Annotated in this window: 50 protein-coding genes, 1 pseudogene and 1 riboswitch (2 of these 52 only partly in view); of the genes and pseudogenes, 41 read left to right on the plus strand and 10 right to left on the minus strand. The window is 46.8% G+C overall.

The features are described from left to right. The 9 genes from MHH92_RS03725 to purF all read left to right on the plus strand — a co-directional run. Window positions 1-85, plus strand: partial view of a universal stress protein gene (locus MHH92_RS03725; RefSeq protein WP_047840488.1) — the final stretch only. The gene continues 350 nt to the left of window position 1, outside the view; only the last 85 of its 435 coding nucleotides appear in the window; its start codon lies off the left edge, out of view; its stop codon occupies window positions 83-85. A 270-nt stretch (window positions 86-355) separates the two neighbouring features. Next, window positions 356-457: riboswitch (purine riboswitch) on the plus strand. 194 nt (window positions 458-651) lie between these two features. Next, window positions 652-1,137: a 5-(carboxyamino)imidazole ribonucleotide mutase gene (gene purE / locus MHH92_RS03730; RefSeq protein WP_017690699.1), complete on the plus strand. Its 486-nt coding sequence runs from the start codon at window positions 652-654 to the stop codon at window positions 1,135-1,137. Beyond that, window positions 1,134-2,336, plus strand: coding sequence for a 5-(carboxyamino)imidazole ribonucleotide synthase (gene purK / locus MHH92_RS03735; RefSeq protein ID WP_340902017.1), 1,203 nt, complete (start codon window positions 1,134-1,136; stop codon window positions 2,334-2,336). The genes purE and purK overlap by 4 nt, the downstream gene beginning before the upstream one ends. Further along, entirely contained in the window at window positions 2,333-3,631 is a 1,299-nt protein-coding gene (purB, locus tag MHH92_RS03740) for an adenylosuccinate lyase (RefSeq protein WP_047840491.1), read from the plus strand. Before purK ends, purB begins: the two co-directional genes overlap by 4 nt. A 236-nt stretch (window positions 3,632-3,867) precedes the next feature. Beyond that, entirely contained in the window at window positions 3,868-4,740 is an 873-nt protein-coding gene (locus MHH92_RS03745) for a phosphoribosylaminoimidazolesuccinocarboxamide synthase (protein WP_076253839.1), read from the plus strand. 564 nt (window positions 4,741-5,304) lie between these two features. Next, entirely contained in the window at window positions 5,305-5,550 is a 246-nt protein-coding gene (gene purS, locus MHH92_RS03750) for a phosphoribosylformylglycinamidine synthase subunit PurS (protein ID WP_017690695.1), read from the plus strand. 4 nt (window positions 5,551-5,554) lie between these two features. Further along, a complete protein-coding gene (purQ, locus tag MHH92_RS03755; protein WP_036606071.1) occupies window positions 5,555-6,244 on the plus strand; it encodes a phosphoribosylformylglycinamidine synthase subunit PurQ in 690 nt (229 codons plus the stop codon). Beyond that, window positions 6,222-8,465 (plus strand): phosphoribosylformylglycinamidine synthase subunit PurL, encoded by a 2,244-nt coding sequence (gene purL, locus MHH92_RS03760; RefSeq protein ID WP_340902025.1) that lies wholly within the window; start codon window positions 6,222-6,224, stop codon window positions 8,463-8,465. The genes purQ and purL overlap by 23 nt, the downstream gene beginning before the upstream one ends. Beyond that, window positions 8,450-9,928: an amidophosphoribosyltransferase gene (purF, locus tag MHH92_RS03765; RefSeq protein ID WP_036606069.1), complete on the plus strand. Its 1,479-nt coding sequence runs from the start codon at window positions 8,450-8,452 to the stop codon at window positions 9,926-9,928. The genes purL and purF overlap by 16 nt, the downstream gene beginning before the upstream one ends. A gap of 524 nt (window positions 9,929-10,452) precedes the next feature. On the opposite strand, the gene MHH92_RS03770 is transcribed toward purF, so the two are convergent. Next, window positions 10,453-10,611 (minus strand): hypothetical protein, encoded by a 159-nt coding sequence (locus MHH92_RS03770; protein ID WP_340902027.1) that lies wholly within the window; start codon window positions 10,609-10,611, stop codon window positions 10,453-10,455. A gap of 127 nt (window positions 10,612-10,738) precedes the next feature. Here MHH92_RS03770 and purM point away from each other — a divergent pair, with 127 nt between their 5' ends. The 12 genes from purM to MHH92_RS03830 all read left to right on the plus strand — a co-directional run bounded on the left by purM (window position 10,739) and on the right by MHH92_RS03830 (window position 26,543). After that, on the plus strand, window positions 10,739-11,779 hold the full coding sequence (gene purM / locus MHH92_RS03775) for a phosphoribosylformylglycinamidine cyclo-ligase (protein ID WP_340902028.1): 1,041 nt from the start codon (window positions 10,739-10,741) through the stop codon (window positions 11,777-11,779). Beyond that, window positions 11,779-12,396, plus strand: coding sequence for a phosphoribosylglycinamide formyltransferase (gene purN, locus MHH92_RS03780; RefSeq protein WP_340902029.1), 618 nt, complete (start codon window positions 11,779-11,781; stop codon window positions 12,394-12,396). Before purM ends, purN begins: the two co-directional genes overlap by 1 nt. 295 nt (window positions 12,397-12,691) lie before the next feature. Continuing rightward, entirely contained in the window at window positions 12,692-14,239 is a 1,548-nt protein-coding gene (gene purH / locus MHH92_RS03785) for a bifunctional phosphoribosylaminoimidazolecarboxamide formyltransferase/IMP cyclohydrolase (RefSeq protein ID WP_340902030.1), read from the plus strand. Window positions 14,240-14,368: 129 nt separating this feature from the next. Further along, on the plus strand, window positions 14,369-15,634 hold the full coding sequence (gene purD / locus MHH92_RS03790) for a phosphoribosylamine--glycine ligase (protein WP_340902032.1): 1,266 nt from the start codon (window positions 14,369-14,371) through the stop codon (window positions 15,632-15,634). A 717-nt stretch (window positions 15,635-16,351) separates the two neighbouring features. After that, window positions 16,352-17,689 (plus strand): hemolysin family protein, encoded by a 1,338-nt coding sequence (locus tag MHH92_RS03795; RefSeq protein ID WP_047840499.1) that lies wholly within the window; start codon window positions 16,352-16,354, stop codon window positions 17,687-17,689. A gap of 231 nt (window positions 17,690-17,920) precedes the next feature. Next, a complete protein-coding gene (locus tag MHH92_RS03800) occupies window positions 17,921-19,003 on the plus strand; it encodes a hemolysin family protein (RefSeq protein ID WP_036606063.1) in 1,083 nt (360 codons plus the stop codon). A gap of 254 nt (window positions 19,004-19,257) precedes the next feature. Further along, complete coding sequence (locus tag MHH92_RS03805; RefSeq protein WP_074093485.1) at window positions 19,258-20,208, plus strand: ring-cleaving dioxygenase; 951 nt, start codon at window positions 19,258-19,260, stop codon at window positions 20,206-20,208. A gap of 14 nt (window positions 20,209-20,222) precedes the next feature. Further along, a complete protein-coding gene (locus tag MHH92_RS03810) occupies window positions 20,223-20,828 on the plus strand; it encodes an alpha/beta hydrolase (RefSeq protein ID WP_047840587.1) in 606 nt (201 codons plus the stop codon). 217 nt (window positions 20,829-21,045) lie between these two features. Beyond that, the gene (locus tag MHH92_RS03815) at window positions 21,046-23,337 is read left to right on the plus strand and encodes a beta-glucosidase family protein (RefSeq protein WP_340902034.1); all 2,292 of its coding nucleotides are present in this window, start codon (window positions 21,046-21,048) and stop codon (window positions 23,335-23,337) included. A 357-nt stretch (window positions 23,338-23,694) separates the two neighbouring features. Then, the gene (locus MHH92_RS03820; protein WP_340902036.1) at window positions 23,695-24,585 is read left to right on the plus strand and encodes an alpha/beta fold hydrolase; all 891 of its coding nucleotides are present in this window, start codon (window positions 23,695-23,697) and stop codon (window positions 24,583-24,585) included. Window positions 24,586-24,648: 63 nt separating this feature from the next. Further along, a complete protein-coding gene (gene ilvA / locus MHH92_RS03825) occupies window positions 24,649-25,941 on the plus strand; it encodes a threonine ammonia-lyase IlvA (RefSeq protein WP_017690682.1) in 1,293 nt (430 codons plus the stop codon). Between the two features lie 14 nt (window positions 25,942-25,955). Then, window positions 25,956-26,543 carry a GNAT family N-acetyltransferase gene (locus MHH92_RS03830; RefSeq protein ID WP_340902038.1) on the plus strand — a complete coding sequence of 196 codons (588 nt, stop codon included), beginning with the start codon at window positions 25,956-25,958 and terminating at the stop codon, window positions 26,541-26,543. Window positions 26,544-26,693: 150 nt separating this feature from the next. On the opposite strand, the gene MHH92_RS03835 is transcribed toward MHH92_RS03830, so the two are convergent. Then, a complete protein-coding gene (locus MHH92_RS03835; protein ID WP_340902039.1) occupies window positions 26,694-27,662 on the minus strand; it encodes a hypothetical protein in 969 nt (322 codons plus the stop codon). Between the two features lie 316 nt (window positions 27,663-27,978). Between MHH92_RS03835 and MHH92_RS03840 the strand changes: the two genes are divergently transcribed. Beyond that, entirely contained in the window at window positions 27,979-31,101 is a 3,123-nt protein-coding gene (locus MHH92_RS03840) for a stalk domain-containing protein (RefSeq protein WP_253505604.1), read from the plus strand. A gap of 452 nt (window positions 31,102-31,553) precedes the next feature. Beyond that, window positions 31,554-32,459 (plus strand): AraC family transcriptional regulator, encoded by a 906-nt coding sequence (locus MHH92_RS03845; RefSeq protein ID WP_340902041.1) that lies wholly within the window; start codon window positions 31,554-31,556, stop codon window positions 32,457-32,459. A gap of 25 nt (window positions 32,460-32,484) precedes the next feature. Here MHH92_RS03845 and MHH92_RS03850 read toward each other — a convergent pair whose 3' ends face one another. Further along, on the minus strand, window positions 32,485-33,297 hold the full coding sequence (locus MHH92_RS03850) for a DUF1129 family protein (RefSeq protein WP_340902042.1): 813 nt from the start codon (window positions 33,295-33,297) through the stop codon (window positions 32,485-32,487). A 412-nt stretch (window positions 33,298-33,709) separates the two neighbouring features. Between MHH92_RS03850 and MHH92_RS03855 the strand changes: the two genes are divergently transcribed. From MHH92_RS03855 to MHH92_RS03865, 3 genes are all read left to right on the plus strand, one after another. Further along, window positions 33,710-33,943, plus strand: a complete 234-nt coding sequence (locus tag MHH92_RS03855) for a hypothetical protein (RefSeq protein ID WP_047840502.1) — start codon at window positions 33,710-33,712, stop codon at window positions 33,941-33,943. A gap of 254 nt (window positions 33,944-34,197) precedes the next feature. Beyond that, on the plus strand, window positions 34,198-35,028 hold the full coding sequence (locus MHH92_RS03860) for an alpha/beta hydrolase (protein WP_036606057.1): 831 nt from the start codon (window positions 34,198-34,200) through the stop codon (window positions 35,026-35,028). A gap of 103 nt (window positions 35,029-35,131) precedes the next feature. After that, window positions 35,132-35,917 (plus strand): DODA-type extradiol aromatic ring-opening family dioxygenase, encoded by a 786-nt coding sequence (locus tag MHH92_RS03865; RefSeq protein WP_017690674.1) that lies wholly within the window; start codon window positions 35,132-35,134, stop codon window positions 35,915-35,917. Window positions 35,918-36,089: 172 nt separating this feature from the next. Here MHH92_RS03865 and MHH92_RS03870 read toward each other — a convergent pair whose 3' ends face one another. Further along, on the minus strand, window positions 36,090-36,302 hold the full coding sequence (locus MHH92_RS03870) for a hypothetical protein (RefSeq protein ID WP_017690673.1): 213 nt from the start codon (window positions 36,300-36,302) through the stop codon (window positions 36,090-36,092). A 155-nt stretch (window positions 36,303-36,457) separates the two neighbouring features. After that, entirely contained in the window at window positions 36,458-37,000 is a 543-nt protein-coding gene (locus MHH92_RS03875; RefSeq protein WP_036606056.1) for a DoxX family protein, read from the minus strand. Window positions 37,001-37,335: 335 nt separating this feature from the next. Here MHH92_RS03875 and MHH92_RS03880 point away from each other — a divergent pair, with 335 nt between their 5' ends. The 5 genes from MHH92_RS03880 (at window position 37,336) to MHH92_RS03900 (ending at window position 42,250) form a co-directional block, all read left to right on the plus strand. Then, window positions 37,336-38,409 (plus strand): DUF3048 domain-containing protein, encoded by a 1,074-nt coding sequence (locus MHH92_RS03880; protein WP_340902044.1) that lies wholly within the window; start codon window positions 37,336-37,338, stop codon window positions 38,407-38,409. Window positions 38,410-38,726: 317 nt separating this feature from the next. After that, entirely contained in the window at window positions 38,727-39,347 is a 621-nt protein-coding gene (locus MHH92_RS03885) for a DUF47 domain-containing protein (RefSeq protein ID WP_017690670.1), read from the plus strand. Between the two features lie 14 nt (window positions 39,348-39,361). Next, the gene (locus MHH92_RS03890; protein WP_036606054.1) at window positions 39,362-40,351 is read left to right on the plus strand and encodes an inorganic phosphate transporter; all 990 of its coding nucleotides are present in this window, start codon (window positions 39,362-39,364) and stop codon (window positions 40,349-40,351) included. A gap of 349 nt (window positions 40,352-40,700) precedes the next feature. Next, window positions 40,701-41,660 (plus strand): magnesium/cobalt transporter CorA, encoded by a 960-nt coding sequence (corA, locus tag MHH92_RS03895; protein ID WP_036668386.1) that lies wholly within the window; start codon window positions 40,701-40,703, stop codon window positions 41,658-41,660. Between the two features lie 128 nt (window positions 41,661-41,788). Then, the gene (locus MHH92_RS03900; RefSeq protein ID WP_340902045.1) at window positions 41,789-42,250 is read left to right on the plus strand and encodes a DIP1984 family protein; all 462 of its coding nucleotides are present in this window, start codon (window positions 41,789-41,791) and stop codon (window positions 42,248-42,250) included. A gap of 394 nt (window positions 42,251-42,644) precedes the next feature. On the opposite strand, the gene MHH92_RS03905 is transcribed toward MHH92_RS03900, so the two are convergent. Together MHH92_RS03905 and MHH92_RS03910 are read right to left on the minus strand one after the other, a co-directional pair. After that, entirely contained in the window at window positions 42,645-43,733 is a 1,089-nt protein-coding gene (locus MHH92_RS03905; protein WP_338707752.1) for a DNA alkylation repair protein, read from the minus strand. A gap of 132 nt (window positions 43,734-43,865) precedes the next feature. Continuing rightward, on the minus strand, window positions 43,866-44,501 hold the full coding sequence (locus MHH92_RS03910) for a hypothetical protein (RefSeq protein WP_340902046.1): 636 nt from the start codon (window positions 44,499-44,501) through the stop codon (window positions 43,866-43,868). 452 nt (window positions 44,502-44,953) lie between these two features. Between MHH92_RS03910 and MHH92_RS03915 the strand changes: the two genes are divergently transcribed. Then, a complete protein-coding gene (locus MHH92_RS03915) occupies window positions 44,954-45,244 on the plus strand; it encodes a YerC/YecD family TrpR-related protein (protein WP_017690665.1) in 291 nt (96 codons plus the stop codon). Window position 45,245: 1 nt separating this feature from the next. Beyond that, window positions 45,246-46,031 (plus strand): sirohydrochlorin chelatase, encoded by a 786-nt coding sequence (locus tag MHH92_RS03920; protein ID WP_340902057.1) that lies wholly within the window; start codon window positions 45,246-45,248, stop codon window positions 46,029-46,031. A gap of 146 nt (window positions 46,032-46,177) precedes the next feature. Here the strand turns inward: MHH92_RS03920 and MHH92_RS03925 are convergent, their stop codons facing one another. Further along, on the minus strand, window positions 46,178-46,747 hold the full coding sequence (locus tag MHH92_RS03925) for a TetR/AcrR family transcriptional regulator (RefSeq protein ID WP_340902059.1): 570 nt from the start codon (window positions 46,745-46,747) through the stop codon (window positions 46,178-46,180). Window positions 46,748-46,915: 168 nt separating this feature from the next. Here MHH92_RS03925 and MHH92_RS03930 point away from each other — a divergent pair, with 168 nt between their 5' ends. Both MHH92_RS03930 and MHH92_RS03935 read left to right on the plus strand, forming a co-directional pair. After that, window positions 46,916-47,842 carry a ketopantoate reductase family protein gene (locus tag MHH92_RS03930; protein ID WP_340902060.1) on the plus strand — a complete coding sequence of 309 codons (927 nt, stop codon included), beginning with the start codon at window positions 46,916-46,918 and terminating at the stop codon, window positions 47,840-47,842. 71 nt (window positions 47,843-47,913) lie between these two features. Beyond that, on the plus strand, window positions 47,914-48,330 hold the full coding sequence (locus tag MHH92_RS03935; protein WP_036606047.1) for a DUF4395 domain-containing protein: 417 nt from the start codon (window positions 47,914-47,916) through the stop codon (window positions 48,328-48,330). A 95-nt stretch (window positions 48,331-48,425) separates the two neighbouring features. Here MHH92_RS03935 and MHH92_RS03940 read toward each other — a convergent pair whose 3' ends face one another. After that, the gene (locus MHH92_RS03940; protein ID WP_340902063.1) at window positions 48,426-49,142 is read right to left on the minus strand and encodes an NPP1 family protein; all 717 of its coding nucleotides are present in this window, start codon (window positions 49,140-49,142) and stop codon (window positions 48,426-48,428) included. Between the two features lie 525 nt (window positions 49,143-49,667). Here MHH92_RS03940 and MHH92_RS03945 point away from each other — a divergent pair. After that, window positions 49,668-50,549 (plus strand): diacylglycerol kinase, encoded by an 882-nt coding sequence (locus tag MHH92_RS03945; protein WP_340902064.1) that lies wholly within the window; start codon window positions 49,668-49,670, stop codon window positions 50,547-50,549. A gap of 525 nt (window positions 50,550-51,074) precedes the next feature. Further along, a complete protein-coding gene (gene rlmD, locus MHH92_RS03950) occupies window positions 51,075-52,856 on the plus strand; it encodes a 23S rRNA (uracil(1939)-C(5))-methyltransferase RlmD (protein WP_340902066.1) in 1,782 nt (593 codons plus the stop codon). A gap of 809 nt (window positions 52,857-53,665) precedes the next feature. Here rlmD and MHH92_RS03955 read toward each other — a convergent pair. Then, window positions 53,666-53,818, minus strand: a pseudogene (locus MHH92_RS03955) (IS256 family transposase); the annotation flags it as partial. 212 nt (window positions 53,819-54,030) lie between these two features. On the opposite strand from MHH92_RS03955, the gene MHH92_RS03960 reads away from it, so the two are divergent. From MHH92_RS03960 to MHH92_RS03975, 4 genes are all read left to right on the plus strand, one after another. After that, complete coding sequence (locus tag MHH92_RS03960) at window positions 54,031-54,270, plus strand: phosphopantetheine-binding protein (RefSeq protein ID WP_340902068.1); 240 nt, start codon at window positions 54,031-54,033, stop codon at window positions 54,268-54,270. After that, on the plus strand, window positions 54,267-55,760 hold the full coding sequence (locus tag MHH92_RS03965; protein ID WP_340902070.1) for a class I adenylate-forming enzyme family protein: 1,494 nt from the start codon (window positions 54,267-54,269) through the stop codon (window positions 55,758-55,760). Before MHH92_RS03960 ends, MHH92_RS03965 begins: the two co-directional genes overlap by 4 nt. Window positions 55,761-55,809: 49 nt before the next feature. Continuing rightward, on the plus strand, window positions 55,810-56,865 hold the full coding sequence (locus MHH92_RS03970) for a hypothetical protein (RefSeq protein WP_340902071.1): 1,056 nt from the start codon (window positions 55,810-55,812) through the stop codon (window positions 56,863-56,865). Window positions 56,866-57,253: 388 nt separating this feature from the next. After that, window positions 57,254-57,671 carry the start of an NAD-dependent epimerase/dehydratase family protein gene (locus MHH92_RS03975; protein WP_340907622.1) on the plus strand. Its footprint extends 503 nt past the window's final position, so 418 of the gene's 921 nt are visible here — the first part of the coding sequence; it begins with the start codon at window positions 57,254-57,256; its stop codon lies off the right edge, out of view.

Below are 57,671 nucleotides of genomic sequence, written 5' to 3' on the forward strand. Positions count from 1 at the left end.
GGGTGGTATTCGGGAATTTGTCCTGGGTAGTGTCAGTCACAATGTGGTTCAGCATGCGCAGGTTCCAGTACTGATCGTAAAATAATGGATGAAGTGTGTACGCACTGAAAAGCAGGAAGCCGGTTGTCTTCGAGAGATTGAAGAGGAGCCGGCTTTCTTTTATGGGATGAAATGGTTGGTTAAACGAATTTAAAGAAGCAATTCCCGAACATTATATTTGTCAATATGTTAAATGTTCGTCTTTAAGTTGACATTAGCTGTAGGGGATTGTTAGAATGTTAGATGTGTCGATCAGGTAAGAATAAGGTCGAGTAGGAACGAAATGTGTAATAAGAGATTACTAAAATGAACGAAGATAGTTTGATAGATATTTGCTCGTATAACGCCGGGAATAGGGCCCGGAAGTATCTACCCGGGAACCGTAAATTTCCGGACTACGAGGAGATACGGCTGAGAGTCGCATGCAACCAGATGCGGACAGCAAGCCCCCTTTTGGCATGCCCAAATGAGGGATACGTATTTCTTGGAGTCCGGTGTCCGGAGAAAATGTGATGTTTTCGCGGGTAGCGGATTTTTTCATTTCACACGTAATAAGAGTTCCTTAATAGTCAGATGTAATCAAAAAAGCGCAGACGGGAGTTGGATGTATTCATGTCACTGCAAGTCGCTGTAATTATGGGCAGCAAGTCGGATTGGGAAACGATGAAACATGCGTGCGAGGTGCTGGACGAGCTGGAGATTGGGTATGAGAAAAAGGTGGTCTCCGCCCATCGTACACCGGATCTGATGTTTGAATACGCAGAGCAAGCAATTGATCGAGGATTCAAGGTGATCATTGCAGGGGCAGGCGGGGCAGCACATCTACCTGGTATGGTTGCCGCCAAAACGATGCTTCCAGTCATTGGCGTACCGGTTCAATCCAAAGCATTGAACGGTCTCGATTCCTTGTTGTCCATTGTTCAGATGCCTGGTGGTATTCCCGTCGCAACTGTGGCGATTGGCAAGGCAGGGGCAACGAATGCAGGATTGCTGGCAGCTCAAATGATCGGTGCTTTTGACCCGGATGTCCAACGTCGCTCTGAAGCTCGCCGAGAGCGCATCAAACAAGAAGTACTCGAAAGTAGTGAAGAACTATGAATAGAGCAGGGAACCAATCCGGTATAGCAGGAGAGCTAAAAAAAGTCCTGCTGCCCGGGAAAACAACCATCGGCATTCTTGGAGGCGGACAGCTCGGACGGATGATGACGCTCGAAGGAACGGCAATGGGTTATCGATTCGTTACTCTTGATCCCGCTGCGGATGCACCTTGTGGTCAAGTTGCTCGTCAGATTGAAGCTGGTTATGACGATGCCAAAGCTGCACTTGAACTGGCTCGGCAATGCGATGTCATTACGTATGAGTTTGAAAATGTAGATGCAGAAGTGGCTGGGCTGATTGAACGTGAGTCTTACGTTCCGCAAGGAAGTGCGTTACTGTACACCACACAACATCGGTTGCGTGAAAAACGTGCGATCGAAGCCGCCGGAGTGAGAGTCGCGCCTTATCGGGAAATCACAAGTGCGGATACGATGCTTGCTGCTGTTAGCGAACTTGGAGTGCCCTGTGTACTGAAGACGGTGACTGGAGGCTACGATGGCAAAGGTCAACGGGTCATCCGGGAAGCAAGTCAGGCTGTTGCGGCATACGAAGAACTTGCAGCTACTGGTTCGGAACTGGTGTTGGAACAATTCATTAAGTTTGAATGCGAAATATCGGTCGTTGTAGCGCGTAGTACAAATGGGGAGATCAAGACGTTCCCGCCAGCGGAGAACATTCATGTGAATAACATTTTGCATGCTTCAATTGTACCGGCTAGAGTTGCCACAGACATCCAGATTGAAGCGCAAAAGCTGGCAGCAGCGGTGGCAGAATCGATGAAGGCTGTTGGGTTGCTGGCTGTGGAACTGTTTGTAGCGGCGGATGGAAGACTGTACGTCAACGAACTGGCACCAAGACCACATAATTCTGGTCACTATACGATGGAAGCTTGTGCGACTTCTCAGTTCGAACAACATATCCGTGCGATCTGCGGATTACCACTTGGGGACACTTCGTTATTGAGTCCGGTTGTTATGGTCAATGTGCTTGGAGAGCATCTGGAAGGCATTATCGCAAGAACAGGGCAGCCTGATGCGGAAGCGATAGAACTCGGTGTGATTCCCAAGCTTCATATATATGGTAAAACCGAAGCGAAAACAGGACGTAAGATGGGGCATGTGAATCTGCTCTGTCAGGATGTTGAAGAAGGATTGCAATGGATTGAACAAACTAACCTCTGGAGGAATACAAATTCATGATTGAACGTTATAGCAGACCCGAAATGAGAGCCATCTGGACCGAAGAGAACAAATTCCAATCGTGGCTTGAAGTTGAAATTTGTGCATGTGAGGCGTGGGCCGAACTGGGTGTAATCCCTAAGGAAGAAGCAGCATTGCTTCGTCAGAACGCATCTTTTGACATCGACCGCATCTATGAGATTGAACAGGAAACACGTCATGACGTTATCGCATTTACACGTACGGTATCTGAAAGTCTGGGTGCGGAGCGGAAATGGGTGCACTACGGACTGACTTCCACAGATGTCGTGGATACGGCTCTGGGTTATGTACTGCGTCAAGCGAATGAGATTCTGGAAAAGGATATCGTGAATTTCATTGAAATTCTTCGTGAAAAAGCATTGGCTTATCAGCACACACCAATGATGGGACGTACGCACGGTGTGCATGCGGAGCCAACGACATTTGGACTGAAAATGGCATTGTGGCATGAAGAGATGAAACGGAACCTGGAGCGTTTCCGCCATGCAGCAGACAATGTACAATACGGCAAAATCTCAGGCGCAGTAGGAACGTACGCGAACATCGATCCGTTTGTTGAAGAGTTTGTCTGCGAAAAGTTGGGCACGAAACCTGCGCCAATCTCGACTCAAACATTGCAACGTGATCGTCACGCGGAGTATATGGCTACACTGGCGTTGATCGCAACGTCCCTGGACAAGTTTGCTACAGAGGTACGTGCGCTACAGAAGAGTGAGTTCCGTGAAGTGGAAGAAGCTTTTGCTAAAGGTCAAAAAGGATCTTCTGCGATGCCACACAAACGTAACCCGATCGGTAGTGAAAACATCTCCGGTCTTTCCCGCGTCATTCGCGGACATATGGTATCGGCATACGAGAACGTAACGCTCTGGCATGAACGCGACATCTCACATTCTTCCGTAGAACGTATCATTCTGCCGGATGCAACGATGCTGCTGAACTACATGCTGAATCGTTTTGGTAACATCGTGAAGAACCTGACTGTTTTCCCTGAAAACATGAAACGTAACATGGAGCGCACCTACGGGGTACCATTCTCCGGTCGTATCATGACAAAGCTGATCGATAAAGGTTTCAGCCGCGAGCAAGCGTACGATACCGTTCAACCACGTGCGATGCAAGCATGGGAAGAACAACGCCAGTTCCAGGATATCGTGAAATCCACACCGGAAATCACGGAAGTGCTGAACGAAGAAGAAATCGCAGATGCTTTCAACCCGTCATGGCACCTGAAGCATGTAGACACCATCTTCAAAAAGCTCGGCTTGAACGACTAATATATAAGTCCCATAAGGCTATAGCGCAGAATGATGGTTCAGCAGGGAACGCAGAGGACAGAAATAAGCTGAAGAAGCAAAGCGTTCGCCTTTATCCCCGGATTTTCACTTTGCAAAAGTGGAATCAAAAAATCTGGGGATAACAGCGATCGAAAGGTTGTTCTACATTCGTAGTGGCCCCGCGTGATGAGGGGAATTGGACGTATACTTTACATCTCCTGAAAGAAGGTGAGCCCATGGCACTGTCCACTGCGGCAGATCTCGTTAAAGCACCTCTGTTATATAAAGGAAAAGTACGTGAATTGTACGATCTGGGTGAACATTTTCTAATCGTGGTTACCGACCGAATCTCGGCATTTGATTACGTGCTGGACCCGGCAGTTCCCGAGAAAGGAAACGTACTGAACAAACTAAGCAGCTTCTGGTTTGAACTGACAGGTGACATGATGGAGAACCACGTCGTTCATACCGATGTGAATCAACTGGGTGACCTTATCACAGACCCTGAATTGCTCAAAGACCGCATCATGGTAACACGCAAAGCTGAACGCATTGATATTGAGTGTGTCGTGCGTGGATACATCACTGGTGGGGGATGGAGACAATACGAGACGAGTGGTGAAGTGAATGGCATTAAACTGCCTGATGGACTTCGCAAAAACGCCAAGCTCGAAGTTCCCATTTTCACACCGGCAGCCAAAAACGATGTTGGTCACGATGAGGACATCCCAATGGATCGCATGAAAGAACTGGTGGGAGACGCACTCGCAGTTGAGCTTCAGGAAAAAAGCCTACGACTGTACGAATTTGCCCGTGATTACTGTGATCAGCGTGGCATCATCCTCGCAGACTGCAAATTCGAGTTCGGCATCGTGGATGGCAAGGTCATCTTGATTGACGAAATCTTCACCCCAGATGCTTCACGCTTCTGGGCCAAAGAGAATTATGAACTCGACATCGAGATCGACAGCATGGATAAAGAGCCAGTGCGCACCTATCTCGCCGGAACCGATTGGGACAAGAACAGCAAACCTGATCCACTTCCACAAGAGGTAGTTGAAGCAACAACCGCAAGATACGTCGATATTTATAATCGTTTAACGAAATAATAACGTTTGAGCGAGAGCTATGGGAAAGTTTGGCTTTCGATCGCTGTTACCCCCGGAATGTTTTGATTGGAAACCTTTTTTCAAAAGGAAACATTCCGGTTGCAAAGGCGAGCACTTCGTTTCTCTAGCTCAAATCTTTCCCTCCGCCAGTGACAAACTGGTGGGTGAGGCAATTAAGAGCGGTGGCTTCCCACAGGTAGGGGAAGCCTGAAAAATTAAGAGAATTAAATTCACTAATTACTAAAGTAACTTAAAGACCATTCACCATTCACTGTTTTGAAGGAATGGTCAGTCTAGACCATTACACACCGTGCAACGTAAAAGGTTTAGGCCTTTAAAAAACGTCGCATGGACTAGCGGAGGGGCGGAATTGTTCTTAAAGGAGCGATAGCGTTCGCCTTTGTCCCCGGGTTTTGACCGCAGAGCGGGCCAAAACAATCCAAAAAACCTGGGGACAACAAGCGACCGGAAAGAACAATCCGCCCCGGAGCAAGCACCAAAAGTAACTTTTTTAACAGCGTAAAGCATTTATCCCGTTCATTACTGAGGAGGAACATAAGGATCATGATCAAAGCAACCGTATATGTCACTATTAAGCAAAGCGTACTCGACCCGCAAGGCGTAGCTGTTCAAGGAGCCCTGCATTCAATGGGATTCAACGAAGTGGAAAGTGTACGGATCGGTAAAGTCATGGAACTGAACCTGGATACAACAGATCGTGCGGAAGCGGAGAAACGATTGAAAGTCATGTGTGAAAAGCTGCTGGCCAACACCGTTGTTGAAGATTACCGCTACGAATTGGAGGGTTAATCTCATGAAATTTGCAGTTCTTGTGTTCCCTGGCTCCAACTGCGACATCGACTGTTACAAGGCAGTGGAAGATGCGATTGGACAAGAGGTTGATTATGTATGGCACACGGCTACAGATCTTTCGGCTTATGATTGTATTTTAGTTCCGGGTGGTTTCTCTTATGGTGACTACTTGCGTTGCGGAGCGATTTCCCGCTTTGCACCGGTAATGAACGAGGTAGCGAAAGCTGCTGAACAAGGTAAATATATTTTGGGTATTTGCAACGGATTCCAGATCCTGACGGAAGCGGGATTGCTTCCAGGCGCATTGATCCGCAACACTTCCCTGAAATTCCGTTGTCACGATACGGTATTGAAAGTGGCGAACGCAGATACACCATTTACACGTGACTATGCACCCGGCGAGGAGATTATCATCCCGATTGCTCACGGTGAAGGCAACTATTATTGCGACGAGGAGACGCTGGCGAGTCTGCAAGCGAACAACCAGATCGTATTTACGTATGGTACCAACCCGAACGGTTCCTTGGGTGATATTGCAGGAGTATGTAACGAGGCTGGAAACGTGGTCGGCATGATGCCGCATCCAGAGCGTGCAGTGGATTCACTGTTTGGTTCGGAAGACGGCAAACGTATGTTTACATCTATTTTGAAAGCATGGAGGGATCGGCATGACGCAGCAGCTATCCGCTAAGGAACCAACAGCAGAACAGGTCGCAGAACATAAACTTTACGCACAAATGGGCGTATCTGACAGCGAGTATGAGCTGATCTGTGAGTTCATGGGGCGTAAGCCAAACTACACGGAAATCGGTGTGTTCAGTGTAATGTGGTCCGAGCATTGTGCTTATAAAAACTCCAAGCCATTGCTGCGCCGTTTCCCAACCACTGGACCACGTGTCCTGATGGGACCTGGTGAAGGTGCCGGTATCGTGGATATCGGTGATAACCAGGCCGTTGTATTCAAAATTGAAAGCCATAACCATCCTTCCGCGGTTGAGCCATATCAAGGTGCGGCAACAGGTGTGGGAGGCATTATTCGTGATATTTTCTCCATGGGTGCAAGACCAGTAGCAATACTGAACTCCCTTCGTTTCGGTAAGCTGGAGAGCGATCGCGTTAAATATTTGTTCGAACATGTGGTAGCGGGTATTGCTGGATACGGTAACTGTATCGGTATTCCTACCGTTGGTGGCGAAGTGATGTTTGATGAGAGCTATGAAGGCAATCCGTTGGTTAACGCCATGTGTGTGGGTCTGATTGATCATGACAAGATTCAGCGCGGCGTAGCTAAAGGTGTAGGTAACCCGGTGTACTATGTGGGCCCGCCAACAGGCCGGGATGGTATTCATGGAGCAACCTTTGCATCGGTTGAACTGACGGAAGAATCCGAGTCCCAACGGACAGCGGTTCAGGTTGGTGATCCATTTATGGAGAAACTGGTGATGGAATCTTGTCTGGAATTGATCGACTCGGGCATCGTGCTCGGAATTCAGGATATGGGCGCTGCAGGTCTGACATGTTCGAGTGCAGAGATGGCAAGTAAAGCGGGTAACGGTCTGGAACTGTATCTGGATCAGGTGCCACAGCGTGAAGAAGGCATGACGCCTTACGAGATGATGTTGTCTGAGTCCCAAGAACGCATGTTGTTCGTTGTTGAGCCGAAGGATGAGGCGCAGGCGATGGAAATCTTTGAACGTTGGGGCGTAATCTGTGCCAAAGTTGGTAAAGTAACGGATGATGGTCGTCTGAAATTGATCCACCACGGCGAAGTGGTCGGAGATATGCCGGTAACGGCTTTGGTTGACGAATGTCCAGTGTATGACAAACCTTCTTCTGTACCTGCCTACTACGAGCAAAGTGCTTCCATCGACACGCTTCGTTATGACGAAGTGTCGGATCTCGGCGGAGCACTGAAACAAGTGCTGGCATCACCAACAGTAGCAAGTAAAAAATGGATTTATGATCAATACGACTACATGGTGCGTACAAGCACTGCCGTTCGCCCAGGTTCGGATGCAGCCGTAGTTACGATTCGTGGCACACGCAAAGGTCTCGCGATGACAACGGACTGTAATGGACGTTATGTGTACCTTGATCCTGAAGTTGGTGGACGGATTGCCGTAAGTGAAGCAGCGCGTAACATTGTATGTTCCGGTGCTGAGCCGCTGGCGATTACGGACAACCTGAACTTCGGTAACCCGGAGAAACCGGATATTTTCTGGCAAATGGAGAAAGCGGTAGACGGTATGGCGGAAGCTTGTCGTATGCTGGATACACCGGTCATCGGTGGTAACGTAAGTCTGTATAACGAAAACGCCAAAGGCTCCATCTATCCAACGCCAGTTGTCGGTATGGTAGGTCTCGTTCATGATACGGATCATATCACGACACAAGCATTCAAATCCGAAGGTGATGTTATCATCCTCCTCGGCGAAACAAAAGCTGAACTGGGTGGCAGCGAGCTGCAATACGCGGTTCATGGTCAGACGGAAGGTCGTCCACCAGAACTGAACTTGCAAACAGAAAAAGCGTTGCTCAGCACGGTGCTGGAAGCTATTCAATCCGGTCTCGTTCGCTCGGCACATGACTTGTCTGAAGGCGGCTTGGCTGTTGCACTCGCAGAGTCTTGCATCAGTGGTAACGTAGGAGCACAGGTGAATGTGGAGACTGCATTGCGTGCAGATCACGCCCTATTCAGTGAGAGCCAATCCCGTATCTTGTTGTCGGCTACGCCAGAGCAAGCGGGTAAACTTGAAGCATTTGTACGTGACCGTGGTGTACCTGTAGCTGTGATTGGACGTGTAGAAGGAAGTAACCTGACGATTGAATTGAACGGAACATCAGCCGTGAGCGAACCTGTAGGAGGTTTGGCTCAGGTCTGGGAGGATGCGATTCCATGTCTCATGAACTGACGACAGGACCGTTGTGGACAGGCGATTATTATAATGAAGGGTCCGGCAAGGAAGGACTCGACAAATTGAAAGAAGAATGCGGTGTGTTCGGGGTGTTCAGACACCCTGACGCAGCTTCGCTCTCCTATTATGGACTGCATGCGCTGCAACATCGGGGCGAAGAAAGTGCAGGCATGTGTGTGAGTGATGGCAGCCAGTTTAACTATCATCGCGGCATGGGTCTGGTGAAGGAAGTGTTCACCAAAGACCTGATGCAGACGTTGACCGGGGATATTTCCATTGGACATGTCCGGTATTCCACAAGTGGTGACAGTAAACTGACAAACGCACAGCCATTGGTATTCAAATACCGTGATGGCGATTTGGCGGTAGCGACCAACGGGAACATTGTGAATGCACCAACGATCCGGCGCGAGCTGGAGCAGAGCGGGTCCATTTTCCAAACAACAAGTGATACCGAGGTCATTGCGCATCTAATTGCACGATCCTCCAAAGGGCTTGTGGAAGCGGCAAAAGAGGCGTTCCAGCGCATTGTGGGTGGTTATGCATTTCTGATCATGACCAACGACAAGTTGCTGGTTGCTTCCGATCCGCACGGACTTCGTCCGCTGACGATGGGTAAGCTGGGAGATGCGTATTTGTTTGCATCTGAGACGTGTGCACTGGAAACAATTGGCGCAGAGTTAATCCGTGACATTGAACCGGGTGAACTGCTTGTGCTGGATGCAGATGGTCTGCACGAGGATCGCTTTGATCATCACAAACACCGCAAGGCATTATGCGCGATGGAATATATTTATTTTGCTCGTCCGGATAGTGATATGAATGGTACGAACCAGCATGCGGCCCGTAAACGGATGGGAAGCCGGATGGCGATTGAGTCCTTTGTGGATGCGGACTTGGTTACGGGGGTACCAGATTCCAGCATCTCGGCAGCAATTGGATACGCTGAACAGACAGGTATTCCGTATGAGATGGGTATGATCAAGAACAAATACACCGGACGTACGTTTATCCAGCCAAGCCAGGAATTGCGGGAGCAGGGCGTGAAGATGAAGCTGAGCGCTGTGCGTCGCGTTGTGGAAGGAAAACGTGTGGTTATGATTGACGACTCCATCGTACGGGGAACAACTTCCCGACGGATCGTGAACATGCTGCGTGATGCAGGAGCAACGGAAGTACATGTACGGATTACATCACCACCTTTCAAAAACCCGTGTTTCTACGGTATTGATACGCCTGACAGCCGTGAATTAATTGCTTCACAGTTGTCGGTGGAAGAAATTTGCCGTGAAATTAATGCGGACTCCCTGGAGTTCCTCAGTCCCGATGGACTGATTGCATCGATTCAGGGAGATAATCAGGATGATCCTAAAGGCGGACTATGTCTGGCATGTTTTGATCATGATTACCCAACCCGCCTCGATTTTGGCGGCGAGGAAAAATTCGGCTGCAGCTGTTAGCCTTATAGCCCCGCTTTGCGGAGCAACAGGGGCTAGGCAACCAGGCGAAGAAGCTGCCCCCGGGCCTAGCCCGAGCCCTTAGCCCCGCTTTGCGGAGCGACAGGGGCTAGGCAGCCAGGCGAAGCAGCTGCCCCCGGGCCTAGCCCGCGCCCTTAAGCCCCGCCTTGCGGAGCAAAAGGGGCCAGGCAGCCAGGCGAAGCAGCTGCCCCCGGGCCTAGCCCGCGCCCTTAAGCCCCGCCTTGCGGAGCAAAAGGGGCCAGGCAGCCAGGCGAAGCAGCTGCCCTGGGCCTAGCCCGCGCCCTTAAGCCCCGCCTTGCGGAGCAAAAGGGGCCAGGCAGCCAGGCGAAGCAGCTGCCCTGGGCCTAGCCCGCGCCCTTAAGCCCCGCCTTGCGGAGCAAAAGGGGCCAGGCAGCCAGGCGAAGCAGCTGCCCTGGGCCTAGCCCGCGCCCTTAAGCCCCGCCTTGCGGAGCAAAAGGGGCCAGGCAGCCAGGCGAAGCAGCTGCCCCCGGGCCTAGCCCGCGCCCTTAAGCCCCGCCTTGCGAAGCAATAGGGGCCAGGCAGCCGAGCGAAGCAGCTGCCCAGCGGGCTTGCCCGCAGCGTAGCTGAGCGGGGTTCGCTGACCGATGGCTTGCAGCCAACGGAATCGGCGAACAATCCCGCGAGATCACGCACGAACCAACCATAGCAAGATCACACCAGCCACCTCTGCACCGCTTTTTTGGCGGGTGTCCAGAGGGCCTGCCAAGGTCCTATGGGGTCCTCCCGGGCGGGAGGATTTAGGTGGGGCGAAAAAAAAGGAGATGATTCCACTTGTCCGAAGCATATAAAAAGGCCGGCGTTGATATCGCGGCAGGTAATGAAGCGGTTGAACGGATGAAAAAACACGTGAAGCGTACCTTCCGTCCGGAAGTGATGACAGATCTGGGTGGATTCGGTGCCCTGTTCGGTTTGAACAAAGATAAATACGATGAGCCAGTGCTTGTATCTGGTACGGATGGCGTAGGCACCAAGCTGAAAATTGCATTTGCCATGAACCGTCACGATACCATCGGAATCGACGCGGTAGCGATGTGTGTGAACGACATTGTGGTACAGGGTGCAGAACCACTCTTCTTCCTCGACTATCTGGCATGTGACAAAGTCATTCCTGAGAAAATTGAAGCTATTGTCGCGGGTATCGCTGAAGGCTGTCATCAATCTGGTTGTGCGTTGATCGGTGGCGAGACGGCGGAGATGCCGGGCATGTACAGTGAAGGCGAATACGATATTGCCGGATTCACGGTGGGCATCGTGGACAAAGCGAAGATCATCAATGGTACAACCATCGCCCCTGGCGACACAGTGATTGGACTTGCTTCCAGCGGTGTGCATAGTAACGGATTCTCGCTGGTACGCAGACTTTTGTTGGAAGATGCGGGACTTGATCTGCATGATGAAGTAGCGGAACTGGGCGGTAAGCTGGGCGATTCTCTGCTGGAACCTACAAAGATCTATGTTAAACCTCTGTTGTCCCTGCTGGAAAAGGTAAAAGTAAAAGGCATGGCACACATTACAGGTGGTGGCTTTATTGAGAATATCCCACGTATGTTGCCTAGCAACGTGAACGTGGATATTGACTACGGCTCTTGGCCGATCCTGCCAATCTTCAATCTGTTACAGGAAAAGGGTGCTGTCTCGAACCGTGACATGTTCACCACATTTAACATGGGTGTTGGGCTTGTACTGGTGGTTAATGAAGCAGATGCAACGGAAGCGCTAGAACAACTGAAAACATCTGGTGAAGAAGCGTACATCATTGGCCGTGTGACTGAAGGAGATGCGCGAGTAACCTTCACGGGAGCGGATGTTTAATGGCAAACTACCGCATAGCTGTATTTGCCTCGGGTGAAGGGTCTAACTTTCAGTCTTTGGTCGATGCAGTACGAAACGGTGGGCTGGATGCATCCGTAGATCTGCTCGTGTGTGATAAACCATCTGCACGTGTTGTGCAGCGGGCACAGGACGCAGGCGTGGAATGTCATCTGTTTACTCCGAAAAATTATGCTTCCCGTGAAGCCTATGAGTCAGAGATCGTGGAAGTGCTTGAATCCAAAAAGATCGACCTGGTCGTTCTTGCCGGATATATGAGATTGCTGACTTCCGTTGTGGTGGATCGTTACGCAGGGCAGTTGATTAACATTCATCCGTCCTTGCTACCGGCATTTGCAGGTAAGGATGCGATTGGACAGGCATTGGAATACGGTGTGAAAGTTACGGGTGTGACCGTGCACTTTGTGGACGGAGGCATGGATACCGGACCGATTATTGCCCAGCATCCGGTTCCCATTTTGCCAGAGGATACGCCTGAGTCAATCAGCCGTTCCATTCATGCGGCTGAACAGCAGTTATACCCTGAAGTTGTTTCCTGGTTCGCGCAAGGTCTGGTTCAGTTAGACGGACGTCACGTGACTGTTAACAAACCGGTTTAATATAGTTTTAAACTGTTTCACACATTAACGAAGAGGACAGAAATAAGCTGGAGAAGCAAAGCGCTCGCCTTTATTACTGGATTTTTACCATTGAGAAATTGTTCAAAAAAATCTAGGAATAACAGCGATCGAAAGATTATTCTGGACTCGTAGTGTTTTAGTGTGAAAATCCATTTATCAACTGTATAACAGAAGTCGAATATTGGTACGCATTTTGTGATATTTCTCGGGAAATAAATCGGCTGTGTTTCGTCAGGAAACGCGAAGCCATGGGACATTAAAGGAGGAGCATATTGTGAGTATCAAAAGAGCGCTGGTTAGCGTATCGGATAAAACGGGCATCGTGGACTTTTGCCGCGAGCTGTCGCAAATGGGTGTGGAGATTATTTCGACAGGAGGTACAAGCAGCCTGTTGTCGAAGGAAGGCGTACCTGTCATCGGAATTTCGGATGTGACCGGATTCCCGGAAATCATGGACGGACGTGTCAAAACATTACATCCGGCAGTTCATAGTGGGTTGTTGGCTGTGCGTGATAACGAAGAGCACACACGTCAGATGGAAGAACTCGGTCTCGGCTATATCGATTTGGTTGTCGTGAACCTGTATCCATTCCAAGAGACTATTGCGAAACCGGACGTAGCATACGAAGATGCCATTGAGAACATCGATATTGGCGGTCCAACGATGCTTCGCTCGGCAGCCAAAAACCATGCCTTTGTCAGTGTCATTGTAGACGCATCTGATTACAGCCAAGTGTTGGAGGAAGTGCGCAACGATGGAGATACCACTCTCGAAACTCGCAAACGGCTTGCGGCAAAAGTGTTCCGTCATACGGCGGCTTACGATGCACTCATCTCCGACTACCTGTCCAACGTAAATGGCGATCCACTGCCAGAGCGTCTGACGGTTACTTACGAAAAACTCCAAGATTTGCGTTACGGCGAAAATCCACACCAGCAGGCAGCATTCTACCGCAAACCGCTGGCTGCTCAAGATACGTTGACAACAGCCGAGCAATTGCACGGCAAAGAGTTGTCTTATAATAACATCAACGATGCGAACGCAGCATTGCAGATTGTCAAAGAATTTGAAGAACCAGCCGTTGTCGCGGTTAAACATATGAACCCATGTGGCGTAGGTATTGGCGCAAGTATCTATGAAGCTTACGGCAAAGCATATGCTGCAGATCCAACATCTATATTTGGTGGCATTGTGGCAGCAAACCGTATTATCGACGGCGATACAGCAGGCAAGTTGAGCGAGATTTTCCTGGAGATCGTACTTGCTCCTGACTTTACGCAAGAAGCTCTCGATATCCTGACGAAGAAGAAAAACATTCGTTTGCTCAAAACGGGTGAACTGAATGCTGCTCGTAAACGGGAGAGCCAGTTCGTGGTAACGTCCATCGACGGTGGTATGATCGTGCAACAGTCCGATGTACACTCCATCGAAGCGAGCGAGCTGAACGTGGTAACTGATCGTGCGCCATCGGAAGAAGAACTGAAACAGCTATTGTTTGGCTGGAAAGTAGTTAAACACGTGAAATCCAACGCTATTGTGCTTGCTGCGAATGACATGACAGTGGGTGTGGGCGCTGGACAAATGAATCGTGTGGGTGCAGCCAAAATTGCGATTGAGCAAGCGGGCGAGCAAGCAAAAGGTGCTATTCTGGCATCTGATGCGTTCTTCCCAATGGGTGATACGCTGGAACTGGCTGCAAAAGCCGGAATTACAGCAGTGATCCAACCTGGTGGATCGATCAAAGATGAAGAATCCATCAAAGTAGCGAATGAATACGGAATTGCCATGGTCTTCACAGGCGTTCGTCACTTCAAACACTAGAACGAAAAAGGTTTAATAAGGGGTGTCGCCTGTCATGCTAATGACTTATGGTACACCCCCTATTTTTTAGTTTTTTCAACACGCGATAGCGTAACAAATCCAGTTATGCACGGAGGGGGAACAGAACGAATGGATATTCTGGTAGTAGGCGGCGGTGGCCGAGAGCATGCAATCATCTGGGCACTGGCGAAGAGTCCAAAGGTAGACAAGATTCACTGTGCACCGGGAAATGCAGGCATTGCTCAGCTGGCTGAGTGTCATGCCATTGCGGTGAATGAATTCGATAAACTAACGGCTCTTGCTGTAGAGCTTAAAGTAGGTCTGGTGGTTATTGGTCCGGATGATCCGCTTGCGGATGGGATTGTGGATGCATTTGATTCGACAGGTATTCCGGTATTTGGACCCCGTCGTAATGCAGCAGAGATCGAAGGAAGTAAAACGTTCATGAAGGACCTGCTGCACAAATACAACATTCCAACCGCAGCTTATGAAAAATTCGACAACTACGAACAAGCTCAAGCATACCTGAATGAGCAAGCAATTCCGGTTGTCATCAAGGCAGATGGACTTGCAGCGGGCAAAGGTGTGACAGTAGCTTATTCCCGTGATGAGGCTGATCAGGCTCTGCGTAGCATCATGGTGGAGAAGGTATTTGGTGAAGCGGGAGCCAAAGTCATCATCGAGGAATTCCTCGCAGGGCAGGAAATGTCCATTCTGGCTTTTGTCGATGGGGAGACGGTTCGTCCGATGGCCGCAGCACAGGATCACAAACCTGTATTCGACAATGATCAGGGGCCAAACACAGGCGGGATGGGTACATACTCACCATTGCCACATATCCCAGCATCGATTATTGAAGAAGCCGTGGAGACGATCATCAAACCAACGGCTAAAGCGATGGTGTCCGAGGGACGCCCATTCCAGGGTGTATTGTTTGCCGGGCTGATGATTTCACCAGATGGTAAGCCCAAAACGATTGAGTTCAACGCACGTTTTGGTGATCCGGAAACACAGGTCGTATTGCCACGCCTAAAGAGTGACTTGTTCGATATCTTCTGGGCAACCGTCCATGGCAAGCTGGCTGATATTGAGATTGAATGGAGTGATGAAGCCGCAGTATGTGTGGTGCTTGCTTCAGGAGGTTATCCGGGTCCTTATGCCAAAGGTGTAGTCATTGAAGGACTGAACCAAGTAGATGACGCCGTGGTATTCCACGCAGGTACAGCGCGTAGTGAAGCGGGAGACTGGGTTACGAATGGTGGACGGATCCTGGGTGTAGTTGGCCTTGGTACGGATATTGCCGAAGCTAGAAACAAAGCTTATGAACAGGCGGAGCGTATCCATTTTGATGGTAAACATCAGCGGACGGATATTGCTGCCAAAGCACTGGTGTAGAATGAATATTAAGAGCCCGTAAAGATGTGCGCCGTAAGGTTGTTGCATCCTGCGGGCTCTTTACTACGTATATAGATGTATCTTGTGCAAATGGCCGGACTTGTCCATATGGGGAAAGAACATGGGAAAGATACAAAACAGGATTAAATCAGGGAAATCAGACATGTTTAATGCCCTAAATTAAGGGGTAGTAATTTTATAAATTGGACTATACTAAACATGTGAAGAATATCACATTACGAGGTAATATCAATCATATTATATAAAGTACGTAACATACATAGAGACTAATTTGTGAACATTATACTGTAAGCTTGTGGCAAACCATAACGTGCAACTGGATGGTTGAGCGGGAAACATGGTATACTTTTCGGAAACAGGAATGAGTACGAGGGGAGGTGGATATCTATTGGGTAGGCGATATTGTAAATTGTCCAAATGGCGAATCTAGGTGGAGTTAAGCGAGGAACAATTGACAGCATGAGGGGTAACCCGATTTGAATGAAGAAGTTTCTGCAAGTCATTGACTTCATCTTGAATTCCTGTTTTGTAATTTTACAAGGTCAAACGTAAGACTTATACAAATATGATCATTATTCGATTTCATATAAGGCATAAGCCATGATGAACGACAAACAGCGGATGAATGGTTAACGTAGTTAACGGATCACGCTGTAACTATCTCTGGAGGTGAATCCCTGAGAACCGGGGAAATCATTGGACATAATTACCATATTGAATATCGTTTTACTTATTATCTTGATTGCATTGACTGCATTTTTCGTAGCATCGGAATTTGCTGTAGTCAAAATTCGTACATCAAGAGTGGATCAACTGGTCGCGGAGGGCAATAAAAAGGCCGTATTGGCTAAAAAAGTTGTCTCGGACCTGGATTATTATCTGTCAGCCTGTCAGCTCGGTATTACGGTCACTGCTCTGGGACTGGGAGCGCTCGGAAAACCGACGGTTGAGAGATTGTTATATCCGGTATTCAATTATTTAGATGTACCTGCTTCAATCTCGTCGATTGCTTCCTATGCGATCGCCTTTATCCTCGTCACGTTCTTGCACGTGGTTGTTGGTGAGATGGCACCGAAAACGTTGGCGATTCAATTCTCAGAAAAACTGACATTAATGCTCGCCCCATCGCTATACTGGTTTGGTAAAATCATGTATCCGTTCATCTGGGCGCTTAATGGAACTTCACGTGTTCTTCTGCGAGGATTCGGTGTAAAGCCTGCCAAACATGATCAAGCCTACTCGGAGGATGAGATCAAAATCATCATGAACCAGAGTTACGAAGGTGACGAGAACAACAAGACCAAGCTTTCATATCTGGAAAATGTATTTGTGTTCGATGAACGTGATGCCAAAGACATCATGGTACCTCGTACAGAACTGGTGACATTAGATCAGGATATGACCTATGACGATATTATTCCTATATTGGATGAACATAACTACTCACGTTACCCTGTCATCGAGGATGGGGACAAGGACCGCATTATAGGCGTTGTGAATGTTAAAAAGATTTTGCCCGACATGGTAGCCGCAAGATCATATCAACTAAGCGAGTTCGTTCGTGAGATCCCGTTTGTTTCCGAAGTTACAAGTATCCAGGATGCGATGATTAAAATGCAGCAGGAACGTGTACACATGGCTGTGGTCGTGGATGAATACGGTGGTACTTCGGGTATCATTACGATGGAGGATATTCTGGAGGAACTTGTCGGTGAGATTCGCGATGAATTCGATGCCGATGAGGTGGCTGATATCCAGGAAACCGGAGAGAATCAATATCTCATTAATGGTCGGGTACTTTTGGATGAAGTGGAGCGGCAGTTCGGACTTAGCTTTGAAGGAAATGAAGAGATGGACACCGTTGCCGGATGGATTCAGTACCAGAAGGGTGTAGGTGTGGAAAAAGGAGACACGGTAGAACACGGTGATTATGTCTGGACCGTTGTTGATACCGAAAACTATCACATCAAACAAGTTCTTCTGGAACGAGTGAGCGGCGCACAGGTTGAGGAAGCTACTAGCGACCTGGTTTGATCTTGTCCGGAAATCTTTTAAAAATTTAAATATTTTTGCGATAACGGAGAGGACAGAATAGACTGAAGAAGCGAAGCGTCCGCCTTTATCACCGGATTTTCCCCTTTTATATAAGGAATAAAAAAATCTGGTGATAACAGCGGTCGGAAGGTTATTTTGTCATCGGAGTGGTCTGTGCAACCTTAATATAAATTTTATTTGGAGGTGAATCCCTCAACCCGAGGGAAATCATTGGACGGAATAATAGCCTTGAATTTATTTTTAGTAGCCGTATTTATAGGTCTGACAGCCTTTTTCGTTGGAGCCGAATTTGCAATTCTTAAAGTACGGATGTCCCGAATCGATCAATTGATCTCGGAAGGCAACAAAAAGGCAGTACTGGCCAAAAAAGTGGCGCACAACCTGGATTATTATCTGTCGGCATGTCAATTGGGGATCACCATTACGGCGCTGGTATTGGGAGCCTTGGGTGAACCTACTGTTGAGAAAATGCTGCATCCGCTCTTTGAGCGAATGGAAGTACCAGCGGCATTGTCTACCGTGCTTTCCTATGGTATTGCTCTGGCGATCATTACGTTCCTGCACGTGGTTATTGGTGAATTGGCGCCGAAAACCCTGGCGATTCAATTTGCAGAGAGAATGACGCTGTTGCTGGCACCACCACTGTACTGGTTCGGTAAAATCATGAATCCATTCATCTACGCGCTGAATGGAGCTGCTCGTCTGTTACTTGGCATATTTGGTGTAAAACCTGCCGGGCATGATACCGTTCACTCCGAAGAAGAGCTTAAGCTGATTATGGCACAGAGCTACGAGAGTGGCGAGATAAACCAGACGGAGCTGGACTATCTCAAAAACATTTTTGCTTTTGATGAGCGTCTGCTTCAGGAGATCATGATTCCACGAGATAAAATTGTTACTTTGAATAAGGAAATGCCGATTGATCAGATCATTGAAACGCTGAATCGACACGAATACACGAGATACCCTGTTATTGCAAATGGGGATCAGGCTCATTTTGTTGGCTTCATTAACACGAAAGAAATGCTGACGAGTGTAGCTGCGGGCAGAGATTTCAATATGGAGACATTTGTTCACAATACACCGAGTTTCTCCGAGCGTTCTCCAATCAAGGATGTACTGATCCAGATGCAGCAAAGCCGTGTACACATTGCAACCGTGAAAAACGAGGCAGGTGCTACGGTAGGTATGGTTACGATGGAGGATATCCTTGAAGAGATTGTCGGAGACATCAAGGATGAATACGAGCATAAAGATTTGGTGAATCCACCAAAAAGAATGAAACTGGTTTAAGAAGAAGTAATACAAAAGTAATACAGGAATAAGAAGCAACCTAATCAATCGTTATAACGCTAAGCAGGTTCCCGGAATGATCGGGGCCTGCTTTTTGTATTAAATCTTAATTTTAAAATAAAAGCTTGCATAATGTAGTCCAATAGATTAATATAAATTTAAAGAATCTTAAATTAAAGATAAATAACGAAAAGCAATAAATAAAAGAAGCAAAAACAACCTATGATACAACTAAAACCAAGGGAGTGGAGATTATGTTCAGAACTTCAGGAATTCATCATATTACAGCTTTTGTAGACGATGCACAGAAAAACGTTGATTTTTATGCAGGTGTGTTGGCGCTCAGACTGGTGAAAAAAACAATTAACTTTGATGCACCGGACGTGTATCACTTGTATTACGGGAATGAGCAGGGTGCACCGGGCACAATCATTACCTTTTTCCCACAGCAGAATTCAAGAAGAGGTGTCATTGGGTCAGGTCAGACTGGAGTTACCGTATATGCGGTTCCTGTAGGAAGCCTGCCTTTCTGGAAAGAACGTCTTGCTTCCTTCGATATTCCATATGAAAATAAAACCAGATTTGGTGAGCAGTACATTCGTTTCTTCGACAAAGGCGGTCTGTTGCTTGAACTGGTTGAGCGTGAAGGCGGTCAGCCAAGCAACTGGAGTTTCAACGGTGTGACACCGGAGCATGCCATCAAAGGATTTGGCGGAGCCGTATTGTTCAGCCACGTTCCTGAGAAAACCATGGACGTCTTGGTGAGCAAACTGGGTCTGGAGCAAGTCGGTGAAGAGAACGGACTCCTTCGTCTTCAGGCAAGCGGCGATATTGGTCAGATCATTGATATTCAGTCCACAGGTATCCAACGCGGGATTGGTGGAGCCGGAACGGTTCACCATATTGCATGGCGTGCCAAAGATTACGTGGAACATGAACAAATTCAGCAGGATCTTGAACAATCCGGATATCATCCAACGCCAGTCATTGACCGTCAATACTTCAACGCTGTGTATTTCCGGGAGCCGGGTGGTATACTGTTCGAACTGGCTACGGATCCTCCGGGATTTGCACGGGATGAACCAGCAGAGAGCATGGGTGAGAAACTGATGTTGCCTGAATGGTATGAACCACAGCGTGAGCAGATTGAACAATTGTTGCCACGAATTGAAGTACGTGAATGGAAAGGAGAGTCCAAATCATGACCACAACCAATACAATGAAACATATCTATAAAGCAGGTGCTCAGACGGATGCGCCAACAATCCTGTTGCTTCATGGCACAGGCGGAACCGAGAATGATCTGATCGGTCTGGCGGAGATGATCGCACCAGGAGCTGGCATACTTGGGGTGCGGGGGAATGTATCGGAGAACGGGATGCCCCGTTTCTTCCGCCGCCTGGCCGAAGGTATTTTTGATGAAGAAGATCTGATTGCTCGTACGGCAGAGCTGGGATCTTTTGTAGATGCAGCTGCGGTGGAATACGGTTTCGATCGGTCCAACGTGTATGCACTGGGTTACTCTAACGGTGCCAACATTGCGGCAAGCTTGATCTTCCATCAAGCAGATGTATTCAAAGGTGCAATCTTGCATCACCCAATGGTACCGCTGCGCGGACTGGAACTGCCGGATCTGAAAGGTCTGCCTGTGTTCATTGGTGCGGGCGAGAACGATCCGATTGTACCAAGACGTGAAACCGAGGAACTTGCTTCGCTGCTCAGCGGTGCAGGTGCCGATGTAAACACGCATTGGGAGCGTCAGGGTCATCAGTTAACTCGTACCGAGGCAGAAGCTGCGGCAGCTTGGTTTAAGACTCAGGCGTAAATTGGGTGGATAGACGGTTATGAAACGTATAGAGACAGCCTGATCGTGAAGATCGGGCTGTTTTTCCTTTTTATTTTGATCATCGTCAGGAAGAGGAAATGATTGACTGGTGTTATGTAACCGTTACGAACCGGGTAAACATTTGAATGTGTGGTAGATAACCTTGTATGCTTAGTGATATAGCTATGTATCAACATCATGAACTGGAGGGGTTAATGTGGAACGTAACATCAAGGAACTGGTACAGCGGATGACACTGGAAGAAAAAGCGGGTATGTGCTCGGGCCTGGACTTTTGGCATCTGAAAGGGGTGGAGCGTCTTGGCATTCCATCCATCATGGTGACGGACGGACCTCATGGGCTTCGCAAGCAGGATGGGAGTGCGGATCATCTTGGGCTAACGTCGAGTGTGCCTGCAACCTGTTTCCCGTCTGCGGCAGGATTGGCTAGTTCATGGGACAAGGAGCTGGCGCGTCAGGTCGGGGTGGCTTTGGGAGAGGAATGTCAGGCCGAGGATGTAGCGGTACTGCTTGGACCGGGTGTAAATATTAAACGATCCCCGCTGGGCGGGCGTAACTTTGAATACTTTTCCGAAGATCCGTTGTTATCTACGCAGATGGCTACCGGTCATATTCAAGGTGTGCAGAGCCAGGGTGTGGGTACGTCTCTCAAACACTTTGCAGTTAATAATCAGGAAGAACGGCGTATGTCGATTGATGCGGTAGTAGATGAACGGACGCTGCGCGAGATTTATCTGGCAAGCTTCGAAGGTGCGGTGAAGGATGGACAGCCGTGGACGGTGATGTGTTCTTATAATAAGGTGAACGGTACGTATGCAGGTGAGAATGAATGGTTGCTTACGGATATTCTGAAAGACGAATGGGGTCACGAAGGTCTTGTGGTATCAGACTGGGGTGCGGTCAATGAACGTGCAGATGCCCTTGCAGCAGGACTGGAACTGGAGATGCCAACAAGTGGTGGAATCGGTGAGCGTAAAGTGATCGATGCCGTAGAAAGCGGACAACTGCCGCTGGACAAGCTGGATCGGGCGGTGGAGCGTCTGCTTACGCTGATCTTTAATGCCGTTGATCAAAAGCAAGATGGGGCTACATATAACAAGGATGAGCATCACCAACTTGCGCGTAAGGTGGCAGCCGAGAGTATGGTTTTGCTGAAAAATGAAGAAGGTATCCTGCCGCTTGGGCGTGAAGGCGATGTGGCGATAATCGGGGCATTTGCGCGTAAACCTCGCTTCCAGGGCGGGGGAAGTTCCCACATTAATCCGACCAAAGTGGATGATATTGTGGAAGAGATGACACAGGTGGCTGGCGAAAGTGTAACCTTCTCGTATGCCCCAGGTTATCGGATTGAAGCGGATGATGTGGATGAGACATTGATGCATGAGGCTGTTCAGGCAGCACAGTCAGCGGATACCGCTGTTGTGTTCGTTGGATTGCCGGATCGTTATGAATCCGAAGGGTATGATCGTGCCCATTTGCGTCTGCCTGACAATCATATTCGTCTGATTGAAGAGATTGCAAAAGTACAATCACGTGTGGTTGTGGTGCTGAGTAACGGATCTCCAGTGGAGATGCCTTGGTTGCCGCAGGTGCAAGCGGTGCTTGAAGCTTATCTTGGTGGACAGGCCGTTGGTGGAGCGATAGCTGATCTGTTGTATGGAGAGGTGAATCCGTCCGGTAAACTGGCAGAGACATTCCCTGCCAAACTCAGCCATAATCCATCTTATCTGAATTTCCCTGGTGAAGGGGATCGTGTCGATTACCGGGAGGGTATCTTTGTTGGTTATCGCTATTATGATAAAAAAGAGCTGGAGCCACTGTTCCCGTTTGGCTATGGACTGAGTTACACGACATTTGAATATGCTGATCTGAAGGTAGATCGCACAGAACTGACGGATCAGGATGAGGTGAATGTGCAAGTAAGGGTCACCAATACCGGTGACAGAGCGGGCAAGGAGATTGTACAGTTGTATGTCAGTGATGTAGAGAGCACAGTTATTCGTCCTGTAAGAGAATTGAAAGGATTTGCGAAGGTGGCCCTTGAACCTGGAGAGTCCAAAGTGGTGAGCTTCACACTAAACAAACGTTCATTCGCCTATTACAACGTAGATATGAAGGACTGGCATGTGGAGACCGGAGAGTTTGAGATTCAAGTAGGCAGTTCCTCACGGGACATTCATGTGCACACACGTGTGAATGTAGAGTCTACAGCGACATTCCTGCCAACCTATACGCGTAATAGTACATTGGGTGATATTCAGCGTGATCCGGCCCATAAAAAGCTGCTGGACCAGGCTTTGCAACAGTTCCAGGAAGCCAGTGGGTTCGGCGGTGATGATGCTGGTGATCACGCAGATATGATGGATGCGATGATGAAATATATGCCGCTGCGTGCACTGGTTGCGTTTAGCGGTGGGGCCATGACGGAAGAAGCGATGAATGAACTTCTGGAGCAGCTGAACAACAAGGATCATGGTATTCGGGGATAAGGGGCTGCGCCCTTAAACCGAGTATTCGTCCATCCTGTGATTAAGCCATTATGCGATCGTGCAGGAACTGCGCACGAAGCCATAAGAATGTGCATGAGGGCCAGCCGCATAGTGGCTAGGACAGTTACCCGATCCGATCATGGATCGGGTTTTCTTTTTCATAAGGAAAAAGGAGGGTTAACGGAACGGCGGGATGTTGGGTGATCCTAGCAACGTGACAGAGGTGACAGGACTGCTGTAACTTGCTGAAGCAACATGGTTGTCGTAAAGCATGGATTATTCTATAATGAAGTAATTGATAATCATTTTCAATTAGATTCGGTGAAAGATGACTATGCACGTAATCAGGAGGGGAATATGAATTCTAACCCTAGCTCACATACATTTGGTTCAAGTGCGTTTGTTCAGACCCGCGATGGTCGCAAACTACATTATATGTCCAGGGGAACAGGAGAGCTGACGGTTGTATTTGAGTCCGGTATGGGCGCCTCCAGATCAAACTGGGGACTGGTTGCACCAGCCATTGCTGAGCATGCACGTACTGTTGTGTATGACAGGGCAGGGGCGGGACGAAGTGATATCGACTCAGCTCCCCGCAGCCTTGAACGCATTGCAGGGGATCTTGGAGAACTGCTGACAGCTCTGGGCCCGGGCCCATTCATTCTGGTTGGACATAGCTGGGGCGGTCCGATTGTACGGGCTACGGCAGCTGCACATCTATCTCGATTACGTGGCATTATTCTGGTAGATCCATCAGACGAGCATTGCGAAATGTATTTTTCCAAGCTTACTAAAAAGAGCTTTGCCATCAATGGTTTCATTATTCCAATCATGGCGCGAACTGGCTTATATAAGATGCTTGGTAGCAAAGCTGGAAGTGTTCAGCCTGACGATGTGGCAGCGGATCACCTCAAGGAGGATTTCACTCTACGGGCAGCCAGCACGATGCTTGCAGAAGGCAAAACATTTCTGGATGACATGGCAGGGCTCCTGGAACATCCTCCGGCTCTGGGTAATCTGGAAGTTAGCGTGATCTCGGGTACGAACCCGGGCAAGGGAGAGGGGAAAATCAGACCTGCTCTCATCACGGCGCATCGCCAGACGGTGAGCCAGCTATCCAATGCGAGATGGATTGGGGCCGATCAATCGGGACATATGGTTATGTATACAGACCCTCAGGTCATTATTAATGAAATTGTACGAATGATAAATGATGTGAGCTCAGGCGCAAGAATAGATCAAAAGTGATACAATACAAAGAAAAGCAGTGCGCGACATTGCTAGACCATAAAAGCGGAGTGTGGAGACAACATGAAACCAGTTGAACAAGAACCAACGGGAACCACAAGTCCCGGTCGTGCCAGTGTTGGCATGGAAGATATCGTACGCGCACATCATGTGTTGCGTGAGGTCATTGTAAGAACGCCGTTACAGCGGGATGCTGTATTGTCGGCCAAATATAACTGTAATGTGTATCTGAAAAGGGAAGACCTTCAAGTGGTGCGTTCGTTCAAAATTCGGGGTGCCTATAATATGATTCGCAGTCTAACACCAGCCGAGATGGAGAAAGGTATTGTCTGTGCGAGTGCAGGCAACCATGCCCAAGGTGTTGCTTTTAGCTGTAATGCCCTTGGAATTAACGGCAAAATCTTCATGCCGAGTACAACGCCGAACCAGAAGGTGAAGCAGGTCAGACGTTTTGGCGGCAGTAACGTTGAAGTGGTGCTCATCGGGGATACGTATGATGACGCTTATGCTGAAGCGATGCGTGCATGTGACGAACAGGGCATGACGTTTATCCATCCTTTTGATCAACCGAAGATTATTGCAGGTAATGGTACGGTAGCGATGGAAATCATGGAAAGTCTCGATGAGAATGCCGACTATGTATTCGTGACGATTGGTGGCGGAGGGTTGGCAGCTGGCGTGGGAACCTACATGAAGACCGTGAGTCCAGAGACACGCATCATTGGAGTTGAGCCACTTGGGGCAGCTTCCATGAGTGAGGCGATGTTCCGCAAACAGGTTGTGACGTTGGATGACATAGATAAATTCGTGGATGGTGCAGCGGTGAAACGTGTTGGTGATCTCACCTTTGATATCTGCAATAGTATACTTGATGACATTGTGAAAGTGCCGGAAGGCAAAGCCTGCACAACTATTCTGGAGTTATATAATGAAAATGCGATCGTTGTCGAGCCTGCCGGTTCTTTGGCTGTTGCGGCGCTTGAGCAGTATCGTGAGCAAATCGTGGGCAAGACGGTTGTCTGCGTAATTAGTGGCGGTAACAACGATATCGACCGGATGCAGGAGATCAAGGAACGTTCCCTCATATATGAAGGTCTGAAGTATTATTTCATGGTTAATTTCCCGCAGCGTGCAGGAGCTTTACGTGAATTCCTGGAGGAAGTTCTAGGGAAAAATGATGATATCACCCGGTTTGAATATACGAAAAAGCATGATAAGGAAAATGGCCCTGCCTTGGTGGGCATCGAGCTGATGTACAAGGAAGATTACCACCCGCTCATTGAACGTATGAACCGCAAAGGTATCGCCTATACCGAACTGAACAAAAATCTAAATCTGTTCAACATGTTAATCTGATGAATGATTCCAAGATGCAATTAGATCACCAAGAAACATCTCCTCTGATCAGACCTGCGCGCATAGAAGATGCTGATCAGGTCATTCCTTTGCTGTATCAGGCGATAGGAGACATTGCATACGCGCTTGCGGGTGAGGCGGATCATGAGAAGGCGATGCAGATTTTGCAGGCGTTCTATGTACAGGAAAACAACCGGATTAGCTATCGTCATGTGACAGTGATGGAGCAGGATGGGCTGATTGCGGGGATTCTGGTAGCCTATGATGGCGGAGAAGCAGATCGTCTGGACCAGCCGATTCTGGATCGACCTGGACGAAGCCGGGATGAGAAGTATGCATTGGTCAAAGAGACCCGTCCGGGGGAGTATTATCTGGATACTCTCTCGGTAAGTGAAGCTTATCAGGGGCAGGGCATCGGCCGGGCACTGATGGCTGCTTTTGAGCAGCAGGGCAGAGATTTGGGTCACTCACAGGTTTCCCTGATTGTAGAACGGGACAACGGCCGTGCGCTAAGGCTCTATGAACGGCAGGGATATGTCAAAGACGATGTGATTGTCATCACAGGACATGAGTATAATCATATGGTCAAACCGATTCAATAGTGCAGGGAGCTGACGGATTGAGTCAGTTTTGATGATAAAAGCATGAAGAAAACCGCCACAGGAGCGAATCCTGTGGCGGTTTTTGTTGTGGTTATCTGTTGGGATTTAGCCTGAATTTGAACCGGGTGTTAACCGTGGGAGCAGATTAATTCAATAATTCGCGTAGTCGCTGACCGGCACATTCTGCTCTAGCCATTTCTCGACAGCAGCGGTTTTCTCGAATTTGGCTTCGGTTACGATGTCCATGAACTTTTCGAGTTTGGTCAGGAAGGCACTGTCTTCGGATGAGTTACGTTGTAAGACAGCTTTGTAACCTTTCTGGGCATTGGCTGTCATTTTGTTCGTTTCATAGTCAAATAAAGGCGTATTATTCAGGCCATAAAACGTATACAAGGTATAGTTATTCATCAGGTTCTTCACCTGTTGTAATCGATTGGACTTAGGATATTCGTTCAGGAATCGTTCCTGATTCAAAGCGCGATTGAGTATCTCCTGATAGCCAATGACCAGTGCACCATCATCGGCGGCAAGGTTGCTGGTTTCGACTGCCATGATATTAATGTATTGTTTGATGTCCGGCTTCACGTACGAAATATATTTCTGAAAATCCATATAGTTCATGATTGGATAGAGGGAGCCTTCCAGCATAACCAGGCGATAGCCGCTATCCCGTGCCTGTTGAAGTAGTGCACGCAGATCAGAGTCCTGGGTACGCTCCATAAGTTTGGTGAAGCTATCATTCAACTTGTAGGCCTTGATCATCTTGTCTTGAACATTAGGCACCAGTAGACGGTCCGTCATGGCTGTTAACGCCTTGTTGCGGGCATTCTCCAGTTGTAAGACCATCAGAGTTGCATGATGAGTCGTAACTTGATCGATATGAGATTCGAGATAAATATCCGCGGCAGGCAAGCCTTTCTTTTTGTAGAGCATGGACTGAAATGTTTTATATATCGTTGTTGAACTGGCAGTTGTGACTTTGGTATCTGTACTGGAAGAAGCGGCAGCAGCGACTCCGGATAATGGAGCGACAGCCGTTTGGAGCAGCATGAGGATGGCGGTGGCTGTAATGAAGGTGCGCATGCCATTACGTTTGGCAGATTGGAACGATGATGTCATAGATATGAACCTCCCGTAGTTGAGAAAATGATAGGTGTTGTTCACTAGTCACTATACATTAACCCAATTGGTGCAGGATGTGGTTGCGGAATGGTGACAAATTCTTCTGTTATTTTTAACTTTTGGAGGGTGGAAGATAGAGGAAGATTTCTGAGAAAATATTTTTTGTACAACTGGAAACTTTTGAGCCGATCGGAACGTCTTAGTTGTGCATAGGTAAATACAGGAATTAATGAAAAGAACAGCGAATCTATTTCGATGTTAACTAAATGCGAGAATGGGGATATGGGATATGAGGAAAGCGGGAGGAAAACAAGTGAAGAAGGTAATGTCAGCGCTGGCTGTATCGGCCATGCTGATGTCCGCACTTCCAACGTCGGTTATGGATGCAGCCGCGAGAATCAGCATATACATCAATGATGCAGAGTTATCATCTGCTCAGGCACCTGTCATGAAAGGTGGACGCGTACTGGTTCCGCTTCGGTCGATTTTTGAAGGATTGGATGCGAAGGTACAATACACGAACAGAACCAAAACGATTGTTGCAACTCGCGATGATCAGGAAGTTACTTTGAAACTTGGTTCCAAAACGGCATACATCAACGGGGAAGCGATATCGCTGGATGTACCTGCAAACACGATTAAGGGCAACACGATGGTTCCGATTCGTTTTGTCAGTGAAGCTTTTGGAGAAAAAGTATTCTGGAACTCACGCAATCAGCGTGTAGATATCAAGACAACGGCAACACCTCCAGTGGATGAGACACAATATGCTGCATGGAACATCTACGGGTCGGTATCCGGAAGTAACGGAGATGGTCGTGACCTGACCGTGAGCTTCACACGTCCAACTTCAGAGAAGGCGGTATCTGCTTACCGGATTATGCTGGTGAAAACTCGCGATGTGAATAGCTTTACGGAGTCCTCAGCAACTGCCGTACCTTCTGCAAACTATACATCTGTTACACCGAATGGCAGCAACCCGAAACTGACACTTAATGCACAGACGCGTGACGTAAACGGGGATTTGCTCAATAGTAATGAAACTTATCGTCTGTATGTACTGACTGTTGGTAACAGCAGCAATAATTATAAAAATGCATTGAACTGGTCTTCCCAAGCATTGAAGCTCAATAATGTGAAATCCACAGTACAGGCGGTTACAAGTCTGCGTGCCGCAGATATTAGTGACTATGGCGATGGCCGCGATCTGGAGATTAACTTCACGCAGCCGAGCACGACATCGAACATTACGTATTATCGTGCTTTTGTAGTCAAAGCGAAGGACTCTTCTGCGTTCAATCTGGCTGCAGCGAATAAAGTGTCCAGTGCAAACTCCACGATCATATACAAAGGAAACAGTACCGCAGTGAAAAGCCAGCTGACTTCTTCGACACGGGATACGTCTGGCGAAATGATTAAAAGTGGCACAGCGTATGTGGTCTACATCTTGTCGGTAAGCACTAATACAACAACAGACAGCAAGCTGTCCGCAGCATCATCTTCACTTACGTTGTCCGTGAACACAGCAACGTCTCCAGTAATTACGCAGGTGAAGGATAACTCGGATTATGGAGATGGTCGTGACATTCAGGTGAGTTTCAACCGTTCATCAGATGAGTCCAAGGTGGCGAATTATCGCGTCTTTGTGGTGCGTAACTCGGTTGCCAGCAGCTTTAATTTGACAACGGCGAGTAACCTGTCCTCCAGTCTGTACTATACGGTGAATAAAACAGGCAACAACATTACAACGACATTACCTTCATCCATGAAGGACACAAGTGGTTATAATGTAACGAATCTGCAAGATTATCGCATCTTTGTGATGGCGGTAGGCAATCAGCAAAATGGATACACCAATGCGCTGTCAGCTTCCTCCACAGCTCTGAGACTGACAACGACCGGTAACGCGGGAGTCATTAGCAACCTGGCTGTTGCGGATATTGGTGACAACGGTGATGGGCGTGATCTACGGGTTTCGTTCAACAAGGCCGCGGATGAATCCAGAATCTCTGGATATCGAGTATACGTTGTTCGCTCCGGTAATGCGGGCAACTTCACACTAAGTGCAGCTAATGCGTCGAACTACTATACGCAGGTGAACAAAACGGGTGGTAACCTGTCCGTTACGCTTCCTAATGCAAATGATACAAGCGGTTCTAAAGTCCAAGAAGGTGTTAGTTATCGTGTCTTTGTTGTATCGGTGAGCAACAGTGGGAACGCTAGCCAAAACGCAATATCAAGTTATTCAGCATTAATCACATTATCCAAAACTGCTGTATTGACTGCTCCAACAAGCATTACAGCAAAGGATATTGGTGATAATGGCAATGGTAGCGACATAAGTGTGACGTTTAATAGATCGGCGAATGAGACTAATGTTCATCACTACCGTGTATTCGTGGTAAAGAAAACGAATGTAAGTGGATTTGATCTGGCAGAAGCGAATCGGAATCCTAATTTTATTCCCCAGAGTAAAACTGGAGGAAGCGGAAACTACACTTTGACTTTAAATAATGCAAGAACGACAGATGGCGCAAATATTCGAAATGATGAAGACTATCGTATATTTGTACTGGCGGTGAGCAATACCGGTACTATTTCGAATGCTCTATCTACGGTCTATTATGATGTTAGGTTGTCTGTAACTAGTGAAGTTGGGAAAGTCGCAATCACTGATGTTGAAGTTAAGAAAGAAGAGCAAGCTGCAGGTAATGCTACCGATGTAAAAGTGACATATACAAAACCAGTCCCTGATCAAGCCATTGGACGTTATGTGTTAATGGTAGTACCTGCATCTACAACTTTGGATCTAAATGCGGCCAAAAAAACTGCGAAATCCAGCAATTCACTCGATGTTTCTGCAAGTACAGTTACAGAACTTCCTATTTCTTTATCCGATAGTAATGGTGACGAGATCAAAGCTGGAACATACAAGGTTGTTATTTTATCCGAATCATCTGATGGTCAACGAGAATCAAGTATAACTACGTCGACTCCTTTCACGATTAAAGCAAAAAAACAGGCACCAACGACTGTTGATAGCGTAACAGCTCTGGAAGCATCTGCAAGTGCATCTGTAATTAATGTTAGTTTCACAAAACCTAAAAACGAAGCTGGAATTGAACGCTATGATATATACATCGTTAAGGAAGGGAGTACCACAATCGATAGCGGTCTGGGCAGCCCAGTAGGGAGTGTAATTAGTGGGGCTAACAATCCTTCAACAGCAAAGATTGAAATTACCAGTAATTCAACGGATTCAGATGGAGTTGTTCTCGGTTCAGGAGATTATAAAATCAGGGTAGTATCCGTAGTTAATGATCCTGCAAAATATACAAACAACAGGTCAAATGTATTTAATTTTCCTATCACGCTAGTATCTTCTGGAACCGACAATGGTACTGGTGCGCAAGCATCTGCTGGAGAAACTCCATAAAAATGATCAAGATTTAATGTTTGGATGCATGGAACATCTGGATATCTGATACAGGTAGTGAAGGGCACGGAAGGATTTTGAAGAAGCGTTAGCTTTCGCCTTAGTCTCCGAATTTCGACCTTTTAAAGGTGAATGAAGAAATTTGGAGACAACAGCGATCGAAGGAACGATCCGTGACCGGAACGGCCATTATCAGAAGAACATTTATTATTCAGTAAAGTAACACGCTAACTCCCTTTCCAAAAGAGAAGGGGAGTTTTTTTATTTCCATTTTGAAAATCTTGTCGTCAAAAAGGTGCCTAAGACCATTGTTACATCGGGAACAAATAATGGATAATAAAGGAAAGAATTCTATATAGATTGAACTAACATTTACATGAAACGGAGTGGCCAGTGTAAATATCTTTAGTTCACCTTATGATAGAAGCCTATGAGCCGAAAGGAATGATGGAATGCTTGCGTTTCGTTTGACGGGCCTGCCGGATTCCCGGTTGCCGCTGTACCTGTATTGTGTGGGCACGCAGGAAGAGAAAGTTCTGCATAGACCGAATGGATTTCCGGTGTATCAGTTGTTTTTGTCACGCGGTGGTGAAGGGCAGTTCAAGATAACGGGAAAAGGGACATGGACGATAGGAGCAGGGCAGTTATTCATTGTGGAACCCGAGGTTGCGCATGAGTATGTGCCTCATTCCAAATCCAAAGGGGAACTGGGTTATATCGGTATTGGCGGTACATCGGCTGGATCGGTACTACAATCCACGGGTTTGCTTCAGAACGAACCGTGCCATATCTCCGGTTTTGAAGTCATCTGGTCACGAATGACCAATCTCTGGCACGCGCTGGATCAAGGAGCAACGGAGATGTGGAAAACATCAACCCTGATCTACCAGCTTATTTTAGATATAGCACAATCGAAAATACCATCTGATGTCGGCATAGGAGGTATTGGATCATCTAGGGCACAGGATGGCACTGTAAAACACTCTAATCGGGAGCCCGATCCGAGCAAGGATGCACTCATCCGAGCAGTAGCATTGATGCATACGCACTACCAGGATGACCTGTTATTGAAGCACATCGCTGACGCAGTGGGTTATTCGGTGCAGCATCTCAACCGATTATTTCACCAGCGTTATGACGTGACAGGACATCAATATATGCAACGATTACGTTTGCAGAAGGCTTCGGACTGGATGGACAAGCATCCAGGAGCAAGTGTACGAGAGGCGGCAGAGACCATAGGGATGGAAGTGAACTATTTTATCCGTATGTTCAAGCGGGAGTTTGGAGAGACACCGGGCAAAGGAATCAAACATCGGAACCAGCTCCAAATGGAAAAAGACCTCATGAATTCGTGAGGCCCCTTAATCGCTTATATACGTGTTATACTGTTTTCTTTTGTCCAAATAAAGGTCTTACCGTTGCAAGTCCCACAACTCCGATCACTGCACTCACCCACGGAGCCAGTGCAAATACCGGAAGTTTATCACGTAGTGGATACCCTACAAACAGCACAAGGACCACGATGACGATGTAAATTATGATTCCCTTAAGGTTAACCTTAGGTACGGTGTTCTTGTCCGCTCCTTCATCGTCCGGTCGCTCAGCAAGGCGGCGAAGCATCTCCACCAATGCAATACCGCCAACTGCCGCAACGATCAGAGAGAACAGACTGATGTGTTGGAACGGCTCCGTATCTCCGCCAGTCCAACCCACGAACAATCCCACACATCCTTGAATCAACATGACAAAAGACAAAGCCGCCCAAGCGATCATGGCATACCACTTTGGTGTCCGTTTCACAGGCTCTGGATTCTCAGTTGGCTGTGGTTCTACAGCGTTGGCATTCTTTTTCGATGAAGCTGTTGAACTATTACCACGGGTTGGGCTGGATTTACCCACCTCAACGGCAGCCGTCTTCTCCGGTGCTGTATTTGTAATCCCGAGCTGTGCATGGATGTCTTGTTCCAGATCAGGTCCGTATAACTCGCGAGCAGATATGTTATCCCGCTGAGCCTGTACGATCGCTTTTCCTGCGGAGAGTATCCACTCTTCTTGTGTTCTCTCGTCCGCTGGCGCATGACGCGCAATTGTGCTAATCTCGTCATACAGTTTCACATGTTCAGGTGTCATTCGACTCATCTCAGTTATTTGCCGATTCTGTATTTCTTTAAGCTTCTTATAGGAAATCCCCAATGATTGCTCCCCCTGTCTACACACGTTCTGATCTTCCAATTGACTGAAGACCCTGACGGTATTTTAGTATACGGGAAGGGCTCTCGTTTCGCAAAGTCATTCCTTATAAAAAAGCTGCTCATGGTGGACCCATATCCATACACAGGCCAGTATAACAGAGGTGCATAACAGCACCAGTTTACCGTGATGTTGAATCCATTCCAGTAGATGTTCCATGAATTCATTCCTTTCGGCAGAAGGATTCCGAGGCATATGCTGCCTATGTTTGTTCGTTTATTTTCCCCCGTTCATGTGAAAAAATACCCTCACGCCTCCCAGATCTAACGATTGTGTGAAGTATGCATAAAGAGCAGCCGATTCCATCACAATAGTAGCATTTCCAACAGAAATCCAAGATTGGAGTGTGCTTGTTATGGATAAACAAACAGAATTGACGCGGAAGCTGCTACTGAACAGCAACTCCCGTGGAGTCGTGGACGAAGTTGTATCCTTTGAAGAGAACCTGGAGGATACGGAGTATGCAGAAGAACTGACAGATGGAAATTTGAAGGGAAGAAGTTTCTGGGACAATAGTGATTCGGGTCATGAGCATGAGTGGAATGGACGGGTGGAGACCCACGAGATGTTCCGTAGAAGCTACGAATAACGATCCTGCAACACTTGGTTTGAATTCCAAACGATATCCGGGCCAGCTGTCATCAGCGTGGCTCATTTTTTTTTGCTTATTATCCGATAAAATGTAGATTGGTAGTCGACGTAGAAAGGGTTCTTACTTACGTTGACTTGCAGGGTACGGGATGATAATATATGAATAACATCTTAATACACACTAAACTTATCGGATTATATATATTTAATAAATGAAGCTCAACAGGCTAAGCGTTGAAAGGGGAAATCGGTATGGAACGTCAGATCAGTATCCGTCATGGACAAGAAGAATTAACAGCCACGATTCATTATCCGGTTGTGAAAGATATCAAGGAGGAGAAGAGTCAGCAGCGCGTACCTCTGGCGGTCATCTGCCACGGCTTCGTTGGTAGCCGGATCGGCGTGGATCGTTTGTTTGTAAAGACTGCACGGGAGCTGGCTGAAGACGGTTATCTGGTCTTGCGTTTCGATTATATCGGTTGCGGAGAGAGCAGTGGGGAGTACGGAGCAGAGGGACTGGAGTCCATGGTGCTGCAGACCCGTTCGGTGCTGGATTACGCAGTGAATTGCAGTGATGTAGATCCTACGCGTGTTACACTAATTGGTCATAGTCTGGGTGGTGCCGTTGCATTACTAACTGCTGTGCGCGACAAACGTGTCAAGAATCTGGTTATGTGGTCCTCTGTAGGTTATCCATTCAATGATATCGTGAAGATTACGGGGCGGGAAGTATACGATGAAGGCGTGAAACTGGGTGCGGCTGATTATCTGGGATACAAATTCACACCGACCTTTTTCGAATCTCTCGCTGAACAACAGCCATTCCAGGAAGCAGTCAAGTTTAGCGGCGATGTTCTAGTCGTGCACGGCACGTCAGATGAGATTATCCCTGTAGACTATGCATTCCTGTATCAAAAGGTATTCTGGATGCGCCAGGAAGGCCGTTGCGACAAGGAGATCATCTTCCAGGGTGATCACACTTTCTCTTCAGGTAAAGAGCGGGAACAGCTGATTACGCGTACCAGAGAGTGGCTGGGTGAACGTCAGAAGATCGAGCAGGATTGGCAGCACTGGATGATATAAGTGGCAGGATTACAACTGTTTGGGGATGTCAGCTTGGAAAAGCGCCTTCTTAAGGGTAAAATAGAGGAGTAAGCATTCTATCCGTGTCTGGAGGTTGGCAGCAATGACATTACCCGCACTTTTCATTGCGCATGGTTCTCCCGCTCTGGCGGTGGAGAGCAATGACTACACTCACTTCTTGAACCAGCTTGGAGACAGGCTGCCGGCTCCGAAAGCCATTGTCGTATTTACGGCGCATTGGGATTGTCCTGAACCGTCCGTGACGATGGATGATACACATCAGACCTTGCATGATTTTTACGGATTTCCTTCTACGATGTATACGATGGAATACCCTGCATCTGGGCAGCCAGATTTAGCGAACGAGATATGTGCTTTGTTCACCCGCAGCAATCTGGCACATCAGCCGATTCGAGGCCGAGGGCTGGATCATGGCGTATGGGTACCGTTGCTCCATATGTATCCCGAAGCTAACATACCTGTGATTGCTGTATCTGTAGACTCGCTGCGTACGCCGCAGGAACAGTATGATATTGGCCGAATGCTGGAACAGCTACGTCATGATGATGTGTTAATCATTGGCAGCGGTGGAACGGTTCACAATTTGCGATTGCTGGGCAATACGGATGAACCGCAAGAGTGGGCGGTGGAGTTTGATAACTGGATCGGGGAGCGCTTGCAACAGTGGAACACAAGAGAACTGTTTCAATATGAGAAAAAAGCCCCTCATGCACGTACGGCGGTTCCGTCGTATGGTACAGAACACATTGCACCTTTGTTCTACGCCATGGGTACAGCGGATATGTCCCGATCAGCGAAGCGTCTATTCCAGTCTTACCCTTACGGAACGCTTAGTTTGAACTGCTGGCAGTTTGGAGACGGCGTGTAACTTGGAACAGACAACAGCCTGATTATGGTGCTTGAAGCCAGTTTGGTACGGATAACATAACGTGTATTAATGCATACAATTACAATATATAAACAAAAGAAGGTTACTGTACACCCTTGAAGGGCTACAGTAACCTTTTTTCAATATGAGGACTTATTCATGCAATAGATCTTTATTTGCGGATTTCGAACAATTCACAGTCTGTACGCGAATGATAAGCGAGCTCACTGACACTGGATTGTACTACTACGGTGTTGCTGTCAAAACGGATAATGATGCCACCGGAGTCAATCTGGTGATTATCTTTAAAAACTCGAACCTTATACTTCATATTCATGGCTTCCTGGAAGTCCGCATCGGTCTCGAGACGTCGCTGGGTCGGCATATCGTGTACTCCTTTGAAGTTCAACTTTATTTCATCATAATACGATTTTCTGTGGATGGGCAAGTCAGTCAGGCATTCAGGCTGATTTTGAAAAGTAAAAAGCCCTGCTCTCCAGGGGGATTGGGAGCAGGGCCGAGAATTCTATGAATGATTGCTTAAGCTGTTTTTTGAGTAGGGCTAATCGTTGGTGTGTCTTTAGGAAGATTTCCTTTGTTGTTACGAGTGAACAATCCGCGAAGGTAAGGCAGTACCCAGTGATCCAGACCGATTTTACCTGCATTTGCACCAGCAACGACAAGGAAGATTTCCATTACAACCAGTTGAGCATTCGTGCTTACTGTTCCCGAGAAGAGGAACGCGAAGTTCATGACCATAGCCATCAGTGCTGCTAGTGTAGTGAAGCAACCGAGGATGAGACCCAAACCTACAAGGAATTCACCCAATGGGATAACGAAGTCGAACAGTCCTGCGTTTGGTACTGCGAATTTCTCGAGGAACGTTGCCCACCAAGCTTGAACAGCCGGGTGATCACCTGTTGCTTTTTCTACCGCACCGGCCAAGAACCCGCCAGCTTGGAATCCGCCAGTCAATTTGCTCCATCCGTGAGTCATCCAATCATAACCGATATACACCCGAAGTACTGTCAAAATCCACATTGCTACTTTGTTTTCTCTAAGCCATTGGTTTGTGCTGAACATATGAACCACTCCTTCATGGAATCTAGTGTGTTGTTTTTGTTTTTCTAAGTGATCACCTTTGATGTCTTTATTGTATAGTTCAAAAGTTGTTTTGTTTGTGATTAAAATCACAATCTAGTTCAAATTTTAAGTAAGGTTTGAGAAGTTCACATTTAGGACATATTTTTCTCGCAAATCGCTGTTTCAAATGTGAATTTCAAGCTGTATCAAGGCCTTCTAGGCGCAGACAAATCGGATGGGGTGTGATTAAATGGAAAGAAATACGTGAAATGGTTGCCCACATGAGACATATATCACAACTTAGAACCAGGCCACATCGTTCAGGAGGTCCTATATTGAAGCTTTTTAAATGGAACAAAGCAGCATCGGCTGCATCTCTGTTTATTCTCTCATTAAGTCTTGTTGCCTGCCAAAACCAGGAGGTGGCGCAGATGCCAGTTCAGCCAGAACCGACACCTGCACCTGTACAAGAAGAACACGTGGAGGAAACCAACACGTCTCTCTATACAGCACCTCTGACGGGTCTGCCTGTAGATGAAGCGATTACGCGTCGACCACTCGCCGTAATGATTAATAATGCACCCGCAGCTCGGCCCCAATCGGGTCTAAGTTCAGCCGATATCATTCTTGAAGTTCTCGCTGAGGGAGGCATTACCCGTTTCATAGCCATCTTCCATAGTGGAGGCGGTGCTGAGACGGTTGGACCCGTTCGCAGTATACGTCCATATCTAATTGAGCTCGGCGAGAGTTATGATGGGGTACTTGTTCACGCCGGAGGCAGTCCGGAGGCGTATTCCATTTTGCAAAGGCAGCAGAAACAGCATATGGATGAAATCTCGAATGGTGGACCTTACTTCTGGCGTTCCTCGGATCGTAAAGCCCCACATAATCTGTATACTTCAGCGGACAAGCTGAGAGAAGGGTCAGACATCAAGGGTTACAGCCATGATTTCAAGTCGCCGGTATACAATTATAACGAAGAAGGCGCGACATCCGCAGGAGAGACAGTGAAGCAATTTGATATCCATTATTTATTGGATAGTTACCGGGTGACGTATGATTATGATGAAGTTAGCGGACGATATATGAGAATGGTGAATGGCAAGGCAGATCAGGATCTGGATAATGGGACTCAACTTGGTGCAGCAAACATCATTGTGGCAGGTGCAGATCACAAGGTGCTCGATAATGTAGGTCGGTTGTCCGTTAATTTGGAACAGGGCGGGGAAGCCATGCTTTTTCAGAAGGGCAAGATGATTCGTGGGCAGTGGGTGAAGAAGCAGGGGGATATTATACGGTTTGTTCAGGGTGGCAGTGAAGTTGCTCTTGTACCGGGTAAAACCTTTATCAGCATTGTTCCCAATCAACCGGAATTTTCCAGTCATGTGAAGCTGGCTGCGCAGCAATAAAAGGATGTAATGAAAGAAAACAATGAAACATGTATTCATTTTGTTGTCGAAAAGGCATTATATTTGTCCTTAGCGTGAAAAGTAGAATCGTGTCGATTTTGAATTTTGATGTCGAATTGTAAACGCAGTGTAAAATCTTGACTTGAATTTACCATTATTCCAAATAATTAAGATTCATTTCAGATTAATGTGATAAGAATATAAAAAAGGATCACACCTTTTGTACAAACCATGAAACAAATATGATAAGATATCAAAGGTTGTCATTTCATGTTTCATCGGTTGTCGGCAATTTTTCTCGTAAAGGGGATAGAGCTATGAAGCTTAAGAAGAAGAAGGATATATTTTTTGAGACACTGGAGAATATGGCAGATACGGTTGTTCAAGCGGCAGATTATTTCTCCCAGCATGTTTCCAACCTTCAGGATGTGACTCTTTTTGCTAATGAAATGAAGAAGTACGAGTCGAAATGTGATGATTACGTGCATACGATCATTACAGAACTCAACAAAACATTTATCACACCGATCGAACGCGATGATATTATGGAGCTGACAACAACACTTGATGACGTATTGGACGGACTCGAAGCAACGGCTTCCCGTTTCTATATGTACCAACTGACAGATCCAGATGATGAGTTCGTCATACAGTTTGCTGAAATTTTGCGCCAATCGGCTTACGAAATTCAGAAGGCGATCCATCTGCTGTCCCAGAAAAAATTGCTCGCGATCCGTGAGTATACCATTCGTTTGAATGATCTGGAAAACCAAGGCGACGAAGTGCTGCGCATGTGTATCAAACATCTCTTCGCTACCGTGTCTGATCCGATTGAACTGATCAAGCGTAAGGAAATTTACGAACGTCTTGAGACAACAACGGATGCTTGTGAAGACGTAGCGAACGTGCTTGAATCCATCATTATGCGTAATTCTTAAGGAGCCAGAGAATAATGGAAACAACGATTTGGGTATTGGGTATAGTCGTCTTCCTTGCACTGGCGTTTGACTTCATCAACGGTTTTCACGACACGGCCAATGCCATTGCGACTTCGGTCTCAACTCGAGCACTGACGCCGCGTCGAGCTATTCTTATGGCAGCGGTGATGAACTTTGTCGGTGCGATGATGTTCACAGGTGTTGCGAAGACGATTGGGGGGAGTGTGACCGACCCCACCACGCTGGATAACGGGATAGAGGTCGTCATAGTCACCTTGATATCAGCGATTATCTGGAACCTGGTTACATGGTGGTTTGGTATTCCGTCTTCCTCATCACATGCACTTATTGGAGCCCTTGCAGGTGCCGTACTCGTTGGCGCAGGATCTGATAAAGTGAAATGGAGCGGATTCATTGATATCGTCGGAGGTTTGTTATTATCACCTCTGATCGCATTTGCCATCGGTTATGTGGTCATGACGATTCTCAAATATATTTTCGCCAAACGCAGTCCGCATAACGTGAACAAAGGTTTCCGTACGGTACAGATTTTCACGGCAGCACTGCAAGCATTCACGCATGGTACGAATGATGCACAGAAAGCGATGGGGATTATTACCTTTGCTCTGGTTGCAGCAGGTGTGCAGGATAATCTGGATGTTCCGCTGTGGGTTAAAATTTCAGCGGCAACAGCGATGGCTCTGGGTACGTCCATCGGTGGTTGGAAAATCATCAAAACGATGGGTACCAAAATCTTTAAAATTGAACCGATTAATGGTTTTGCCGCGGATATTTCAGCTGCTTCCGTTATTTTCACAGCAACGTTGCTTCACCTTCCAGTTAGTACAACGCACGCGATCACCTCAGCTATTCTGGGTGTGGGTTCCGCGAAACGTTTCTCTGCTGTGAAATGGGGACTTGCTGGACGTATCATTATTACGTGGTTCATTACGATTCCGATTACTGCGGGACTGGCAGGATTGCTCTACTGGATTATTTTCTAAAAAGAGAAGTTATCCCGAACGAATTCGGGGTTACCAGACAATCTGTTCATAACTGTGTGAATATCGGGATATGTGGACAATTATACAACCAAAATCAAGAGACGCCTGTGCATGAACGTGTGGACAGGCTGGATATGTGGATAGCCATCCGTGGAATGATAAACCAAAAGAAGATATTCCTGTGGATACAGGGAACTGTGGATAGGGAAATGAGAGAAGCCAACAGGGTTGGCTTTTTTTGTTGTCGAGTTTGAAAGCGTCTGTGGATATTTTGGACACGTGGGAGACGTACCTATGGTTAAAGTTGTACAATGACGTAAAGATACAGGACAAGGACGTGGTCTAATTTATGATTCGTACACTCGCCATTACACGAGAACATCAAGTCTCCGTTAACGTACCACTTACACAGCTGGATCTGAACGATTATGCCTGGGTATGGGCCGATTTTAACCAGCCGACGGAAGAGGAAAGCCGTTTGCTGGATACATATTTTCATTTTCACCCTTTAGCTATTGAGGACTGTCTGCATGTGTTGCAGCGGCCAAAGCTTGATTATTATGATAATCTGCAGTTTCTTGTGCTGCATGCACTGAACCCGTCCACACTGGAAGCAGAGGAGGTTGACTTGTTTCTCGGATCAAACTTCCTGGTGTCTTTTCATCATGGCGTATTGGAGGAAGTGGATGAAGCGTGGGAACGCTTGTTGCACCATGCACATGAACGAACCATCTGGGCGCGAGGTCCGGTGGCAGCAGCCTATACGGTGATGGACAAGCTGGTCGATCATTATTTTCCGTCTCTATTTGCCATTGAGGATGAACTGGCTGAACTGGAGAACCGGGGTGGACAAGAATCGGTTGAAGACTTGATGAACCAGGTGTTTGATCTGCGGACTCGATTGCTGAAGCTTAGAAGAACGGTAGTACCAATGCGGGATCTGCTCTATCGGGTGGTGAACTCCCAGCATGTGCAGCGAACAGGTGAACATACGGCTTATTTTACCGATATCTATGACCATTTATTGAAGCTGACGGATATGATTGAAGCCGATCGGGAGATGACCGCTGACCTGCGTGACAGTTATATTTCCCTGAACTCCAACCGGATGAATCAGATCATGAAGACACTCACGGTGATTACGACTGTATTTATGCCGCTCACACTGATCGCGGGTATTTATGGTATGAACTTTGCCTATATGCCTGAGCTTCAATGGAAGTTTGGGTATGGTGCGGTGTTATTGTTAATGTTTGTACTTGGAGGTAGCATGGTGGCCTGGTTTGTAAAACGGGGCTGGTTTAAGTGAGAACAAGTGTAATCAGATGTTAGTAACATAAACTTGTAATAACGTGTATCCACAGGTAAAATATAACGATATGTGAATAGATTCTGGATGAATTATCCATACATATCATTGTGGAAGGATGGGATACGATGAGATTGGCAGAGGCTCTTGTACTGCGTGCAGATGAGCAGAAGAAGATAGCTCAGCTTAAGCAACGTCTGGAACGCGTAGTTAAAGTTCAGGAAGGTGAACAGCCAGCAGAGGACCCACAGTTGCTTATGATTGACCTGGAGAATACGATCCGGAGCCTGACGGTATTGGTTAAGAAAATTAATAAGACCAATGCACAGACTGACTTCACAGCTGGAGTTACGCTTGCTGATGCCCTTGCAGAGCGGGATGGAATCATGCAAGAAAGAGCATCGTTTAACGAAGTTTTGCAGAATGCGTCCATTCGCCAGGATCGGTACAGTCGTTCTGAAGTGAAGTATGAGCGAACCGTGAACATAGCAGATATTCAACATAAAGTGGATTGCCTTTCGAAATCCTACCGGGAACTGGATTTTAAAATTCAGGAGAAGAACTGGACCATAGACTTAATCGAGGAATAAAACTGCGTCGGTAACCCTATCCAAATGAAGCGAGCATAACCCACCAACGGGAAGTTGGAAACCTGGTAGACGCTGGGACATGTCTAACCCACATCATCATTTAGCCCAATATTGTTACAAGAATGCGTAGCATGGATGTATCGTGTATCTTTCTAATTGTTACGACCATATGCAGGTCTTTGGATAGCGGTGAGGGTGGGTAAGGGGAATTGCAGTTTGAACTACATATGAAGAAGGCCACTGGGCCATGATCTCGGGCAGTAATAAATGTCGGGAGATGATGTTTGCCAGGTGGCCTTTCTGATTCTTCTATTAGAAGTTTTGAAAAAATGTATCCACATGTGAATAACTATTCCGCAGCAATAAGCTGTGTATAACTTATGATGACTTCCTTTTACTCCATTTCAAGAACAAAAGAAGTTGTAGCTGCTTCTTTGCCATTCACAAGAATGGTAAGCGTATGCAGACCGGCATAATATTTTCTCGTTGTGATGACTTTGAAGGATTGTTTGGTGGCTACCTTGGTTCTGCCTGTCGGGTACATTTTATCGGAGCATTTGAACCGTTTGGGGGCCTGCTTGCCGTTTGCCTTCATATAACCCATCTCATATTCAATTCGCAGCATCTGGGACTCGCCGCTCTCATTAACGACATCGAACGAAAAATGGAGATCCTCGCCAATGCTAATCGTATCCTGGACAAGCTGAAGCTGCTCAATGTGAATCGAATCCTGCTCGTTATAACCAAAAAGACTCAGTGCTTTGCGATGTCCTTTCTTCAGTAATGACCTGCTGGCATGCCGGACAATCCAGTCTGTGTGTGCATGTTGTCCGTACCAGGTCGTGGCCAGATCCATAACCAGTTCAGGGTGGTCCTTGGAGATGTCATTCAGATGATTGGCGACACTTTTGCGAACATAGAGGGACTCGTCCTGTTTCAATGCATGCAGAATCGGAAGTACAGGTGTTGGATCAGTGATAAAGTTCTGGAGTTTCGCACCCCATGGCAAACGTGGCCGGCTGCCCTCACTGGCAAGTCTGCGGATATGCTCGTTGTTGCTCTCTGCCCACGCCATCATATGTTTCATCGTTTGGATTGGATAATGTTCAATAAACGGGCGTACCGCGAACTCCGAGCTGGAATAAGGTGTGAAGAGGGTCAGATACTTCATGGATAACTCGTAATCCTCTGGGTCAAGTCCGTTCACTTCGATAAAATCTGGTACAAACAGATATTCAACGCCTCTCATCGTCGGGGCGGCTTGTTCGATAATATGTAATGCTTCCTCATAATTGTCCGGCAGTACCTGGGTCAAAGCCAGTGTGATTCTGCGAATGCGCGCTTTGAATTCCAACTGTTCCCAGCCTTCGGCGAAAACCAATTCATGAAATTGCTGTGTATCCAGCTTAGGGTAGAATTGACGCATCTGTTCGCCGGTCCGATCGATTAATGCGGGAGTGTATTTGTCTTTGATAAGTTCCATGGTCCGCCTCCTTTAGTTACTATCCAGTATACCTCAAATTACAGAAATAAGAACGTAAGTTCCTGAAATTTATTTGTATACGGATGGACGGTGTTAAGGCACCCGCCTTCTGTAGGGGGTGCCTGAATCTTCTTAACCTTTGCGACTTTTGGGACGGCGCTTCGTGGAATTGGATTTGCGACGGGTTGGAGTCGTATTACGGCGACGTGGAACATTCGTTGCTTTGTTCCGACGTTTACTTTTGCGTTTCCGGGGTGGTGTATATTCTTCATAGTCTGCATCAGCTGCGCTGTTATTCGATTTTCCTTTTCCAAAAGGCAGAATGCCCATAACGAGTTTCATCATCGGAGCCATCTGCTGGATGCCACCAACGACCTTTTGCATTTTGCCTATTCCACTCATGATTCCATCAATTCCGCCGAAGCGGTCGATCATTCCTTTTAACTCACCGATGTTGGCTAATGAAAAGCCGGAACTGCCAGTGGCAGGCGCCGTTACCGGAGGTGGGGGAACAACCTGAGCTGCACCTCCATAAAAGTTCCCGCCAGCCACACCCTGCCCATAGGGTACGACTGCAGAAGCTTCGACTTCACCGAAGCTCGGGTAATGGGGCTCTACTCCAGGATACATCGGTTGGATCGGGGTTTCATTCAAAGACCGCGGAACCACACCGGGCGGCATATAGGCAGAAGTATGTGCCTGCCGATGAGCATGAGAAGACGGACGCTGCCCTGGTGCTGGCTGGCGGTGATAATAATGCTGTGGCATGAACAATCACGTTCCTTCTATTGGATTTCGGAATTGCGTTCCATGAGTTGCATGACAGATGTACATCATAGACCCTTGTGGAACTCCCTTTTGTTATACTGTATGTCATTCGCGGAGAGACGGCGTAGGCGGGTATCCCGGAAAACGGGATATTTGCGGATTTGGGCGCATGTAAGATGGCAGGTTCACGAAGAGTAAAATGAAGTTTAGACACAAAATTGTAACATTTAGAAGGATTGAAATCCTACATAAGTAATCGGATATATACAGGTGAAAACTGGGAAAAAGCGCGGAAATTTCGCCCGATGTGCGTGAGGGGAGGACAATAGTACCTTTTGTAAGCGGTAACATGTATTTTTATTCTGTAGTGCGTGAAATCGGTAACGCTTGAAATACCAACTCAGGGTGAGTACAATGTAGGTACACAGTAACCGCTAGGGGATGATGATGAAATGCAGCTGAAAAAGCTAAATGATAAAAGCATTGAACAACTATTCGAGGCTATTTTGACGCTAAAAGATATTGAAGAGTGTTATGTTTTCTTTGATGACCTCTGCACAGTTAACGAGATCCAATCCATGTCCCAGCGGCTGGAAGTGGCTCGTATGTTGGGTAAAGGCAATACGTATAACCAGATTGAAGCGGAGACAGGTGCGAGTACAGCTACAATTTCACGTGTGAAACGCTGCCTGAATTACGGCAATGATGGTTATAAAATGACGCTGGAACGCCTGGGACGCTAACATGAAGAAGCCGGGTGTACTCATCATCAGTCACGGTTCACAGGAGCAGACCTGGGTGGAATCCGTCGATGACGCGATCTCCCGGTTGAATCTGCCTGTTCCATTACCGGTTGAAGCCGGTTTTCTTGAACTTGTGGAAGGACGCCTGATCCAGGACGGTATCGACCGACTGGAAGCACAAGGCGTAACCGATATTCTGGTCGTACCTCTATTTGTTTCATCCGGGAGTACACATGTGGATGAAATTGAATATGCCATTGGTGCAAAGGAAACACCTGATCGCGAAACGGATCTGGAACCGTTCGATGTGAAGGCTCGGGTTCACTTCGGTTATCCGGTGGATAACGATCCGGATATTGCCGTGATGGTGTGGGACAAAGTCCGATTACTGTCGCAGCAACCGGAGGAAGAAACGATTTTGCTGGTAGGCCATGGGAGTATTCATGATGGTTTTCGCGAGCGTTGGGAAGCTGGAATTTCTTCCCTTGCAGAGCGTGTGCAGGAAGTTAGTGGTGTAGCCCATACAGATTATGCATTGCTGAATCCGGAGAGTGTGTACGACAAAGTGAAGTACTGGAGCGAAGAGCGGGGGAACCGAGTCATTGTGGCGCCGCTGTTTTTGAGTGCCGGTTATTTCACGAGGAACGTTATTCCGGATCGGCTACAGGAACTGAACTATGTGTACAGCGGTGAGACACTGTTGCCACATCCATTGCTTGGGCAGTGGATGGAGCGCCAAATCCAGATTTTGCTGGAGAGATGTAATGAAGTTAAAGCTTTTTCTTGAAATGATTGCTTTGGTATAGGTGTGTAATCACATCGCTCGTAGTGATGCAGTATAAATTGATTTGAACTCCATAGCTTCATAAACAATCAAACCACGTCGAAGGACGTGGTTTTTGTTTGTTGTAGATCACTTGAGCGAGGATTAGTTTATCCATTAATGGGTGCATGCAATTGCAGATGTAGCTCCAGTAAATTTATTAATTGGTCAACGATCTCCTCGGCCGGATAAGGCATGGAATTCATAATCCACCACTCCAGGAGGCCCACAGCAGCGGAAGCAAGAAACTGTATGGTGATCTCTTTTTTCATACCTTCCTGGATTCCACAAGCATCCATTTGATCCTGTACTCCCTGGACCAACAATGTCATCAACTTACTACGGAATGCCGGAATACCTTTTTTGGTTAGAAGTGTAGTATAGGTAGAGGCATGCTGTTCCAGATAACGGAAAGTTCTGAGCAGCGCATCCTTGGCCGTAACGGGTGTTGTAGTAGAGCTTTCGATCATACAGGCATCCAACAACCGCTGCAAATAGGTCTCAATGCATTGATCCAACAGGTCGAACTTGTCAGCGTAATGCAAATAGATGGTTCCTCGGTTTACATTAGCCCGATCAGCAATATCGTTTATCGTAATTTGCTCGAAATCTCGTTCTTCCAGTAACCCGACAAAAGCTTCGATTATCGCCTTTCGTGTCTTAAGTACTCGTCTGTCCATGGCCCCTCCTATGATGGTTTTCAACAATAAGGAATCATTCGTTGATTATTCAACAAAAACGGATATTTTAACGATTGAAGCACAGTAGGTGCTTTGTTAATCTTATTTTATCAACAAATGTTCATAAAGCAACGAATATTGATAAAATATGAAATAGAGGGATAACCAATGAAAATATTAGTGTATGGTGCAGGTGTTTTGGGCAGTCAACTGGCACAGGTTCTGGTGCGCGGCGGCAATGATGTTACTATTCTGGCCAGAGGGAAGCGGGCAGAAGAGCTGGAGAAGGATGGAATCGTCATCCGGCATGTTTTTCAATTCAAAACGACAGTTGATCAGGTTCGGGTAGCAAGAACGTTGGAAGTGGATGACCAATATGATCTGATTTTTGTTGTCATGAAATATAACGATTTTTCTTCAGTGTTACCTATTCTGGCAGAGAATCAGAGCAGCAATATTGTGATTGTGGGAAACAACGCAGATGCACGAAGCATGCAAAACTTTTTGGAGGAAAACAGCCGGGCACCAAAACAGGTCGCGTTTGGATTCCATGTGAGTGCAGGAAAGCGGGAAAAGGACCGCATGTTATCGGTCGGTGGAGGCAGCGGACAAATGGTAATCGGCAGTCTGGACGGAGAGATAGGCTTTAAACCTTTGCTGGACCAAGCTTTCCAACATGTGAAATACAAGTTAAATGTTCTGAGCGATATTGATGCCTGGCTGAAAAGCCATATCATCCCCATTCTGATGCTTAATGCGGTGAGTTTTAATGAGGAGCGTGAGTTGATCAAGTTGGACGGGAATAGAAAGCAAATCCAACATATGATTGGGGCGATGGATGAAGGCTTTAGCGTACTTGAGGCTATGGGCATAACGATTATACCGGAGATTCAGGCTAAAATGATCCGCAAGCATCAACGGATGTTGTACCTTCTGTTGAAGATCTATAGCATGCTTCCGGTTCATAAGCTGGTCGCGGGTTCTTTTGGAGAGATTGAGGCGTTAAATAATGCATTTACCGATTGGAAAAAGACAACAGGCACCCCGACTCCCCATTGGGATGTGCTGAAAAGAGATTTTACTCCCCTTAAATGAAGTGTTGCTCATTAACCCAATACCGACTACAATAAAACCAACTAATAAAATGGGGATAAGGAGATATACAGATGCGGGAAGTACCTATGCGCTATGTGAAAGCAAATCAGGTTGGTATTGTATTGTTTGTTTTGCTCTCGTTTGTGTTCAATCCAATTGTAGTTCTGGGCTTGCTGTGGATCATTCAGGTGGTGGGGCTGGCTTCCGGTGGCAAATTTAATCTGTTCGTACAGATTGGCAAAGTCGTGCTGACTGGTAAAGGTACAGAGGCGCAGGCGGTGGAGCTACAGCGATTCAACAATATTCTGGCCGTGCTCTTCCTGTCTTTGGCACTCATCTCGTTCTCGCTTGGTTGGGTAGGCGCAGGTTATGTATTCTCCGTCATGCTTCTCGCGGCTGCAAGCGCGGCACTGCTGGGTTATTGTGTAGGCTGCACCGTCTATTTCTGGTATAAACAGCTGCGTGCAGGCAGAAAAATCGGATTTTGAGGTTGGTTGAAAAAGTGATACAGGTATCCGGGATACTACGATAACTTCATAACGAAATCCCCCTCAAGTGAGCTGCCACTTGAAGGGGATTTTTTTTATCTGAACCAGGCCTTATTTAAATTGTTGGTAAAATTGTTATCGTTGAAAGGCACGTTGGCGCTACCAAAGTTTGTCGTGTTGAGTGCATTTCGTGCCGCAGAAGTCAGATCGTCCCATCCGATTAAAGGCTGAGTTCCGCCAACAGCGTTGGTGACCCCGAGCTCATGGTTCAGCGGCCAGGTACTATTATAGGAAATCAACGGATGGTTACCTTGTGTATTGTTATTGCTCGGTGTAACTTTGGTAAACTGGCCGTGACCGGAATATGCGATAGAGAGGATTTTGGAATTGGCAGCTGCCGGATTATCGACCCACACGACGATTCCTTCCCAATCATGACGATGGCCGAGTCCAGAGGAAGGGGAGTCTTTGGGGAAATACCACGAATACATGATAGCCCACACCCCATTGTGCCATGCGGAGCGGGAGTAGATCTGGCCTGTACTTGAACTACAGTTCCCATTCGATGACCCGGACGTATTCAAGCCAGCACTGGTATTGCCCTGTTGATCCACTGCGGGGAAAGGGACACAACCATGATAGACCTTCAAAAACGGCTGAAAACGCTTGGCTGCTTGTTGCATTACGGTGACTGGTGAGACTTCCTGAAATCCGACAACCTGATCATGATTAATTTCTGCTGCTTCAACAACGGTAACCCAAGGAATACATGCCATAAGAAAGACCAGGAGCATTAACACGATTTTTTTCATTTACAATTCTCCTTCAAGGGTATGATGTGGTGTTAAGTTGAGGGTGCACTAAAACTATATTGGAAAAAGGTTTATGTTATTTATCTTTTTATCTTAAGATTTGTAAATTTGTAACATATCTATGTCATAATCATATGAAGATCATCGAAATTGAAGACTAATTCCTGTCCAAGCGGGCAGAATGGTTGATTAATGAGACTATTTTACATAAAAGGTAGTGGAGAAGATTCAGGATCGGTGCGTGAGGTTTATTGGGTAATGGATGGTTTAGTAGGTACCTATATGAAAAAATATACTTATGGATTACAGGCTAGGACATCTTTACATTTGATGATATGATAGGAGTTAAAGGCTTTGGAATGAGACGGAATTCCTGATGCATAGATATAGGTAAGACGAAAGATTAGAGCAGAATGAACGCAAATTCATTATTGTGTAAAAAATATGCCCTTTTGTGGACTGATGCAACGTAAGAATATGAGGTCGTTTAGACTCATGGATAATGTGGAATAGGTGGCGTATGAGATGAAAAAAGCTCGCTTAATATATAATCCGACCTCAGGCCGGGAAGAAATGAAGAAACGTCTGGCTGATATTTTGCAGCGTTTGGATCAAGGTGGTATTGAAGCTTCATGTCACGCAACAACGGGTGAAGGTGACGCAACCCGGGAAGCTGAACTCGCGATTGAGCGAGGATATGACATGATTATTGCTGCTGGTGGCGATGGCACGTTGTACGAAGTGATTAACGGTATGGCCGAGCGGGAGAACCGTCCTCCGCTGGGTGTGTTTCCTTTGGGAACAACGAATGATTTTGCACGTGCACTCGGCATTCCGAGACAGTGGGAAGATTACGTGGATCTGGTCATTAACCAGCAACTTCGTCCGCTCGATCTGGGCAAAGCGAATGATAAATATTTTATCAACATTGCCGGTGGCGGATCATTGACTGAACTGACCTATGAAGTACCGAGTCGTCTGAAAACGATGATTGGGCAACTGGCCTATTATATGAAGGGTATTGAGAAAATGGCGAGCCTGTCTCCACAGGAGCTGATTATTCGTGCCGACGGTCAGGAAGAGATCCATGATGAATTCATGTTATTCCTCATCGCCAATACCAATTCGGTCGGGGGCTTCGAGAAGTTGGCTCCGGGAGCAACCATTGATGATGGTCTGTTCGATGTGATCGGTGTCCGCAAATGTAATCTGGCCGATATGATTCGCCTCGTAACGCTCGCGCTGCGTGGGGAGCATCTGAACGACAAGAAAGTGATTCATTTCCAGACGAGTCATATGGAAGTTACGTCTCCGGGATATGTGCAACTGAACCTCGATGGAGAGTTGGGCGGCACGCTGCCTGCTACGTTTACGAATTTGCGTCATCATCTGATGTTGTATCGTTAAACTTGGCACTTGGCGGAGAATGTGGTCGCTTGCGGAAAGCGTTAATGCCGGAGTGGTTGTTGTAGAGCATCGCACAAGTGGTGAGGAGAGTTGGATTCAGCTCTGCCGTAATGCGAGATGGAAGTGTATTTTCCAGTTGCTGTGTACGGTGGGATCGCGTATAATCTCATGTGGTCACCATGCATTGAGCTGATACAGGGCACATTGTGGTGATTGAGTTAACGTGAACAGTGAAGGTTAAAAGAGCTGGTCTAGTTCAATGGTACTGCGATGTGGTACACCGTGCTGAATGTAACAGTTTGGTCGAGTGCCGGCTGGCTGCTAACGAACTCAGAAAGCCTTAATGTGGCGAAATCGCCGAATCTGCGAATCTAAGGAATCTCAGCGTCGTTATTTTGGAGAAAATGACCGAAAAAGGTCGGAAAACACCATCCGAGGATGATATAACGTTTCTGAAGTTCATTAGAAATTCGGAACGTTATTTTTTGATGTGATACCATATAAGAAGAAAGAAGTGAATGTACGTTGTCTAATACGAACCGCAGCGGTCGTGGAAAAAACCGCCGGAATTCGGCTGCCTCTCAGGGGCAAGGGAACGCTTCAGTGTCCCGTCAGCCAAGTCAATCATCTCGTCCATCTACACGTCAGCAGGGAAAAGAGGTGCGGCCACAAGGCGCATCTCTTTCTGCCGTTCGTCCAAAGGGGAGAGCGCGTGAATCTGCACCAATCGAAGGACTGCCTGTTAGCAAAAATGAAGAGACCGTCATCGACATCATTGGCATGAACCATGACGGTGAGGGTGTAGGTCGTGCGAATGGGTACACGCTCTTTGTACAGGGTGCGCTTCCAGGTGAAACCGTGCGTGTGCGCGTGATGAAAACCAAGAAGCAGTATGGCTACGCCAAATTGCTGGAGATTGTGAAAGCAAGCCCGGATCGTGTGTCCGCGCCTTGCCCGATCTATGATCAGTGTGGCGGCTGCCAGATCCAGCATATGAGCTATGCCGGACAGCTTGCATGGAAACGTCAGTTGGTAGTCGATAATTTGCAGCGGATTGGCAAGCTGAACGTGATGGTGGAGGATGCGGAGACGTTGGCATCCAACGCGCAAGATGACGCCTCAGTTGATGAGGCTAAGTTGGTGGAACGGTTGGAAGATGATGCGAATCAGACAACTGAACCTGGACAAGCATCTTCTGAAGCACAAATGATTGGAAGTAATCGTATTCGTTTTCGTCTCGAAGGTGTCATGAACGAAGAAGATCCAGAACACGCGATTCGCGTACTGCCTACGATGGGTATGGACGAGCCGTGGCGATATCGGAACAAGGCACAGGTGCCAATTGGAGCTGCCGAGGGTGGTCTGGTAGGTGGTTTTTACGCTAAAGGAAGTCACCGGATCATCGATATGGAGAGCTGCCTCATTCAGCATGAACACAATGACGAAGTGGTCGCGAAGGTGAAGGAGATTGGCAGTCATTTTGGAATTAGCGCCTATAACGAAGAGACAGGTCGCGGATTGCTGCGTCACGTGGTCGTCAAGAAAGCGTTCCGTACTGGCGAGATGATGCTCGTACTGGTCACGAATGGTCGAGACATTCCGTACAAAGACGAATGGATTGGCAGTATCCGTGAAGCGATTCCGCATGTGGCGAGCATCTGCCAGAACGTGAACAAGAAACAGACCAACGTCATCTTTGGCGATGAGACCCGCGTCCTGTGGGGCCGTGATGTAATCTATGATTACATCGGTGATGTTCAGTTTGCGATCTCTGCGCGTTCGTTCTATCAGGTGAATCCAGTGCAGACGGAAGTACTGTATGGGAAAACGGTAGAGTACGCAGGACTGAGTGGCAAAGAGACGGTAATTGATGCCTATTGCGGCATCGGAACGATTTCTCTTTTCCTCGCGCAACATGCGGATCAGGTGTACGGGGTAGAGATCGTGCCTGAAGCGATCGAGGATGCACGTAGCAATGCTCTATTGAACGAGATGCGCAACGTCAAGTTCGAAGTTGGTGCCTCTGAGGACGTCATCCCGCGCTGGAAAGAACAAGGCATCGAAGCTGACGTCATCGTTGTCGACCCACCACGAAAAGGCTGCGACCCGCGTTTGCTCGATACCATCCTGGAGATGAAGCCGGAACGCGTGGTTTACGTGAGTTGTAATCCGAGTACGCTGGCACGTGATCTTCGTGTGTTGGAAGATGGCGGCTATCGCACCGTGGAGGTAACGCCGGTGGATATGTTCCCGCATACGGTGCATGTGGAATCGGTGGCGATGTTAAAATGGAAGGGGCAGGATTAATTCCTACGCCTCTCGTTGTTCCAACTTCCTTATGGATTGAGGACGGGAAATATATAATGTATGGCTTTGATTGAACCGTCTTTAATAACTTCAATTTTTTGAATAAGTCTTTGAAGTGCCTGCTTAAAGACTTGTTGACCTTCAATTTGAAGTTCGGTGAAGCGGGATAATTGCTTTATATAGGCACGGAGTTGTTCTTCCGTGTCTTTTTTTGTACCTATAATACAGATAGAGGTGAAATTTCTTGAACTATAGGGGCATAGATCTCATCAAGTAGAAGCTTCTTATCATCACGCTTGTAGCCAAATGTGGGTAGAGAAGCCTTGTAGGGCGGTTCGTGAAAATATCATCTTCATGTGGCTCGCCGCTGGCCAACAGCCAGACTTTCGTACCAGTAACCTCTTTCTTTCCGAACGGATGAAAGAGGTTACTGGAAACCGTGTTTACCCATGTGCTAGAGTTATAACTGATTTCGATTGGACTTCAAAGCGAGGCAAACTTCATTAACTCAGCTTTGGACGCTGATACACGTGGTTCTGTATCGTGTTCATGAGCGATTCCAGTTTGAAGTCGGGCCGTTCTCCTTAAATAATTGACGTTCGTTCTTGACAGCCCCACAGCATGCGTTGAACATCTCCTTGGCATCAACGGGCTTTTTCAAAACTGTTGACAATTGGTATATTTGTAATTATATTAAATATATCGGGCGATTGGTGCTGTAAATCTACCAGTGTAAACGCTACCAAGAAGAACTTTACGCAGTATAGTTCGATCCCGTCGAGGAAGAAAATGGAGAGTTGATTGGGGACTTACTCCCAGTTGTATATACACTCTGTCCATTTACGAGTGACATTCATCGTAGTTTTGTAGAGCATTTTCAGCAACGCTTCATTGCTTGGGAAAATGCTTTTTTCTTTGGCTTTGCGATGTTGACGATGGTAACCCTCAATTATTTCCGTCGTTGTACTCTTCGCGTCAAGCTTTTTATGTCCTGCATCGTGTCATACTCCGCCTCCAGCATGAATTGCAGAATCTCTGCAAACAACTCTTTCAGTGCAAATTCACCTTGTACATCGTTATGAACTTTTTTTTCTTCACAATACTCTCACTTGCTTATCACGTATACTATCCTCTTTAATCAGCCTTTCTAAAGATTATCTAACGGGGGAATATGATGTCTAAATCAATAGAATATATCTTGAGAGATGAAATTTTTGCTGAGCTGGACATCGAGTATCCGGAAGGCCACGATACCCGTTTGTTGGACCAAGGGATCGATTCAGTAGGCTTCATCAAGCTTATTGTTTTAATGGAATCGAAGTTTAACATCTCGATCCCTGATGAAGATCTGTTATTTGAGAAGTTCTCCACGGCTGGATTAATCCTTAATTATTTGACTGTGAAAACGCTATGATGACTATCATTCAGCGTCTATTTCTGGAGGCCTCTGATCGCCAAGATCATATTATCCTTGAAGATCTAAAGCAGCAATGGACTTACGCAGAGGTGATGACAGAAGCTTACTTGATTGCTCTATATATCCACAAGAATTTTGAGCTTGAGTCCGGAAGCCATCTTGCATTATACACAAATAATGAGCCCTTGTTCATTTTTGCGGCGCTGGGCATTCAATTCTGCGGTTATGTGTTAGTACCGGTTCCTTATTCGGCGTCCAATACTGAAATTGAAAATATTTTAAATGCCAGTGACGCCAAATTGGTTATCAGCAAATCTGCACAGCCAGCGCATTTAAATTCCGACATTCCTTGGGTTACCGCTCAGGATTTATCGCAAGAACCAATGCCTTCGTTCGAATCGATCTCGTTAACCAATCAGTCCGATCCCAATCAATGTGCGATTCTCCTTCCTACATCGGGCACAACCGGAAAATCTAAAATCGTTATGTTATCCCATTGGAATGTATTAACGAATGCGTTGGCACATGGCGGAAAGGTGGGGTATACAGAACAAGATTCGTTTCTTGTAACGATGCCCGTTCATTTCAGTTCTACGATTGTCACGCAATTGATTTCTTGTATGTTATATGGAACCCGAATTAAACTTATCAGCTTGCCCTTTCTGACGCGCACCGCGTTTAAACTGTTTCAGAATAAGGCGGTCACGGCATTCTCAGCGGTGCCTACGCAATTGATGCACTTTGTTTCCGATTTCCATCAGACAAAGAACTGGAGTGCCTTTGATTCCATTGAATTTATTGTAATTAGCGGTGCGGCGATTCCCGCGAAATTAGTAAACCATCTTCAGACTGTATTTCCTCACGCGGACATTATTCAAACCTATGGATTGACCGAAGCTTCTCCGCGGGTGACCATGATGGAACGGGGAGAGCGCTACTTATCCTGTGGATCACCCATAAATGACGTTTCTATTCGTCTTGTTGACGAAGAAGAGAATGAGGTAGAAGGAGCTGCTATCGGAGAAATTTGGGTCAAGGGCCCGAATGTGATGCTCGGTTATTACAAAAACCCGGAGTTAACGAACGCTACCATTGTTGAGGGTTGGTTAAAAACAGGAGATTTGGGATATTGGAATGAATCAGGGTGTCTTATACTCACAGGTCGAAAGAAGAATATCATTATATCCGGCGGTATCAATATCTATCCGGAAGAAATCGAGGAATTTTTGTACGGCTTGAAAGAAGTGGAGGAGGTCATGGTTGTTGGTGTACACGATGATCTGTTAGGCGAAGTGCCTATCGCATTTCTGAAAGTTTTTAATGAATGCCTGGTTGATATAGATGCACTGACACGACATTGCAACTTGCATTTGTCATCGTATAAAGTGCCTAGACAATGGAGGGTTATAGATAATATTCCAAAAACAAAAACAGGAAAACTGGACAGGGCAAGTACGAAGCGCTTATTGCTAAATGAGATATACTGATTCGGCATCCTTAAGCCATTTAACCAGATAACGAGGGGTGAACGAAAGGTTGAAGAATTCAACTCAAACGTTAGGCAGAAAAATATTGCCGGTCAGTTATCCGATGATTACAACCTATACGCAACATGCTCATCTCTTGTCCATACTTACCCATTACGAGTGCGCACACCCATGGATATTTAGCAATTATATCCAATTGTTTATTAACAAAGATTATAAACACCATTGGGGAGATTTTTATTTCCCTCTGACTTATGAGCTGCGGCCTTCGGATGCGTGCAAATGGATTACTACTCAAAAGATACATAGAGATACTGTAACAACTAAATGGGACTCTGTTATTCATTTTATTATAGAAAATATTAATGCTAATAACTATGTCCACACCATGATCAATTATTTCTACGTGCCCCTAAGCGATCGCTACAATAAACTTCAATTGCATCATGACATATTTGTTTACGGCTATGATTTGAATAGAGAGATATTGTATGTTTCCGATTTTTTTAAGAACGGGGTGTATAGTCAGGCTGAGATAGCATTTAATGATTTCAATCTTGCGTTCGACACAAATCATCTAACAACCAATCATGATTACCTTAGAGAAATGGTTTATCTGTATACATTCAATGATCAAAATCAGGATAAATTCAGTGCAGATACCCTATTGAATTCTATAAAAAATTATTTCACTAAGCAAACGCCGGAGTATTGGGATATGTTCAACTACGGGGGTGACAAGGATAATCTTGACTTCGGCATGCAAATATACACAACTCTATTTAATTATGTGAAAGAAACATTGGAACATAAGGCTATGCTTGATATAAGACCCTTTCATTTAATTTATGATCATAAGAAGATAATGACGCTAAGATTCAAGTACTTGTACGATAATCAGCATTTAATTGAATTAAATCAAGAGCATATAAATGAATTCACAGCTATTGAACTTAAAGCAAAAATCCTTGTGAATCTAGCGATTAAATATAATTTGACAAAGGATACGAGTATTTCCGAAAGCTTACAAACGCTGATTACGAATATAGAAAATGAAGAATCCATATTCCTTGAACGATGGCTGAAGAAGGTAGTTATTCAGTAATGTTGAGGGAGCAGATGATGTCAGTTGTGGATATCTCTTCTTGCACCCGAATAGAAGCCTTAGCGCGAAGCCCGTGGTGATCCGGGCATATTTATGGAAGGAGTGATGCCGGGATTATAATCGTTGGGAGACAGCGTGTTGAGTAAGCCAAACCGTTGCTCTTGTATTAAAACAAACGTTTGCTGACAGCCTATTGCCTTCTTGTCTTTCAACGATCCGCATTGCTTCAAGCGCTTTTTCCGGCACAACCACAACGGATCCACTCACCTCAAGAATCTCTCCTAGTATTTAACCCAACATCTTGTGACTCATGCATAGAACCATATCTGTTCGATTGAATTAATAGTGGTTTCACAAACCTTAAGCAAGGGGGGGGATCATAATATTCATTGTATTAACAGGAGTCGCAGGCTTCATCGGTTCCAACCTCGCCGAGAGGCTGCTGCGGGAAGGCCATACCGTTATCGGCGTCGATAATTTTCTGACCGGGTCTACTGTCAACATAGACAATCTCTTACGGTCGCCAAATTTCAAGTTTATCGAGCATGACGTCATTTATCCGCTCGCAATTGAAGGCCCTGTCGATTGGGTGATGCATTTTGCCAGTCCTGCCAGTCCGCCCAAATATCTGTCCTATCCGATCGAAACGATGAGGGTCAACAGCGAAGGGACGATGCATCTGCTGTATCTGGCCAAAGAAAAGCAGGCTGCGTTCTTCTTGGCTTCAACAAGCGAGATTTACGGTAACCCCACTGTTCACCCTCAGCCGGAAAGCTACTATGGCAACGTGAATTCGGTTGGAGCAA

The organism is Paenibacillus sp. FSL M7-1414 (genome assembly GCF_038003195.1).
Taxonomy (GTDB): Bacteria; Bacillota; Bacilli; order Paenibacillales; family Paenibacillaceae; genus Paenibacillus; species Paenibacillus amylolyticus.

What these genes read in the sequence shown, in the direction of transcription:
- purE (WP_017690699.1), top strand. Translation starts at nt 652, where the DNA reads ATGTCACTGCAAGTCGCTGTAATTATGGGCAGCAAGTCGGATTGGGAA.
- purK (WP_340902017.1), top strand. Translation starts at nt 1,134, where the DNA reads ATGAATAGAGCAGGGAACCAATCCGGTATAGCAGGAGAGCTAAAAAAA.
- purB (WP_047840491.1), top strand. Translation starts at nt 2,333, where the DNA reads ATGATTGAACGTTATAGCAGACCCGAAATGAGAGCCATCTGGACCGAA.
- MHH92_RS03745 (WP_076253839.1), top strand. Translation starts at nt 3,868, where the DNA reads ATGGCACTGTCCACTGCGGCAGATCTCGTTAAAGCACCTCTGTTATAT.
- purS (WP_017690695.1), top strand. Translation starts at nt 5,305, where the DNA reads ATGATCAAAGCAACCGTATATGTCACTATTAAGCAAAGCGTACTCGAC.
- purQ (WP_036606071.1), top strand. Translation starts at nt 5,555, where the DNA reads ATGAAATTTGCAGTTCTTGTGTTCCCTGGCTCCAACTGCGACATCGAC.
- purL (WP_340902025.1), top strand. Translation starts at nt 6,222, where the DNA reads ATGACGCAGCAGCTATCCGCTAAGGAACCAACAGCAGAACAGGTCGCA.
- purF (WP_036606069.1), top strand. Translation starts at nt 8,450, where the DNA reads ATGTCTCATGAACTGACGACAGGACCGTTGTGGACAGGCGATTATTAT.
- MHH92_RS03770 (WP_340902027.1), bottom strand. Translation starts at nt 10,611, where the DNA reads ATGGTTGGTTCGTGCGTGATCTCGCGGGATTGTTCGCCGATTCCGTTG.
- purN (WP_340902029.1), top strand. Translation starts at nt 11,779, where the DNA reads ATGGCAAACTACCGCATAGCTGTATTTGCCTCGGGTGAAGGGTCTAAC.
- purD (WP_340902032.1), top strand. Translation starts at nt 14,369, where the DNA reads ATGGATATTCTGGTAGTAGGCGGCGGTGGCCGAGAGCATGCAATCATC.
- MHH92_RS03805 (WP_074093485.1), top strand. Translation starts at nt 19,258, where the DNA reads ATGTTCAGAACTTCAGGAATTCATCATATTACAGCTTTTGTAGACGAT.
- MHH92_RS03810 (WP_047840587.1), top strand. Translation starts at nt 20,223, where the DNA reads ATGAAACATATCTATAAAGCAGGTGCTCAGACGGATGCGCCAACAATC.
- MHH92_RS03820 (WP_340902036.1), top strand. Translation starts at nt 23,695, where the DNA reads ATGAATTCTAACCCTAGCTCACATACATTTGGTTCAAGTGCGTTTGTT.
- ilvA (WP_017690682.1), top strand. Translation starts at nt 24,649, where the DNA reads ATGAAACCAGTTGAACAAGAACCAACGGGAACCACAAGTCCCGGTCGT.
- MHH92_RS03830 (WP_340902038.1), top strand. Translation starts at nt 25,956, where the DNA reads ATGCAATTAGATCACCAAGAAACATCTCCTCTGATCAGACCTGCGCGC.
- MHH92_RS03835 (WP_340902039.1), bottom strand. Translation starts at nt 27,662, where the DNA reads ATGACATCATCGTTCCAATCTGCCAAACGTAATGGCATGCGCACCTTC.
- MHH92_RS03845 (WP_340902041.1), top strand. Translation starts at nt 31,554, where the DNA reads ATGCTTGCGTTTCGTTTGACGGGCCTGCCGGATTCCCGGTTGCCGCTG.
- MHH92_RS03855 (WP_047840502.1), top strand. Translation starts at nt 33,710, where the DNA reads ATGGATAAACAAACAGAATTGACGCGGAAGCTGCTACTGAACAGCAAC.
- MHH92_RS03860 (WP_036606057.1), top strand. Translation starts at nt 34,198, where the DNA reads ATGGAACGTCAGATCAGTATCCGTCATGGACAAGAAGAATTAACAGCC.
- MHH92_RS03865 (WP_017690674.1), top strand. Translation starts at nt 35,132, where the DNA reads ATGACATTACCCGCACTTTTCATTGCGCATGGTTCTCCCGCTCTGGCG.
- MHH92_RS03870 (WP_017690673.1), bottom strand. Translation starts at nt 36,302, where the DNA reads ATGCCGACCCAGCGACGTCTCGAGACCGATGCGGACTTCCAGGAAGCC.
- MHH92_RS03875 (WP_036606056.1), bottom strand. Translation starts at nt 37,000, where the DNA reads ATGTTCAGCACAAACCAATGGCTTAGAGAAAACAAAGTAGCAATGTGG.
- MHH92_RS03885 (WP_017690670.1), top strand. Translation starts at nt 38,727, where the DNA reads ATGAAGCTTAAGAAGAAGAAGGATATATTTTTTGAGACACTGGAGAAT.
- MHH92_RS03890 (WP_036606054.1), top strand. Translation starts at nt 39,362, where the DNA reads ATGGAAACAACGATTTGGGTATTGGGTATAGTCGTCTTCCTTGCACTG.
- corA (WP_036668386.1), top strand. Translation starts at nt 40,701, where the DNA reads ATGATTCGTACACTCGCCATTACACGAGAACATCAAGTCTCCGTTAAC.
- MHH92_RS03900 (WP_340902045.1), top strand. Translation starts at nt 41,789, where the DNA reads ATGAGATTGGCAGAGGCTCTTGTACTGCGTGCAGATGAGCAGAAGAAG.
- MHH92_RS03905 (WP_338707752.1), bottom strand. Translation starts at nt 43,733, where the DNA reads ATGGAACTTATCAAAGACAAATACACTCCCGCATTAATCGATCGGACC.
- MHH92_RS03910 (WP_340902046.1), bottom strand. Translation starts at nt 44,501, where the DNA reads ATGCCACAGCATTATTATCACCGCCAGCCAGCACCAGGGCAGCGTCCG.
- MHH92_RS03915 (WP_017690665.1), top strand. Translation starts at nt 44,954, where the DNA reads ATGCAGCTGAAAAAGCTAAATGATAAAAGCATTGAACAACTATTCGAG.
- MHH92_RS03920 (WP_340902057.1), top strand. Translation starts at nt 45,246, where the DNA reads ATGAAGAAGCCGGGTGTACTCATCATCAGTCACGGTTCACAGGAGCAG.
- MHH92_RS03925 (WP_340902059.1), bottom strand. Translation starts at nt 46,747, where the DNA reads ATGGACAGACGAGTACTTAAGACACGAAAGGCGATAATCGAAGCTTTT.
- MHH92_RS03930 (WP_340902060.1), top strand. Translation starts at nt 46,916, where the DNA reads ATGAAAATATTAGTGTATGGTGCAGGTGTTTTGGGCAGTCAACTGGCA.
- MHH92_RS03935 (WP_036606047.1), top strand. Translation starts at nt 47,914, where the DNA reads ATGCGGGAAGTACCTATGCGCTATGTGAAAGCAAATCAGGTTGGTATT.
- MHH92_RS03940 (WP_340902063.1), bottom strand. Translation starts at nt 49,142, where the DNA reads ATGAAAAAAATCGTGTTAATGCTCCTGGTCTTTCTTATGGCATGTATT.
- MHH92_RS03945 (WP_340902064.1), top strand. Translation starts at nt 49,668, where the DNA reads ATGAAAAAAGCTCGCTTAATATATAATCCGACCTCAGGCCGGGAAGAA.
- MHH92_RS03960 (WP_340902068.1), top strand. Translation starts at nt 54,031, where the DNA reads ATGTCTAAATCAATAGAATATATCTTGAGAGATGAAATTTTTGCTGAG.
- MHH92_RS03965 (WP_340902070.1), top strand. Translation starts at nt 54,267, where the DNA reads ATGATGACTATCATTCAGCGTCTATTTCTGGAGGCCTCTGATCGCCAA.